49 protein-coding genes and 1 tRNA gene are annotated in these 56,076 nt (G+C 65.7%); 33 read left to right on the forward strand and 17 right to left on the reverse strand.

The window, feature by feature from the left end; all coding sequences use genetic code 11:
- Positions 1 to 989, forward strand: a 989-nt coding sequence (locus tag ACI3K3_RS06805) for a MutS-related protein (RefSeq protein WP_404912855.1), incomplete at its 5' end; no start/stop codon positions are given.
- A gap of 31 nt (positions 990 to 1,020) precedes the next feature.
- Here the strand turns inward: ACI3K3_RS06805 and ACI3K3_RS06810 are convergent.
- The 5 genes from ACI3K3_RS06810 to gluQRS all read right to left on the reverse strand — a co-directional run bounded on the left by ACI3K3_RS06810 (position 1,021) and on the right by gluQRS (position 4,041).
- Positions 1,021 to 1,341 carry a hypothetical protein gene (locus ACI3K3_RS06810; protein WP_404912856.1) on the reverse strand — a complete coding sequence of 107 codons (321 nt, stop codon included), beginning with the start codon at positions 1,339 to 1,341 and terminating at the stop codon, positions 1,021 to 1,023.
- 104 nt (positions 1,342 to 1,445) lie between these two features.
- Positions 1,446 to 2,315, reverse strand: coding sequence for a 3-hydroxyacyl-CoA dehydrogenase family protein (locus ACI3K3_RS06815; RefSeq protein ID WP_404912857.1), 870 nt, complete (start codon positions 2,313 to 2,315; stop codon positions 1,446 to 1,448).
- Between the two features lie 58 nt (positions 2,316 to 2,373).
- On the reverse strand, positions 2,374 to 2,943 hold the full coding sequence (locus ACI3K3_RS06820; protein WP_404912858.1) for a cob(I)yrinic acid a,c-diamide adenosyltransferase: 570 nt from the start codon (positions 2,941 to 2,943) through the stop codon (positions 2,374 to 2,376).
- Positions 2,944 to 2,953: 10 nt separating this feature from the next.
- Complete coding sequence (locus ACI3K3_RS06825; RefSeq protein WP_313436097.1) at positions 2,954 to 3,187, reverse strand: HIG1 domain-containing protein; 234 nt, start codon at positions 3,185 to 3,187, stop codon at positions 2,954 to 2,956.
- Positions 3,184 to 4,041, reverse strand: coding sequence for a tRNA glutamyl-Q(34) synthetase GluQRS (gene gluQRS, locus ACI3K3_RS06830; protein ID WP_404912859.1), 858 nt, complete (start codon positions 4,039 to 4,041; stop codon positions 3,184 to 3,186). Before gluQRS ends, ACI3K3_RS06825 begins: the two co-directional genes overlap by 4 nt.
- A gap of 239 nt (positions 4,042 to 4,280) precedes the next feature.
- Here gluQRS and ACI3K3_RS06835 point away from each other — a divergent pair, with 239 nt between their 5' ends.
- The 4 genes from ACI3K3_RS06835 (at position 4,281) to thiD (ending at position 7,746) form a co-directional block, all read left to right on the forward strand.
- Complete coding sequence (locus tag ACI3K3_RS06835; protein ID WP_404912860.1) at positions 4,281 to 4,889, forward strand: HNH endonuclease; 609 nt, start codon at positions 4,281 to 4,283, stop codon at positions 4,887 to 4,889.
- A 304-nt stretch (positions 4,890 to 5,193) separates the two neighbouring features.
- The gene (gene glmM, locus ACI3K3_RS06840) at positions 5,194 to 6,534 is read left to right on the forward strand and encodes a phosphoglucosamine mutase (protein WP_404912861.1); all 1,341 of its coding nucleotides are present in this window, start codon (positions 5,194 to 5,196) and stop codon (positions 6,532 to 6,534) included.
- The gene (locus ACI3K3_RS06845) at positions 6,534 to 6,761 is read left to right on the forward strand and encodes a DUF1272 domain-containing protein (RefSeq protein WP_404912862.1); all 228 of its coding nucleotides are present in this window, start codon (positions 6,534 to 6,536) and stop codon (positions 6,759 to 6,761) included. The genes glmM and ACI3K3_RS06845 overlap by 1 nt, the downstream gene beginning before the upstream one ends.
- A gap of 235 nt (positions 6,762 to 6,996) precedes the next feature.
- Positions 6,997 to 7,746 carry a bifunctional hydroxymethylpyrimidine kinase/phosphomethylpyrimidine kinase gene (gene thiD / locus ACI3K3_RS06850; RefSeq protein WP_404912863.1) on the forward strand — a complete coding sequence of 250 codons (750 nt, stop codon included), beginning with the start codon at positions 6,997 to 6,999 and terminating at the stop codon, positions 7,744 to 7,746.
- Positions 7,747 to 7,930: 184 nt separating this feature from the next.
- Here thiD and ACI3K3_RS06855 read toward each other — a convergent pair whose 3' ends face one another.
- Entirely contained in the window at positions 7,931 to 8,803 is an 873-nt protein-coding gene (locus ACI3K3_RS06855) for a TIGR00730 family Rossman fold protein (protein ID WP_404912864.1), read from the reverse strand.
- 99 nt (positions 8,804 to 8,902) lie between these two features.
- On the opposite strand from ACI3K3_RS06855, the gene ACI3K3_RS06860 reads away from it, so the two are divergent.
- Together ACI3K3_RS06860 and ACI3K3_RS06865 are read left to right on the forward strand one after the other, a co-directional pair.
- A complete protein-coding gene (locus tag ACI3K3_RS06860; RefSeq protein ID WP_404912865.1) occupies positions 8,903 to 9,970 on the forward strand; it encodes an LD-carboxypeptidase in 1,068 nt (355 codons plus the stop codon).
- A 37-nt stretch (positions 9,971 to 10,007) separates the two neighbouring features.
- Positions 10,008 to 10,709, forward strand: a complete 702-nt coding sequence (locus ACI3K3_RS06865; protein ID WP_404912866.1) for a Crp/Fnr family transcriptional regulator — start codon at positions 10,008 to 10,010, stop codon at positions 10,707 to 10,709.
- 105 nt (positions 10,710 to 10,814) lie between these two features.
- Here the strand turns inward: ACI3K3_RS06865 and ACI3K3_RS06870 are convergent, their stop codons facing one another.
- A complete protein-coding gene (locus tag ACI3K3_RS06870; RefSeq protein ID WP_404912867.1) occupies positions 10,815 to 11,525 on the reverse strand; it encodes an OmpW/AlkL family protein in 711 nt (236 codons plus the stop codon).
- Positions 11,526 to 11,715: 190 nt separating this feature from the next.
- Here ACI3K3_RS06870 and hemN point away from each other — a divergent pair, with 190 nt between their 5' ends.
- Entirely contained in the window at positions 11,716 to 13,029 is a 1,314-nt protein-coding gene (gene hemN / locus ACI3K3_RS06875; RefSeq protein ID WP_404912953.1) for an oxygen-independent coproporphyrinogen III oxidase, read from the forward strand.
- Positions 13,030 to 13,044: 15 nt separating this feature from the next.
- Here the strand turns inward: hemN and ACI3K3_RS06880 are convergent, their stop codons facing one another.
- Together ACI3K3_RS06880 and ACI3K3_RS06885 are read right to left on the reverse strand one after the other, a co-directional pair.
- Entirely contained in the window at positions 13,045 to 13,320 is a 276-nt protein-coding gene (locus ACI3K3_RS06880; RefSeq protein ID WP_404912868.1) for a histidine kinase, read from the reverse strand.
- A 380-nt stretch (positions 13,321 to 13,700) separates the two neighbouring features.
- Positions 13,701 to 13,774 (reverse strand) — tRNA-Gln (locus ACI3K3_RS06885).
- Positions 13,775 to 13,922: 148 nt separating this feature from the next.
- Between ACI3K3_RS06885 and ACI3K3_RS06890 the strand changes: the two genes are divergently transcribed.
- Positions 13,923 to 15,392, forward strand: coding sequence for a Ppx/GppA family phosphatase (locus ACI3K3_RS06890; RefSeq protein ID WP_404912869.1), 1,470 nt, complete (start codon positions 13,923 to 13,925; stop codon positions 15,390 to 15,392).
- A complete protein-coding gene (locus ACI3K3_RS06895) occupies positions 15,389 to 16,063 on the forward strand; it encodes an RlmE family RNA methyltransferase (RefSeq protein ID WP_404912870.1) in 675 nt (224 codons plus the stop codon). The genes ACI3K3_RS06890 and ACI3K3_RS06895 overlap by 4 nt, the downstream gene beginning before the upstream one ends.
- Positions 16,064 to 16,182: 119 nt before the next feature.
- On the opposite strand, the gene ACI3K3_RS06900 is transcribed toward ACI3K3_RS06895, so the two are convergent.
- Positions 16,183 to 16,830 (reverse strand): c-type cytochrome, encoded by a 648-nt coding sequence (locus tag ACI3K3_RS06900; RefSeq protein WP_404912871.1) that lies wholly within the window; start codon positions 16,828 to 16,830, stop codon positions 16,183 to 16,185.
- A gap of 161 nt (positions 16,831 to 16,991) precedes the next feature.
- Between ACI3K3_RS06900 and ACI3K3_RS06905 the strand changes: the two genes are divergently transcribed.
- The 11 genes from ACI3K3_RS06905 (at position 16,992) to ACI3K3_RS06955 (ending at position 27,565) form a co-directional block, all read left to right on the forward strand.
- Positions 16,992 to 17,900 carry a prephenate dehydratase gene (locus tag ACI3K3_RS06905; RefSeq protein ID WP_404912872.1) on the forward strand — a complete coding sequence of 303 codons (909 nt, stop codon included), beginning with the start codon at positions 16,992 to 16,994 and terminating at the stop codon, positions 17,898 to 17,900.
- Between the two features lie 115 nt (positions 17,901 to 18,015).
- On the forward strand, positions 18,016 to 18,663 hold the full coding sequence (locus ACI3K3_RS06910) for a hypothetical protein (protein ID WP_404912873.1): 648 nt from the start codon (positions 18,016 to 18,018) through the stop codon (positions 18,661 to 18,663).
- Complete coding sequence (locus ACI3K3_RS06915; RefSeq protein ID WP_404912874.1) at positions 18,660 to 20,003, forward strand: DUF4350 domain-containing protein; 1,344 nt, start codon at positions 18,660 to 18,662, stop codon at positions 20,001 to 20,003. Before ACI3K3_RS06910 ends, ACI3K3_RS06915 begins: the two co-directional genes overlap by 4 nt.
- On the forward strand, positions 20,000 to 20,986 hold the full coding sequence (locus ACI3K3_RS06920) for an AAA family ATPase (protein WP_404912875.1): 987 nt from the start codon (positions 20,000 to 20,002) through the stop codon (positions 20,984 to 20,986). The genes ACI3K3_RS06915 and ACI3K3_RS06920 overlap by 4 nt, the downstream gene beginning before the upstream one ends.
- A gap of 46 nt (positions 20,987 to 21,032) precedes the next feature.
- A complete protein-coding gene (locus ACI3K3_RS06925; RefSeq protein WP_404912876.1) occupies positions 21,033 to 22,361 on the forward strand; it encodes a DUF58 domain-containing protein in 1,329 nt (442 codons plus the stop codon).
- Positions 22,358 to 23,419: a stage II sporulation protein M gene (locus ACI3K3_RS06930; RefSeq protein ID WP_313436146.1), complete on the forward strand. Its 1,062-nt coding sequence runs from the start codon at positions 22,358 to 22,360 to the stop codon at positions 23,417 to 23,419. Before ACI3K3_RS06925 ends, ACI3K3_RS06930 begins: the two co-directional genes overlap by 4 nt.
- Positions 23,416 to 24,360: an RDD family protein gene (locus tag ACI3K3_RS06935; protein ID WP_404912877.1), complete on the forward strand. Its 945-nt coding sequence runs from the start codon at positions 23,416 to 23,418 to the stop codon at positions 24,358 to 24,360. Before ACI3K3_RS06930 ends, ACI3K3_RS06935 begins: the two co-directional genes overlap by 4 nt.
- Positions 24,357 to 24,854: a GNAT family N-acetyltransferase gene (locus ACI3K3_RS06940; RefSeq protein WP_404912878.1), complete on the forward strand. Its 498-nt coding sequence runs from the start codon at positions 24,357 to 24,359 to the stop codon at positions 24,852 to 24,854. Before ACI3K3_RS06935 ends, ACI3K3_RS06940 begins: the two co-directional genes overlap by 4 nt.
- Positions 24,854 to 25,366 (forward strand): GNAT family N-acetyltransferase, encoded by a 513-nt coding sequence (locus ACI3K3_RS06945; protein ID WP_404912954.1) that lies wholly within the window; start codon positions 24,854 to 24,856, stop codon positions 25,364 to 25,366. Before ACI3K3_RS06940 ends, ACI3K3_RS06945 begins: the two co-directional genes overlap by 1 nt.
- Positions 25,367 to 25,712: 346 nt before the next feature.
- A complete protein-coding gene (gene ispG / locus ACI3K3_RS06950) occupies positions 25,713 to 26,840 on the forward strand; it encodes a flavodoxin-dependent (E)-4-hydroxy-3-methylbut-2-enyl-diphosphate synthase (RefSeq protein ID WP_404912879.1) in 1,128 nt (375 codons plus the stop codon).
- A complete protein-coding gene (locus tag ACI3K3_RS06955; protein ID WP_404912880.1) occupies positions 26,837 to 27,565 on the forward strand; it encodes a hypothetical protein in 729 nt (242 codons plus the stop codon). The genes ispG and ACI3K3_RS06955 overlap by 4 nt, the downstream gene beginning before the upstream one ends.
- Positions 27,566 to 28,040: 475 nt before the next feature.
- On the opposite strand, the gene rpoC is transcribed toward ACI3K3_RS06955, so the two are convergent.
- Both rpoC and rpoB read right to left on the reverse strand, forming a co-directional pair.
- Complete coding sequence (gene rpoC, locus ACI3K3_RS06960) at positions 28,041 to 32,357, reverse strand: DNA-directed RNA polymerase subunit beta' (protein WP_404912881.1); 4,317 nt, start codon at positions 32,355 to 32,357, stop codon at positions 28,041 to 28,043.
- Between the two features lie 77 nt (positions 32,358 to 32,434).
- On the reverse strand, positions 32,435 to 36,589 hold the full coding sequence (gene rpoB / locus ACI3K3_RS06965; RefSeq protein WP_404912882.1) for a DNA-directed RNA polymerase subunit beta: 4,155 nt from the start codon (positions 36,587 to 36,589) through the stop codon (positions 32,435 to 32,437).
- Positions 36,590 to 37,047: 458 nt separating this feature from the next.
- Here rpoB and ACI3K3_RS06970 point away from each other — a divergent pair, with 458 nt between their 5' ends.
- The 6 genes from ACI3K3_RS06970 (at position 37,048) to ACI3K3_RS06995 (ending at position 40,563) form a co-directional block, all read left to right on the forward strand.
- The gene (locus ACI3K3_RS06970; RefSeq protein WP_404912883.1) at positions 37,048 to 37,245 is read left to right on the forward strand and encodes a hypothetical protein; all 198 of its coding nucleotides are present in this window, start codon (positions 37,048 to 37,050) and stop codon (positions 37,243 to 37,245) included.
- 20 nt (positions 37,246 to 37,265) lie between these two features.
- Complete coding sequence (locus ACI3K3_RS06975) at positions 37,266 to 37,814, forward strand: DUF2975 domain-containing protein (protein WP_404912884.1); 549 nt, start codon at positions 37,266 to 37,268, stop codon at positions 37,812 to 37,814.
- Positions 37,814 to 38,065: a helix-turn-helix domain-containing protein gene (locus ACI3K3_RS06980; protein WP_404912885.1), complete on the forward strand. Its 252-nt coding sequence runs from the start codon at positions 37,814 to 37,816 to the stop codon at positions 38,063 to 38,065. Before ACI3K3_RS06975 ends, ACI3K3_RS06980 begins: the two co-directional genes overlap by 1 nt.
- Positions 38,066 to 38,448: 383 nt before the next feature.
- Positions 38,449 to 38,961, forward strand: a complete 513-nt coding sequence (gene rplJ, locus ACI3K3_RS06985; protein WP_313437521.1) for a 50S ribosomal protein L10 — start codon at positions 38,449 to 38,451, stop codon at positions 38,959 to 38,961.
- An 87-nt stretch (positions 38,962 to 39,048) separates the two neighbouring features.
- Positions 39,049 to 39,420, forward strand: coding sequence for a 50S ribosomal protein L7/L12 (gene rplL / locus ACI3K3_RS06990; protein ID WP_404912886.1), 372 nt, complete (start codon positions 39,049 to 39,051; stop codon positions 39,418 to 39,420).
- A 177-nt stretch (positions 39,421 to 39,597) separates the two neighbouring features.
- Positions 39,598 to 40,563, forward strand: coding sequence for a GNAT family N-acetyltransferase (locus ACI3K3_RS06995; protein WP_404912887.1), 966 nt, complete (start codon positions 39,598 to 39,600; stop codon positions 40,561 to 40,563).
- Between the two features lie 22 nt (positions 40,564 to 40,585).
- Here the strand turns inward: ACI3K3_RS06995 and ACI3K3_RS07000 are convergent, their stop codons facing one another.
- A complete protein-coding gene (locus ACI3K3_RS07000) occupies positions 40,586 to 41,026 on the reverse strand; it encodes a c-type cytochrome (protein ID WP_404912888.1) in 441 nt (146 codons plus the stop codon).
- A gap of 135 nt (positions 41,027 to 41,161) precedes the next feature.
- Here ACI3K3_RS07000 and ACI3K3_RS07005 point away from each other — a divergent pair, with 135 nt between their 5' ends.
- From ACI3K3_RS07005 to bla, 4 genes are all read left to right on the forward strand, one after another.
- Entirely contained in the window at positions 41,162 to 42,541 is a 1,380-nt protein-coding gene (locus tag ACI3K3_RS07005) for an MATE family efflux transporter (protein WP_404912889.1), read from the forward strand.
- 164 nt (positions 42,542 to 42,705) lie between these two features.
- Entirely contained in the window at positions 42,706 to 42,993 is a 288-nt protein-coding gene (gene groES, locus ACI3K3_RS07010; RefSeq protein ID WP_086492655.1) for a co-chaperone GroES, read from the forward strand.
- 47 nt (positions 42,994 to 43,040) lie between these two features.
- Entirely contained in the window at positions 43,041 to 44,684 is a 1,644-nt protein-coding gene (gene groL / locus ACI3K3_RS07015; protein WP_404912890.1) for a chaperonin GroEL, read from the forward strand.
- 220 nt (positions 44,685 to 44,904) lie between these two features.
- On the forward strand, positions 44,905 to 45,981 hold the full coding sequence (bla, locus tag ACI3K3_RS07020; protein WP_404912891.1) for a class A beta-lactamase: 1,077 nt from the start codon (positions 44,905 to 44,907) through the stop codon (positions 45,979 to 45,981).
- A 99-nt stretch (positions 45,982 to 46,080) separates the two neighbouring features.
- Here bla and ACI3K3_RS07025 read toward each other — a convergent pair whose 3' ends face one another.
- Positions 46,081 to 46,413 carry a hypothetical protein gene (locus ACI3K3_RS07025; protein WP_404912892.1) on the reverse strand — a complete coding sequence of 111 codons (333 nt, stop codon included), beginning with the start codon at positions 46,411 to 46,413 and terminating at the stop codon, positions 46,081 to 46,083.
- A gap of 275 nt (positions 46,414 to 46,688) precedes the next feature.
- Between ACI3K3_RS07025 and polA the strand changes: the two genes are divergently transcribed.
- Both polA and ACI3K3_RS07035 read left to right on the forward strand, forming a co-directional pair.
- Positions 46,689 to 49,529, forward strand: coding sequence for a DNA polymerase I (polA, locus tag ACI3K3_RS07030; protein ID WP_404912893.1), 2,841 nt, complete (start codon positions 46,689 to 46,691; stop codon positions 49,527 to 49,529).
- A 286-nt stretch (positions 49,530 to 49,815) separates the two neighbouring features.
- Positions 49,816 to 50,976 (forward strand): mechanosensitive ion channel family protein, encoded by a 1,161-nt coding sequence (locus tag ACI3K3_RS07035; protein ID WP_404912894.1) that lies wholly within the window; start codon positions 49,816 to 49,818, stop codon positions 50,974 to 50,976.
- Position 50,977: 1 nt separating this feature from the next.
- Here the strand turns inward: ACI3K3_RS07035 and ACI3K3_RS07040 are convergent, their stop codons facing one another.
- The 3 genes from ACI3K3_RS07040 to ACI3K3_RS07050 form a co-directional block, all read right to left on the reverse strand.
- Complete coding sequence (locus ACI3K3_RS07040) at positions 50,978 to 52,555, reverse strand: ABC-F family ATP-binding cassette domain-containing protein (RefSeq protein ID WP_404912895.1); 1,578 nt, start codon at positions 52,553 to 52,555, stop codon at positions 50,978 to 50,980.
- A 114-nt stretch (positions 52,556 to 52,669) separates the two neighbouring features.
- Positions 52,670 to 53,452, reverse strand: coding sequence for a glutaminyl-peptide cyclotransferase (locus tag ACI3K3_RS07045; RefSeq protein ID WP_404912896.1), 783 nt, complete (start codon positions 53,450 to 53,452; stop codon positions 52,670 to 52,672).
- A 235-nt stretch (positions 53,453 to 53,687) separates the two neighbouring features.
- On the reverse strand, positions 53,688 to 56,003 hold the full coding sequence (locus ACI3K3_RS07050; RefSeq protein ID WP_404912897.1) for a CDC48 family AAA ATPase: 2,316 nt from the start codon (positions 56,001 to 56,003) through the stop codon (positions 53,688 to 53,690).
- Positions 56,004 to 56,076: the final 73 nt, after the last annotated feature.

A 56,076-nucleotide genomic window follows, 5' to 3' on the forward strand; every position in this document is an offset into this window, starting at 1 on the left:
CCCCCCGCCACGCCATTGCCGGCACTGCCGCCGCGCTGGCGCGTCTCGACGTGGCCGCCGGGCAGGCCGAGCGCGCGGCCGAAGGCGGCTGGACGCGGCCCGAAGTGGTGGACGGCCTTTCGCTCGACATCGAGGGCGGCCGTCATCCGGTGGTCGAGGCGGCGCTGAAGGTTCAGGGCAAGCGCTTCGTCGCCAACGATTGCCGTCTGGCGAGCCATGACCGGCTCTGGCTGATCGGCGGCCCGAACATGGGCGGTAAATCGACTTTCCTGCGCCAGAACGCGCTGATCGTGCTGCTGGCGCAGGCGGGCGGTTTCGTACCTGCCCGGTCGGCGCGGATCGGTCTGGTGGACCGGCTGTTCAGCCGCGTCGGCGCGTCCGACAACCTGGCGCGCGGGCGCTCGACCTTCATGGTCGAGATGGTGGAGACTGCCGCGATCCTCTCGCAGGCGACCGAGCGCAGCTTCGTCATCCTCGACGAAGTGGGGCGCGGCACGTCGACTTATGACGGCCTGGCGCTGGCATGGGCGGTGGCCGAGGCGGTCCATGAAACCAACCGCTGCCGCTGCCTCTTCGCGACCCACTATCACGAGATGGCGCGGCTGGGGGAGACCTGCGAGGCGCTGACGCTCCACCATGTCCGCGCGCGGGAGTGGAAGGGCGATCTGGTGCTGCTGCACGAACTGGCCGAGGGGCCTGCGGACCGCAGCTACGGTTTGGCCGTGGCACGGCTGGCCGGGGTGCCGCCCAAGGTCATCAGCCGTGCCAAGTCGGTGCTGGAAAAGCTGGAGAAGGGCCGGGCCGAAACCGGCGGCCTCGCAGCTGGACTTGGCGACCTGCCGCTGTTTGCGGCGGCCCAGGAAGCGCAGGAGGAACAGTGCGACGTCCTGCGGGACAAGCTGCGCGACATGGATATCGACGCCCTGTCACCGCGCGACGCGCTGGAAATCCTCTACGACCTCAAGCGCGAGGCGGGCACGGAGCCCTGACCTCGCGCCGGAGCGCTCTGACAGCCTGACCTCAGCTATCGTCCTCGGCGAAATCCTCGTCGGCGGCGTTCTGCGTGCCGTAGCGATTTTCGAGGTCGTCCATCGTCTCTTCACCGCGATAGGCGGACATGTCGATCACGCCGCTGCTGTCCATCTGGTTCATGTGGTCAACGAGATCCTCGATATCGTCCTCGTCGGCGATGCCGCCCTTCACCTTTTCGCTGTCCTCCAGGCCCAGGCCGCTGGAGGCGCGGCCTTGCGCTTCCTCGGCCAGGGTCTGGGCCTGGGTGTCTTCTTCTTCCTGTTCGGGATTGACCGTTTCCGGTGCGCGGTCGTCGGGGCGTTCGCTCATTGCAGGTCTCCTTTGCCGAACTAACGGCTAGGCGGAGTGCCCGGTTCCGGTCTTGGACGGAATGAACCGAAAGTAGGGGCAGCAGCGCCGCCCCTACATCGTGCCTAACGGCTGGGTACCGGAACCTCGCCCGAGTAGTCGTAGAAGCCGCGACCCGTCTTGCGGCCATACCAGCCCGCCTCGACGTACTTCTGGAGCAGCGGTGCCGGACGGTACTTGGGGTCGCCGGTGGTGGCCTGGAACACCTTCATGATCTCGTAGAGCGTATCGAGGCCTACGAAATCGGCCAGGGTCAGCGGGCCCATCGGATGATTGGCGCCCAGCCGCATGCCCGCGTCGACATCCTCGACCGAGGCCAACCCTTCGCCCAGAACGAAGATCGCTTCGTTGAGCAGCGGGCAGAGGATGCGGTTGACCACGAAGCCCGGCGCATCGCCGGCCAGAACCACGGTCTTGCCCAGCGCCTCGCCGAAGGCCTTCATCCGCGCGGTGGTTTCCGCCGATGTTGCAAGGCCGGGGATCACCTCGACAAGGCCCATCACCGGCACCGGGTTGAAGAAGTGCAACCCGCAGAACCGCGTCGGATCGGGCGAGGCGGCGGCCATGCGGGTGATGGGAATCGAACTGGTGTTGGAGGCGAGGATCGCGTTTGCACCCAGCACTTCGCCCACGGCGGAGAAGATCTTGAGCTTGATGTCCTCACGCTCGGTGGCGGCCTCGATGATCAGGTCGCAGTCGCCCATGCGGGAATAGTCGCCGGCAGTCGTGATGCGCGGCAGCAGCGCGTCCACTTCGGACTGGGCGATCTTCTCCTTGGCGACCAGCCGGGCGAGGCCCTTGGCGATACCGGCCTTGCCCTTTTCGGCGTTCTCGATCGAGATATCGGACAGGATCACGTCCATGCCCTTTCCGGCCACGGTCTGGGCGATGCCCGAACCCATGATGCCCGCGCCGATAATTCCCACTTTCCGCACTGCCGAACTCCTCTGCTGTTGCGCCGCAAGGACTAGCATCGGCGCACGGGGCGGGAACCTAGCGATTCTGGCCGGGCACCCAAAGCACGTCGTCGGCCCCGTTCGCATTCACCGCCCGGGCGAGGACGAAGAGGTAGTCGCTGAGCCGGTTGAGGTAGCCGAGCGCGGCCGGGTTGGCGGGGACTTCGGCCGCCATGGCAACGGCGGCGCGCTCTGCCTTGCGGGCGGAGGCGCGGGCGATATGGACGCGCGCGGCGGCCTCGCTGCCGCCGGGCAGGATGAAGCTGCGCAGCGGCTGGAGATGGGCGTTGATCGCGTCGATCTCGCTTTCCAGCCACGCCACTTGCGAGGGGACGATGCGCAGCGTCATCTCGCCGGGAGTGAAGTCTTCTCCCGGTGTCGCGAGGTCTGCGCCGAGGTCGAACAGGTCGTTCTGGATGCGCGTGAGCACGGCGCCGTGCGGCGTTTCGGCAAGCGCGCAGACGGCAAGGCCGATGGCGCAATTCGTCTCGTCCACCGCGCCGATCGCTTCCATGCGCGGCGCGTATTTCGGCAGGCGGGAGCCGTCGACGAGACCCGTGGTGCCGTCGTCACCCGTCCGGGTGTAGATCTTGTTGAGCTTTACCAAGGTGGAATCCCTAACGCGCCATGGCCAGGAGGATGGCGCAGACGATCACCGCCGCCGCCTGGTACTTGATGCGGTTGAACATCATCTTGTTCTGGAGAAGCTGGTTCGCGGTCGGTTCGGTCGAGCCCGGATCGCGGTTCAGGTCTTCCTTCGTGCCCTGCATGAAGGCCACGATGCCGCGCACGAGGCTGACGACGACCAGGATCATCAGGATAATGATGATCGGGATGAGAATGGTGCTCATGCCCCTTGGTCTACGCCTGCCGAGAGCGAAATGCCAGCCGGGAAGCGGCCCTGGCGGAGCGCCTCCACGATGGCTGGCCCGTCCTCTCCGGCACGCCTGCGATCCCCGAGCGAAGGCGCGCCGCGCCGCTTGGCGAGCTTGCGGCCGTCCGGTTCGATCAGCAGCGCGTGATGGTGCCAGACCGGCACCGGCAGTCCGAGCAGGGCCTGGAGCAGGCGGTGGACATGGCTGGCCGGAAACAGGTCCATGCCGCGCGTGACGAGGGTGATGCCGTCTTCCGCATCGTCGAGCGTGGCGGCGAGGTGATAGCTGGCCGGCAGGTCTTTGCGCAGCAGCACGACATCGCCGAATATCTCCGGTGTCGCCGCCTGCGTGCCTGCCGCCTCGTCGGTCCATTCGAGGGGGCCGGTCAGGTCGAGCGCGCGCGTGACGTCCAGCCGCCAGGCCGCGCCATCAGGATCGACATCGCGGTGGCGGCAGGTGCCGGGATAGACCGGGCCGTCCGGGCCCATCGCGGTCGCGGCGGCGGCGATTTCGGCGCGGGTGCAGCGGCAGGGGTAGAGCAGGCCCATGGCCTTCAGCCGCTCGCCCGCCGCGGCATAGCTCTCCAGTCGGCGCGACTGGAAGCGGACTTCTCCGTCCCAGGTCCCATCCCGGACGAGCCCAAGCCATGCGAGATCGAGGAAGAATTCCTCGACGAACTCGGCGCGGCTGCGCTCACCGTCGATGTCCTCGATCCGCAGCAGGAACTCCCCGCCCCTGTCGCGGGCGAGATCGTGCGCGATCATGGCCGCATAGGCATGGCCCAAGTGCAAGGGGCCGTTGGGGCTGGGGGCGAAGCGCGTGCGGATCATCGCCTCCGCTCCTAGTCGTGCGTGCAGCGGTCGCAAGTGGGTAAGCTTGTGGACAAGGTGCGGGCAATGGCGGGACAGGCTGTTGGCAGCTTGTGGACCGACTGTGGAATCCTTGTGGCGAACCTGTGGATTGTTGTATGGAGCGGCCCCCGTCTCGGCTTGACGCCGACTCGCGTAGATGCTGCAAAGAAACGCATGAGCTGCCATGAAACCGCAATCAGGGCCTGCGACAGGAGGCCATGCTCAAGTCGGAGCTGATAGAGCGCGCGGCCCGGTTCCGCAGCGCGGAGGATGACCCCTCCCGAAGTCTTTCCGACTGTCCTGCTCTAGTGCTCAATGCGGATTACACGCCGCTTTCCTATTACCCTCTCAGCCTCTGGCCCTGGCAGACCGCGATCAAGGCGATCGTCCTCGAAAGAGTGGACATCATTTCCACTTACGACCGGGTGGTCCACAGCCCCAGCTGGTCGATGCAGATCCCCTCGGTGATCGCGCTCAGGCAATATGTCCGGCCTTCCGAATTTCCCGCCTTCACCCGCTTCAACCTGTTCCTGCGCGACCGGTTCAGCTGCCAGTATTGCGGCTCCCCCCAGCAGCTGACCTTCGACCATGTCGTCCCGCGCCGTCTGGGTGGCAGGACAAGCTGGGAAAACATCCTCACCGCCTGCGCGCCCTGCAATCTCAAGAAGGGTGGTCGCACGCCCAAGCAGGCGAACATGCCCCCGCTGGTGGCGCCGATCCGGCCGACGAGCTGGCAATTGCAGGAACGCGGCCGGGCCTTCCCCCCCAACTACCTCCACGAAACGTGGCGCGACTGGCTCTATTGGGACATCGAGCTGGAGGCCTGACGGAGAGGCGGGGCCCTGTCGGCACCCGCTACGTCATCCTGAACTTGGTTCAGGATCCATTCTGCGTTTGGCGCCGAAGCATAGTGCGGCAAACCGCGCTGGCGGTTTATCGATCAGACCTCCGCGAGCGTCGCCCGATGGACCCTGAACCAAGTTCAGGGTGACGAGCAGGCCAGCGGGGCGTTTCATGCCCGAAGGTCGGATCGACTGCGTCCACAATGGCAATTTACAGAATCCGGCGTTAGTGGGAACGAGGAGCCGCGCCGTCATCCGGCATTAACGAGGCAGACTCCAAGGGGAGGTCATGAGCAGACAGTTCTTCGGCACCGACGGCATTCGCGGTCGCACCAACCAGGGCGCGATGACCGCTGCTATCGCCATGAAAGTCGGCCAGGCGGCCGGCACCCGCTTCCTGCGCGGCACCCACCGGCACCGCGTGGTGATCGGCAAGGACACGCGTCTGTCGGGCTACATGCTGGAAAACGCCATGGTGGCCGGGTTCACCAGCGTCGGCATGGACGTGGTCTTGCTCGGCCCGATGCCGACCCCGGCGGTCGCGCTGTTGACCCGCGAGTTGCGCGCCGACGTCGGCGTGATGATCTCGGCCAGCCACAATCCCTACGAGGACAACGGCATCAAGCTGTTCGGCCCGGACGGATTCAAGCTTTCCGACGAGGACGAACTGGCGATCGAGGCCCTGCTCGGGCAGGACATCCCGCTCGCCGCCTCGGAAGACATCGGCCGCGCTCGCCGCATCGATGACGCAGGCGGACGCTACATCCACGCCGTCAAGCGCTCGCTGCCGGAGGCCGTGCGCCTCGATGGCCTGAAGATCGCGCTCGATTGTGCCAATGGGGCTGCCTATCAGGTGGCACCCTCCGCGCTGTGGGAACTCGGCGCCGAGATCGTGGCCGTCGGTGTTACGCCCAATGGCCGCAACATCAACGCCAAATGCGGCTCTACCCATGTCGAGCTGCTTCGGGAAACCGTGGTGTCCTCGGGCGCCGATATCGGCATCGCCCTCGACGGCGACGCCGACCGCCTGATCGTGGTGGACGAGAAGGGCAAGACCGTGGACGGCGACCAGATCATGGCGCTGATCGGTACCCAGCTTGCGGCGCGTGGCGCGCTTCGGGGCGGCGGCGTGGTGGCGACGGTCATGTCGAACCTCGGCCTCGAACGCTATCTGCAAGGGCAGGGGCTTACCCTCGAACGCACCAAGGTGGGCGACCGCCACGTCCTCGAACGCATGCGCTCGGGCGGTTTCAACGTCGGCGGCGAACAGTCCGGGCACATGATCCTGCTGGACCATGCCACGACCGGAGACGGCACCGTGGCCGCGCTCCAGGTGCTGGCCGCGCTGGTCCAGTCGGGCAAGCGAGCGAGCGAACTGCTCCATCTCTTCGATCCGGTGCCGCAGCTTCTGCGCAATGTACGCTTCTCGGGCGGGCAGCCGCTGGAGGCCGCCAGCGTCAAGAACGCCATCGCCGATGCGGAAGCCTCGCTCAACGGCAGCGGACGCCTCGTCATCCGCGCCTCGGGCACCGAGCCGCTGATCCGGGTGATGGCGGAAGGCGACGATGCCGGACAGGTTGAGGCCGCCGTCGCCTCGATCTGCGCCGCCGTGGAAGAGGCTGCCGCCTGATGGCTCTCGAAATGCGCCCCGACTGCGAACGCTGCGGCACCGACCTCCAGGCCGATGCCCCCGGCGCGTTCATCTGCAGCTTCGAATGCACCTACTGCGCGGAATGCGCGGACGACCTCGACGAGCTTTGCCCCAATTGCGGCGGCGAACTGCTCGACCGGCCGACGCGGGCGAAGCGGCATTTCGATTCCGCACCGCCTTCGAAGGAGCGCAGGTTCAAGGGGTAGAAGGGATAAAGCAGGGGAGCATAGCCCCCCTGCACCCCATGACTGTCGAGGTCACGCCCCGCCTATCCGTGGTGCGCCCATGGCGGCGTCGGGAGACGTAATGGCTTCGCCGCAAGGAGCGCGAAACGCATAGCGGCGCGCCATGCCGACATTCCGAGGGTCTGGGGGATCATCCCCCAGGACTTCCTTTTTCTCCTCCCTCGACACCATCGGCCCGAAACGGCAAGGGAGCGCCATGATCACACCGCCCCGCATCCTCTCCATCGCCGGTTCCGACAGCTCAGGCGGCGCCGGTATCCAGGCCGATATCAAGACCATCGTGATGCTGGGCGGCTATGCCATGACCGCAATCACCGCGATCACGGCGCAGAACACTTGCGGTGTTACCGATGTGGTGGCGCTCTCGCCGGAGATGGTGGCGGCGCAGATCGACGCCTGCGTTTCCGACATCGGCGTGGACGCGGTGAAGATCGGCATGCTCGGCAGTCCTCAGATCGCCCATGTCGTGGCAGACCGGCTGGAAGGGCTGGGCGTGCCGGTGGTGTTCGATCCGGTGATGATTTCGACGAGCGGCTCGGTGCTCGCCGATGCGGCGACGATCGAGGCTTTCGAGCGGTTGATGACGGTTGCCACGCTGACCACGCCGAATGTCCCGGAACTGGTAGCCTTGGGCGGGGATGCGGCGATGGCGGCGCGCCGCGTGGCCTATATCGCCAAGGGCGGCGACGCCGAGGGACCGATCGTCGAGGACAGGCTGCTGCGGCCCGGCGAACTGCCGCTGTCGTGGACGGCGCCGCGCATCGAGACGCGGCATACCCATGGCACTGGCTGTACCTTTTCCAGCGCCATTGCGACGTTCATGGGGCAGGGCGCCGGCCTGGAGGCGGCCATCGTCAGCGCGCGAGACTATGTGCGATCAGCCTTGCTCAATGCGCCCGGGTTTGGCGAGGGGCATGGGCCCTTGGGGCACCACGTTCGGGGGTAGGCTTCGCTAAGAACCGTTGGCCTATAGCGCATCGTCATCCTGAACTTGTTTCAGGATCCATCGTGCGACCGAGAGCATCGGCCTGATTGGCGAAATGGATCCTGAAACAAGTTCAGGATGACGATGAGTCAGGGCGATAACGTAGTCTGGGGGAGCAGGCCCAGGCCCACTCCCCAAACCCTGGTCAGCACTCCAGATCGTAGAACTTCTGGATGAACTTCCAGCCTTCCTCGCCGGTTTCGCACCAGTGGAACAGCTTGAGGTCCTGCTTGTTGATCACGCCTTCCTCGGCCAGCGCCTCGAAGTTGACGACGCGTTCCCAGAATTCCTTGCCGTAGAGCAGGATCGGGATCGGCTTCATCTTGCCGGTCTGGATCAGCGTAAGCAGTTCGAAGAACTCGTCGAAGGTGCCGAAGCCGCCGGGGAACACCGCCACCGCGCGGGCGCGCAGCAGGAAGTGCATCTTGCGCAGCGCGAAGTAGTGGAACTGGAACGAGAGGCGCGGCGTGACGTAGGGGTTCGGCGCCTGCTCGTGGGGCAGCACGATGTTGAGCCCCAGCGATTCCGCGCCCACTTCATAAGCGCCGCGATTGGCCGCTTCCATGATCGACGGACCGCCGCCCGAGCAGACCACGAACTGGCGCATCCCGCGCTCGACCACCGAGCACTGGCTGGCGAGCTTGGCCAGCTTCTTGGCTTCCTCGTAATACTTCGACTTGGCGACGAGGCGCTCGGCGACCTTCTTCTCATCGTCGGTCTTGGCCGCTGCCAGCGCGGCCTCGGCGTTTTCGGGCGCGGGGATGCGGGCGGAGCCGTACATCACCATGGTCGAGCCGATATTGGCCTCTTCCAGCAGCATCTCGGTCTTGAGCAGTTCGAGCTGGAAGCGCACCGGGCGAAGTTCGTCGCGCAGCAGGAACTCGGTGTCCTGGAACGCCAGTCGATAGGCCGGGTTCTGGGTCTGGATCGTGCCTTCCTGCGCGTCGGCGAAGTTGGCTTCCTGCTCCGCCTTGTAGAAACGGCGGTTGGTGACTTTCTTGTCTTCTGGTTCGGTCATCTGCATTCCATGGCCGCTGGGAGGCGCGGCGTCGAGAGGGGTAAGGATTTAAGTAGCTTGCGGTTGCGCGCAAGTGCGGCCTTCGCCTAGCCTGTCTTCATGTCGAAACAGAAACAGACGCGGCGTGCCGTTCTTGCGGGATTAGGCAGCCTTGCAGGGGCTGCCGTGCTGCCGACGCTTCCCGCCTTTTCCGCACCGGCCCGAGCATCTGTCCCGCGACTGATCAAGCCGCCGCGCCTCCGGGAAGGCGACGTGCTGGGGCTGGTGGCGCCCGCCGGTTTCGTGGGCGACCGTTTCGGGCTGGAGCAGATCATGGCCACCGTGCGCGCCATGGGGCTGGAGCCCCGTCCCGCGCTGCACATGCTCCAGCGGGAGGGCTATCTGGCCGGTTCGGACCGGACGCGGGCCGACGATCTCATGGCCATGTTCGAGGACGACAAGGTTCGTGCAATCATGGCGGTGCGCGGCGGCTGGGGCTGCGCGCGCATCCTGCCGCTGCTCGATTACAAGCGGATCGCGGCGAACCCCAAACTGTTCGTCGGCTTCAGCGACAACACCGCGCTGCACCTCGCCTTCGCGGCGCGCACCGGCGTTGCCAGCGTGCATGGCCCGAACGCCTCGGCCTCCTGGCCGCCGGCGGCATGGGCCTCGTTCCAGGCACTGGCCTTAGAGGGCGCCACACCGACCTGGCAAGTGCCCGAAGGCGCGGGCGCGAACCTGTCAGGCCGGGGCAAGGACTTGCGCACGTTCCGGGGCGGCAAGGCGCGGGGGCGGCTGCTCGGCGGCAATCTCTCGGTGCTTACGGCGCTGGTCGGCACGCCCTACCTGCCCGACTTCACCGGGGCGGTGCTGTTCATCGAGGACACCAACGAATCCGAGTACCGGATCGACCGCATGCTGACCCAGCTGGCGCTGGCGGGCGTGTTCGACAAAGTGGCGGGCGTGGTCTTCGGCCAATGCACCGGTTGCCGCAATCCAGACGGCGGCTACTCCAACTTCACGATCTACGAAGTGCTGGACCGGCAGTTTTCCGGCCTCCGCGTGCCGGCCTTCCAGGGCTTGCAGATCGGCCATATCGCCGCGCAGCTCAGCGTACCGGTGGGCCTGCCGGTTGAGATCGACGCGGATGCCGGAACCATGCGCCTGCTCGAACCGGCGGTAAGCTGACCTTGAGCCAAGGGGAAGCGGCTGTTATCGGGCGCTTATGGCGAATTGTGACCTGTGTGTCGTTCGGAACCGGGCGATCTGTTCATCCCTCGATGCGAAAGAGCTGGAGGCGCTCAACGCGATCGGGCGCACCCGCACGATCCAGCCCGGCGAATCGCTGATCTGGGAGGGCGAGGATTCGGTCCTCGTCGCCAATGTGATCGACGGCGTACTGAAGCTATCGACCAATACCGAGGACGGGCGCGAGCAGATCGTCGGCGTCGTCTACCCGTCCGACTTCATCGGGCGGCCTTTCGGCGGCACGACCGGCCACGGCGCCACGGCATTGACCGAGGCTACGGTTTGCGTGTTCTCCCGCCGCGATTTCGATGCCTTCGCGCGCGAACATCCGGCGCTGGAGCACAAGCTGCTGGAGCGCACCCTGGCCGAGCTGGATCGCACGCGCCGCTGGATGCTGCTGCTGGGCCGCAAGTCGGCCTCGGAGAAGCTGGCCACTTTCCTGCTGGAAATGGAGGAGCGCTTGCAGCCGCCGGGCTGTGCGTGGAATTTCGGGGACGCCGGCCCGCGCCGCATCACCCTGCCGTTCTCGCGGCAGCAGATCGCCGATGTGCTGGGCCTCACCATCGAGACGGTAAGCCGCCAGTTCACCCGCTTCAAGAACGACCGCGTGATCGACCTGCCCTCGCGGCGCGACGTAACGATCCTCGATCGCCAGGCCCTGGTCGCAGAGGCCGGATAACCCCACTGTCGTCCCGGACTCGATCCGGGACCGCTGGCCGGGAACCGCCCACCTCCCGGCAAGGCAGGAGAAAAAAGGGGAGCCCGAAGCCCCCCTCTTTCCGAATCAGAAGCGATAGGAAACGCCCGCGCTCAGCACCCAGGGGTCAAGGTCGTGGCGCGTCTTCAGCGCCAGGTCGCCGTCCTGGTAGAACGAGGCGGTGGGCTTCACCCAGTACTTCTTGGCATCGAGCGAGAGGCCGAGGCCCTTGTCGTTGATGGCGATGTCCATGCCCGCCTGAAGCGCGAAGCCCAGCTTGTTCGACATCTTCACTTTGTCCACGCCCAGCGCACGGGCGGTGTCGCCCGGCTTTTCGTCGAACACGAAGAACCAGGCCGGACCGGCGCCGACATAGGGCTTGAACGGCGTTCCGGTGTCGAGATGCGCTTTCGCGGTCACCGTGGCGGGCAGGATCAGCACATGATCGACCAGCCCGGCGCCGGCGATGTCTCCGGTGCCGCTGACGTGGTGCTGGGTGAAGCAGCAAATCGTCTCCACCGAGAAGGCCTTGGTGAAGAAGTACTCCACCGCCAGGGTCGGCACGACGTTGTCGTTCGCCCGTGTGCCCACGTCGTTCAGCGTCGCCAGCGTGCTACCCAGCGTCGTATCGGTGTCGATCGATTTGATCTTGTCGATCTTCCCGTCCGGCAGCACCGCCGTGCCGAGCACCTTGACCTGCCACTTGCCATCGGGGCTTCCCGCCAGGGCCGGAGTGGAAATCGCGGCGGCCGCGCCCGCAACGAGCGTGGTGGCCGCGAGCAGGGTGATCTTGCGCATGTTCGGTCTTTCCTGCGCCGCCGGGGCCGCACCATGCGGGTTCCCCCCTCTTGAGCGGCAGCAGCCACGATCTGGCCCCGCATCGCCGGCAAGGAATTGATCGCGCGCAAAAACCGCCGAATTTCCGGGTGTTTTAGCGCATTGATCGAGCGCAATGACGGGGTGAGCCCCAGGCGCGATCCTCGTGCGCATGTGGACCTATCATCCCGATCTCCTCGCGATCCCCGTGCCCCGCTACACGAGTTTTCCCACGGCGGCGGAGTTCGACGATTCGGTGGGCGCTGCGTCTTTCGTGGAGGCGCTGGAACGGACGAATGGCGACGTGTCGCTCTACGTCCACATCCCGTTCTGCGAGAAGATCTGCTGGTACTGCGGTTGCAACACCAGCGTGGCCAACCGCACCGATCGGGTGTCCGGCTATCTCGATGCGCTGCACCGCGAGATCGGCCTCATTGCCGAGCGCCTGCCGCAGGACGCCGGAGTCACGCGGATCGCATTCGGCGGCGGCAGCCCGAACGGGATATCGCCGGTCGATTTCGTGCGACTGGTCGATGCGCTGGCCCTCCAGTTTTCCGCGACGAACCCGGCTCTCTCGATCGAACTGGACCCGCGCACGATGGCGCCCGACTGGGGCGCGGTGATCGGAGCGGTGGGCATCACCCGCGCCAGCCTGGGCGTGCAGACTTTCGCGCCGGAACTCCAGCAAGCGATCGGCCGCGTGCAACCGGCGCGCATGATCGAGGAAACTACCGGCATGCTCCGCCGGGCGGGCGTCGAATCGCTCAATTTCGACCTGATGTACGGACTGCCCGGCCAGACCATGGCGCATCTGGAGGATTCGCTGACGCGCTCCGTCGCGCTGGGCGCGGACCGGATCGCGCTGTTCGGCTATGCGCACGTTCCGCACCTGATCGCGCGCCAGCGCAAGATCGACGCGCAGGCGCTGCCGGATGCCGGAGAGCGCTTCGCCATGGCTGCGCGGGGCCATGCCCTGCTGGTGGACGCGGGGTACGTTCCGGTGGGCTTCGATCACTTCGCCAAGCCCGGCGACGCGCTGGCGCAGGCAACGCTGAGCGGAAAGCTGCGGCGCAATTTCCAGGGCTTCACCGAAGATAGCGCGCCGGTGCTCCTGGGCCTCGGCGCGTCTTCGATCAGCGGCTTTCCCGATCTGCTGGTTCAGAACGAGAAGAACACCGGCCGCTATCGCATGAAGCTGTCGCAGGACCGGCTGACCGCCCATCGCGGTATCCGGCGCACCGTCGAAGATCGACGACGCGCGGCGGTGATAGAGGCGCTGCTGTGCCGGGGCCGGGCGCGGATCGAGGCGGACCTTCAGTGCGAGGCCTGGCCGCTCCTGTCCCCTTATTTCGATGCCGGCCTTTGCGACAGCGACCGGGGCGATCTGGTGATCCTTCCGGAAGGCCTGCCTTACGCCCGCTCGATCGCGGCGCGCTTCGATCCCTATCGCAAGGATTCGTTGCGGCGGTTCAGTTCGGCGGTTTGATTGAGGTGGCCTGATTCAGGTGGCGCGGATATCGAACTCGACGCCGAACAGGTTGCCCTTTACCCAGCGCACCAATCCCCATAGCTCGCGGCCGTCGTCCATGGTCGCGCGGACCACCTCGTTGCACGCGGGCGGAACACCCGCCGCCGCCGCGCTCAGTCCGTGCGAGGAAACGTTGCGGACCATGACTTCGATCGGCGTCCCCTCCCTGTCGGTCAGCGTCACATGCAGGCACCGCTTGCGCCGGCGTTCGCGAGGGATCGGCGTTGGAGTGAAGCGGGGACGGTCCATGTCCGGACAGGACGGCAGCCGCGCGCGATATTTAAGCGGCGCATTTGACCGCGATCAATGCCGGACATCGGGGGCGATGCGATGAAAGGTGTGCCGGTCGTGCACCGCCAGGGCGAACCTTGCGGGCGGTGCCAACCGCTTCTCCCCGACTTCGGGCGGCCTCTCGCAGGCCGCCCATTTTTCGTGACCCCGCGCGCGGAAGGACAGCCGATTCGCACGGTCGGATCGGCAAGGTCATGCAGGCAGGGTCATCGCGAAAGGCGGGAACGGGCGATGCGACGGGTGCGCGATTCGCCGAGCCGGACATCGTCACGGCAAACCTGCCGAGACGCAGGCATACATCAGCCCAAGGCCAACGGTTTCAGCGATTTAGGGAGAATTGGATGCCCCGCGAGGATTCGAACCTCGATAGACGGAATCAGAATCCGTAGTCTTACCATTAGACGACGGGGCATCGGGAGGCGCCCCTCTAGTAGGGCTTCTGATTCGCGTCAAGCACCCTTTTTGCGGTCAGGGTTGCCCCTTTGCCCGGGGGACGTTAGCATCGCGTCAGGTATCCGCCGCGCACGGCGGTAAGATTTATTCGAACGAGATTATTTATCATGGCGGAGCAAGATCCGCCGGCAGCAAGAGCTGATGTGTCGGGCCGCACGGGAAGGCGGCGCAAGGCGAGGAAGGGCAAGTCACGCTCATCCGGACCCGGCACGGCCAAGGCAAAGGCGCGCCCTCCGGGCAGCGCCGCCGAGGCAGGCGGAGCGCCGCGCGAAGAGAAGACATCCGGCTCGCAGGCGTCGCCCCGTCCTTCGGAATCGCGCGCTTCCGAACCGAAGCGGGCCGGCAGCCGAAGGCGCGGCGCCCGCAAGGGTTCGGCACGTTCCGCGAAAAAGCCGCGCGTCCAGCCCGACGGCGGTGAGGGCGGGGTTGCGGAAGGCAGGGTTGCGGATGCCAGGGCTTCGGCGCCATCGCTTCCCCCGTCGTCCTTCGTTCCGCCGTCTTTCGCGCCTCCCGCCTTCGCACCCGCTTCGCAGGGCGGCATCGTCCGGCCCTACCGGCAGTCCTATGCCGCGATCGACCTCGGCACGAACAATTGCCGCCTGCTGATCGCACGTCCCTCGGGCGAGAACTTCACGGTCATCGATGCCTTCAGCCGGGTCGTGCGGCTGGGAGAGGGGCTGGCCCAGTCCGGCCGCCTGTCCGACGCGGCGATGGACCGCACCTTGGCCGCCTTGCGGGTCTGTGCCGACAAGCTGATGCGCCGCAATGTCTACCTCGCCCGCTCCGTGGCTACCGAAGCCTGCCGCCGGGCCGAGAACGGGCCGGAATTCATCGAGCGCGTGCGCGAGGAAACCGGCATCGCGCTCGACATCATCAGCGCGCGCGAGGAAGCGCGGCTGGCGGTGCTGGGCTGCCATGTCCTGCTGGAGGAGGGGTTCGGCCCGGCGATGATCTTCGACATCGGCGGCGGCTCCACCGAGTTGGTCCTGATCGAGAGCACCGGCACGGTGCCGCGCATCCTCGACTGGCAATCCGTGCCCTGGGGCGTGGTTTCGCTCACCGAAAGCTGCGGGCCGGAGGGCGCCACCCTGGAGGAGCGGCTCGCACGCTACCGCCACATGCACGGACTGGTGTCCGAAAGCTTTTCCGCCTTTGCGAAGCGCGTCGGTCCGGCGCGCGAGAGCGCCTCGCAAACGGGGCCGCTGCGCCTGCTGGGCACCAGCGGCACGGTGACGACGCTGGCCAGCCTCCACCTCGAACTGCCGCAATACGACCGCCGCATGGTGGACGGGTTGATCGTGCCCGCCGAATCGATGCGGGCCATCAGCTCGCGGCTTTCGTCGATGTCGATCGAGGACCGCCGCGAAGTGAACTGCATCGGGCGCGAGCGGGCGGATCTGGTCGTCGCCGGTTGCGCGATCCTGGAATCGATCCTGGACCTGTGGCCCGCGGCCCGGCTCGGCGTGGCCGATCGCGGCATTCGCGAAGGCATCCTGCGCAGTCTCATCGCCTCGCATTCAAGCAACAAGAACCTGGCCATGGCCGGGAGCCCCCAACATTTGGAGAACCGGCCATGAGCCGTTCCGGACGCGATCCCCACGAGCGGCTTCGCACCGCCAAGAAGCGCACCGTCAGTTCGGCGCGCTGGCTGACCCGCCAGCTCAACGATCCGTACGTCAAGCTGGCCAAGGCCGACGGCTATCGTAGCCGCGCGGCCTACAAGCTGATCGAGCTGGACGAGAAGTTCGACTTGTTCAAGGGCGTGACCCGCGCGGTCGACCTTGGCATCGCGCCGGGTGGATGGAGCCAGGTGCTGCGGCAGAAATGCCCCAAGGCCAAAGTCGTGGGGATCGATCTCCTGCCGACAGACCCGATCGAGGGCGTGACCATCTTCGAAATGGATTTCATGGCGGACGAGGCTCCGGCCGCGCTGGAAGGCGCGCTGGAGGGTGCCCCGGACCTGGTGCTTTCGGACATGGCGGCCAACACCGTGGGCCACAAGCAGACCGACCACTTGCGCACGATGGGCCTTGTCGAGACGGCGGCGGACTTCGCCATCCAGTATCTCGCGCCGGGCGGCACGTTCGTGGCCAAGGTCTTCGCGGGCGGCACGGACACCGAACTGCTGAACATCCTCAAGCGCCGCTTCACCAGCGTGAAGCACGCCAAGCCGCCAGCCAGCCGCAAGGGCTCTTCGGAGTGGTACGTCATCGCCAAGGGCTTCAAGGGGCCGGAAAACGCTCAGTAAGAATGAAACTAGGGGTCGAATGAAAGAACGGTCCGCGAGGCACTCGGTGAGGCCTGCGGACCGTCTTCAGCCGGCCTGAGCCGGAAACGAGCCCAACAACCAGCTGCGCCGGTTGGCGCTTAGGGGGCGGCGGGGGCGCCCGCTTCGGCGGCAGGCGCTGCCGCCTTGTCAGCTCCATCCGCAGGCGCGGCGGAAGCATCGGCAGCGGGCGCTGCCGCCGGAGCTTCGGCCGCCGCAGGTGCCGCCGGGAGCGGCAGGTTGGATCCCTGGGCGTTGAGGTAGGCGATAATGTTGGCGCGGTCTTCACCCTTGGGCAGGCCGGCAAACGTCATCTTGGTGCCGGGCGCAAAGGCCTTGGGATTCTTCAGCCATTCGTTCAGCTGGTCGAAGTCCCACTTGCCGCCGACCTTCTTGAGCGCATCGGAGAAGGCGAAGCCGCCCACGCCCTGGCCGATGCTTTCACCGACGACGCCGTGAAGGTTCGGACCGATGCCGTTGGCGCCGCCCTGGTTGATCGTGTGGCACGAGGCGCACTTGGCGAAAGTGGCCTGGCCCTTGGCCGGATCGGCGCTGGCGAGAAGCGTGGCGATCGGCGCTTCGGCTCCGCCTTCGCTTTCCTGTTCCACGCCCTCGATGGCGTACCCCATCGTTTCGGGGCGGTGCGGCTTGTCTGCGCGAAAGTAATGGGAGCTGACGGTAGTCAGGCCGAGACCGACGATACCGGCAAGCAGAGCCCAGCCGGCAATGGTGTTGAAACGATCATCCATTTCTTGTTTGCCCTTGCCCCTTAGCCCTAGTGCCCCACAAGTGGAGTGCCCCACGGATGGAGTTTTTATCATCCTCTTTGGCCTCAGGCTCTAGAGTTGCCAGCAGGTTAGCGCAAGAGCCATTGCGGAGATCGCCTTTGCGGCTTAATCGCGCGGGCGCTATGCATTCCTATCCCGAACCCGCTCTCGACCTTGTCGCCCGCATGACCGAAGCCGCTGCGGCCGATCCCGCGCGCGCGGCGGCGTTTCAGGGCGCGCCCGGCTGCAATTCGCATCGCGCGGCGCTCGAATACGATTCGCAGTGCCTGCCGCTGCCGTGCTTTTCGTTCGAGGACGCCTTGGACGCGGTGAAGGAAGGGCGGGCCGACCGGGCGATCATCCCGATCGAGAATTCCCAGCATGGCCGCGTGGCCGACATTCATTTCCTGCTGCCGGAAAGCGGGCTGTCGATCGTCGGCGAGCATTTCATGGGCATCGAGCATGCGCTGATGGCGCTCCCCCGGGAAGATGGGACGACGGGGCCGTTCTCGGGCGCCTACAGCCACCCGCAGGCGCTGGGGCAGTCGCGCCATTACTTGCGCGAACGGGGCATCGTGCCGATGGCCTATGCCGATACCGCCGGCGCTGCCGCCTTCGTGCGCGAGCAGAACGATCCCGAGGCCTGCGCGATCGCGCCGAAGCTTGCCGCCGAGCTTTACGGCCTGAAGATCGTCGAGGAAAACGTCGAGGATGCGGCGGACAACACCACCCGTTTCGTGGTCCTCGCGCGCGAGCCGCTCGATCCTTTCGCGCTGCGGGGCGAAAAGGCGATGACCACCTTCATCTTCGAGGTGAAGAACATCCCGGCCGCGCTCTACAAGGCGCTGGGCGGATTCGCCACCAACGGCGTCAACATGACCAAGCTGGAAAGCTACCAGATCGGCGCCAGCTTCGCCGCGACGACTTTCTATGCCGATATCGAGGGCGCCCCCGGCGAGCCGCGCATCGACCTGGCGCTTCAGGAACTTGCCTTCCATTGCAAGTACGTGCGTCCGCTGGGCACTTACGCCCAGGCGCGCAGCCGAGGCTAAGGGCGGATCGACATTCAGCCCATGCGGGCGGGGGGAAGTCTTCTATTTCCCACAACGGGTTGCGCCGCTGAGGCCCGCATGCCAATCATCGCCCGGTATGGCTGTTGGGGCACAGATGGCGAGTGCGACTGCGTCCCGCGACGCTGCAAGCGATTGGGAAGCCGTGCGGGGCGCGGCCGATATCCAGTACGCGCCGCTGGCGCCCGCCAAGCCTCCGGAACCGGCGCAGGTTCCGGAATGGCTCCAGGCGCTCGGCCGCCTGCTGGAAGCGATCTTCGCACCGATCGGCAGGCTGCTGGGCATGTCTTGGCCACTGTTTTCGAACATATTGATCGCGCTGGCGGTTCTTCTGGCGCTTTTCGTGCTCTGGCGAATTCTCGGGCCGGCAATCGAGGCCTGGCGTCGGCGGAGCGGAGAGGCCGTGCCCGAGGCCTGGGTACCGGCAGCGGAAGAAGCGCTTGCCCTGCTGGAGGATGCGGATCGCCTGGCGGCGGAAGGCCGGTACGCCGAGGCGACGCATCTGCTTTTGCGGCGCAGCGTCAGCCAGATCCGCCAGGCGCGGCCGGACTGGCTCCACCCGGCCAGCACCGCGCGCGAGATTTCCGCGCTCCCGACGCTTCCCGACAGCGGCCGCGAGGCCTTCGCCACGATCGCGACCCGCGTGGAGCGCAGCCGCTTCGCCTTGCGCGATCTGGGCTCGGGCGATTGGGCTGATGCGCGCGAGGCCTATGCCCGCTTCGCCCGGATAGAGCTGCGCGCATGAGCGGTACGGTCAGCCCTTCAGCCGCCTCTTCTACCGTTGACAGCGGAATACCGGTCGGCGCCAATCCTTTCTCGCGCTGGGCGGTGCTGGCGCTGGTCCTGATCGGTTCGGCGCTGTTCCTGGCGCTGCTGTGGATGATCGGGACGGGCACCGGCTTCGGCTCGACCAACGACGGCCAGGCCCATGCCGACGGGCGCGGACTCAACGGCTATGCGGCGATGACGCGCTACCTGGAACGGCGCGGCCATCCGGTGATTCGCGCACGCAACGGCGGGCAACTGGAAAAGGAGGGGCTACTGATACTGACTCCTCCGGCCGGCGCGGACGGGAAGGATATCGAGAAGATCGTTGCCGGGCATCGCTATCTCGGGCCGACGCTGGTGATCCTGCCGAAATGGGCGGCCTTCCCGACCAATCGCCAGCAGAAGGACGCCGAGCCGGGCTGGGTCAATGTGGCAGGGGTGCGTCCGGTCGAATGGCGCGGTTTTCTTGACGACGTCACGGTCGTGCAAGGGCAGGTCGATGCCAACGGACAACCGGCTCGCTGGCTCGGCTTTGGACGGGGCGGCACGCTGCCCAGCCGCAAGCATCTGCAATCCGGTAAGGGCGAAAGGCTGATGCCGCTGGTGTGGGAGCAGGACGGACGCTTGCTCGCGGGCTTCATCGACGATGGCGGCAGCTATGCCCGATTGGGGCAGGAGTCCCCCGGCCGGATGCGCAGCGAGGTGGATGACGAGGATCTCTACCCGCTGGTCGTGATCTTCGAGCCCGACCTGGTAGATAACTGGGGCATGGCCGACCGCCGTACCGCAGCGCTTCTGGATGCCATCGTCGATGCCGCCGAAGTGGAACCCGGCAGCCCGATCACATTCGATCTCACCTTCAACGGCTTCGGTCGCGCGCAGAACCTGCTGACCCTGGCCTTCACGCCGCCATTCCTGGCGGCGACCCTGTGTCTGCTGCTTGCGGGGCTGGTGCTGGGCTGGCGCGCATTCCTGCGCTTCGGGCCGCCGCTCGCAGCCGAGCGGGCCATCGCCTTCGGCAAGCGCGCGCTCGTCGCCAATTCCGCCGGGCTGGTGCGCCGCTCGGGCCGCCTGCACCTGATCGGCGGACCCTATGCCGACCGCACGCGCGACAGGCTGGTCCATGCCCTGGCCCTGCCGCGCAGCCTGCCCCCCGAGCAGGCGGACGCCGCGATCGACCGCGCGCTGGTTTCGCGCAAGGGCGATGTCGAACCATTTTCAGCGATTGCCGCACGCCTCAAACATGCGCGCAAGCCGCACGATCTCGTCAAGGCCGCGCGCGATCTGCACGCGCTCGAAAGGATGCTGACCCGATGACCGATGCCGTATCTCCCGAATTCGCAGTCGATCTCTCCGGGGTCGCCGCGTTGGCGGGGAGCATCCGCGAACAGATCGCCAAGGCCGTGGTAGGCCAGGGCGAGACGGTGGAGCATCTGCTGATCGCGCTGCTGGCGCGCGGGCATGTCCTGCTGGAAGGTCCGCCGGGAACCGCCAAGACGTTCCTGGCGCAGTGCTTCGCGGCCACGCTGGGGCTGGACTTCGGCCGCATCCAGTTCACGCCGGACCTGATGCCGGGCGATATCCTGGGTTCCAACCTGTTCAACTTCCAGACCAGCCAGTTCACGCTGACGCATGGACCGATCTTCTGCGACCTGCTGCTGGCGGACGAGATCAATCGCACCCCGCCCAAGACCCAGGCCGCCCTGCTCGAAGCCATGCAGGAACGCCGCGTCACCCTGGACGGCACCGCCCATGCGCTGCCCGAACAGTTCATGGTGGTGGCCACGCAGAACCCGATCGAGAGCCAGGGGGTCTATCCCTTGCCCGAAGCGCAGCTCGACCGCTTCCTGTTCAAGGTTGGCGTCGATTATCCCAGTTTCGAGGAGGAACTGCGCATCGTCACCCGCTTCGGCGAGAATCGGGGCGCTCCCACCCCTGCCATGTGCGGGGTGGAGACGGTGGCGAACCATGGCGTGATCGAGGCGGCTTCGCGCGCGGTTTCGCAAGTGACCCTGGCCGAGAGCGTGACCGACTATATCGTGCGCCTGGTGCGCGCCACGCGCGAAAGCCCGGACCTTGCCAGCGGCGCCAGCCCGCGCGCGGCAGTGCTGCTGGCGGGTGCCGCCCGTGCCCGCGCCGCTCTGGACGGCCGCGACTATGTGGTGCCGGACGACGTGAAGGCGCTGGCCGGTTCGGTCCTGCGCCATCGCCTGCTGCTCAGCCCTGCTGCCGAGATCGAGGGGAAGCAGGTGGAGGCCCTGGTCGCCCAGCTTGTCGAGCAGACCGAGGCGCCGCGTTGATCGGACGGGCCTGATCCGTTGAGAATGATTCGATGAGAATGACCCGATGAGCCTGCGTTCCGCTCCCATCGTGCCCACCGCGCGCGCGGCCGGGGTGCTGGCCGTCGCGGCCCCGGTGGCGCTGGTGATCGGCGCGACCCGGCCCGAAGCCTGGGTGGTGGCTCCGATCCTGGGGCTGATCGTGCTGGGGCTCATCGTCGTCGATGCCTTGCTGGCCGGGCGCCTGGGCGATCTGCGTGTGGCGGTGCCTGCCGACGTGGAGGTAGGGGCGCCGTTCGAGGCCGTGGCCACGATCGATTTGTCCGGCACGCGCGCCTCCCATGTGGAACTCGTGCTGGAATGCGATCCGCGCCTCGCGCCGGGCGGGCAGGCCGGTCTGCCGCTGACGCGCGGGGAGCAGGGGTGGCGCGGCGTCCTGTCGCTACAGGCCTCCCGGCGCGGCACTGCGCGGATTTCCGGGACGTGGTTGCGCTGGACCGGGCCTCTCGGCCTCGGCGCGCGACAGTTTCGCGGCGATCTCGGCAGGGAGGTGCGAATCTGGCCGAACATCGCCGCCGTGCGCTCGCCCGCCTTGCAGACCTTCCTGAAGGACGCCCAGTACGGCCTGATCGCGCGGCGCATCCGGGGGGAGGGCACCCAGTTCGAATCGCTGGCCGAGTACGAGCCCGGCATGGACCGCCGCCGGATCGACTGGAAAAGCTCGGCGCGCCACGTCCACCTCTATGCCAAGGAATACGAGACGGAGCGCAACAACCAGATCGTCTTCGCCTTCGATTGCGGGCAGACGATGTGCGAACCGATCCAGGGGGTGCCCCGGCTGGACCGCGCGGTTTCGGCGGCATTGGCGACGGGCTATGTTGCGCTCAAGGGGGGCGACCGGGTGTCGCTGTTCGGCTTTGCCGCGCGGCCCGAAGTGGCGACGCCCTTTGTTACCGCCTCCCGCGATTTCTTCCGACTGCAACGCGCCGCGGCAGGCCTGGAATATCGCTCTGAGGAACCCAACTTCACGCTGGCGCTGGCAACCCTGGCGGCGCGGCTCCAGCGCCGCTCGCTGATCGTTGTCTTTTCAGACTTTACCGATCCCACCAGCGCCCAGCTCATGATCGAATCGATCGGCCGCCTCGTCTCGCGTCATGTCGTCCTGTTCGTGACCATGGCCGACGACGAGCTTGAGGCGATTTCCGGTGCCGCGCCGGAAGACCTGGAGACGTTGTCCATGGCGGTTTCGGCCGATACGCTCCTGCGCCAGCGGGCACTGGTGACGCGGAAACTGCAACAGCTTGGCGTCGATGTGGTGGAGGCGCCTTATCAGACGATCGGCACCCGCCTGATCGACGCCTATCTTGCCATCAAGCGATCGGGAGCGATCGGATGAACGTCTCCAGGCTATTCTCCAGATCCGGGCTTCCCGAATCGGTCGCCGCAATCGAAAGCGCCGCCTTGCGCTCCGATCGCTTCCGCCTGGAGCGCCAGGCCGATTGGCAGCGGCTGGAGGCGATCGTCACGCGCATGGAAAAAGGCCGCCTGCGCCGCCTTTCCGACGAAGACCTGCTGGCCCTGCCGGGGCTATACCGTACCGTGGCCTCCAGCCTCTCCATCGCGCGCGAAACCTCGCTCGACGCGGCGACGCTGGCCTATCTGGAAGCGCTGGTCCAACGGGCCTGGTTCGTGGTCTACGGGCCGCGCAGTTCGCTCTGGGACTGGCTGCGGGGCTTCCTGGGCGGCGGCTGGAGCGCGGCGGTTCGCACGATCTGGCTGGACATCCTGGTGGCGCTGGCGGTCATGGTGGCGGGCACTGCCGTCGGCTGGCTTCTCGTGGCGCACGACGTGAACTGGTATCAGGTGCTCGTGGGCGGCGACATGGCGGGCGGGCGCGTTCCGGGCGCCACGCCGGAAGCCTTGCGGCGGACGCTGTTCGGGGCGAGCGGAGAGAACGGCATGAGCCTGTTCGCCACCCAGCTCTTCAGCAACAATTCGCAGGTTTCCATCCTTGCCTTCGCGCTGGGCTTCGCATTCGGCATCCCTTCGCTGCTGCTGCTGGTCCACAACATGGCGATGCTGGGCGCGATGCTCTGGCTCTACCATGGCGCCGGGCTGCTGGTGGATTTCGCGGGCTGGCTGGCGGTCCATGGCACGACCGAGCTGTTCGCCATCCTGCTGGCAGGCGCAGCGGGGCTGCACATCGGCCGCTCGCTGGCCTTTCCCGGTAACCGGCCGGTGCTTCAGGCCACGGCCGAGGCGGGGCGGCGGGCGGCGCTGGTCATGACCGGGGTCGTGTTGATGCTGATCATCGCCGCGCTGCTGGAAGGCTTCGCCCGGCAGCTGGTGGACCAGACCTTCGGCCGCTTCGCCATCGGCGGGTTCATGCTGGCGTTGTGGTGCGCTTATTTCTTCGCCTTCAAGGGCAATCGCGGGAAAGTGCGCGCGGCATGAGCGTGGTGCCCACCCGCTATCGCCGGACCGCGCGCGATCGTGTGCTGGTGACGCCGGAGGGGATTTCTGTGCCCGTCACCGTCGCCAGCCGGGGATCGCGGCTTGGGGCGCTGCTGCTCGATTTCGTGGTGATCCTCACGCTGATGGGGCTGACCACCTGGGGCCTCATCGAAATCGCGGGTGGGGTGACCGGGATCGACCGCAATCTCGAACAGAAGAACGCGCTCGGCCATGCCTTGCAGTTCCTGGTGATCGTCTGGGTCATCGCGATGTTCCTGTTCCGCAATGCCTATTTCCTGTTCTTCGAGCTGGGCCCGAGGGGGGCGACGCCGGGCAAGCGGGTTGCCGGCATTCGCATCGCCGCGCGCGATGGCGGGCGGCTGACGGCGGAAATGGTCATCGCCCGCAACCTGCTGCGCGATATCGAGCTGTTCCTGCCGGTCGTCTTCATCCTCCAGGCTGGCGCGGAAAGCGGAATGGGCTGGCTGGCCGCCAGCGGATGGCTGGCGATCTTCCTGCTGATGCCGCTGTTCAATCGCGATGCCTTGCGTGCCGGGGACATGATCGCCGGAACCTGGGTGCTGGAGCGGCCTCGGCAGAAGCTGGAGGCGGCGATGTCGGTGGAGCGGCAGGCCCCGGTAGAGGTCGATGCAGCGCGGCCCGCGCCCGCTGGTCGCCAGGGCTACCGCTTCGAGGAGGCAGAGCTGGCGGTCTACGGCGAATACGAATTGCAGGCGCTGGAACGCGTGCTGCGTGACGATCGCTCGGAATCGCTGGAGAGCGTCTACCAGACCATCGCGCATAAGATCGGCCGCAGCGACGGCTGGAACGATGAGCGGGCTTTCCTGGAGGCCTACTACACGCAGTTGCGCGCCCGTCTGGAAGCGGGCATGCGCATGGGCCGCCGCAAGGCCGACAAGTTTTCGGGAACGCCTGAATGACTCTCCAGCTTGCCATTGTCGCGGATGACCTGACCGACCGGCGGGTGCTCGACCTGCTTCAGTTCCATCTCGACGAGATGCACCGCTGGTCTCCGCCCGAAAGCGTCCACGCCATGCCGGCCGAGCGCCTGCGCCAGCCGGACGTGACCTTTTTTTCGGCCTGGGATTTGTCTGGCGCGGCCTTGTCTGGCTCGAAGGGCGGGCGGCTGGCCGGTTGCGGCGCCATCAAGCACCTCGACGACGGGCACGGCGAACTCAAGTCCATGCGCGCGGCGAACGACTATCGGAGAAAGGGCGTGGGCAAGGCGATCCTGTTGCGCCTGATGGAGGAGGCGCGGGTGCGCGGCTATCTGCGCGTAAGCCTGGAAACCGGCCGACCCGAACCGTTCCACGCCGCCCATGGCCTCTACCGCGCCCATGGCTTCGAGGAATGTCCGCCTTTCGGCAGCTATGAGCCCGATCCCTTTTCCCTGTGCATGACGAGGGCGCTATGATGGAACTGCGGATGGCCGTCCCTGCCGATGCGGCCGCCCTGGCCGATCTCGGTGCGCGCAGCTTCGTCGCGAAGTTCGGGGACATGTATACGCCCGAGGATCTCGACAACTTCCTGAACGAATCGCACAGCGCGGCAAAGACGGCCAAGGAAATTGCCGATCCCGCCATGCGCGTGGTGGTGGCGGAAGCGGAGGGCAGGCTGCTCGGCTTCTGCAAGCTCGTGATGGCCTGCGGCTGGCCGGAACATGCGCAGGGACGGCGCGTGATAGAACTCAAGCAACTCTATACCGATCCGGATACGACGGGACGCGGGATCGGCTCGGCACTGATGGACCGGGCACTGGAGATCGCGCGCGATCACGGCGCCGACGAAGTGCAGCTTTCGGTCTGGAGCGGCAACGATGGCGCGCAGAATTTCTACGCCCGCTACGGCTTCGGCAAGATCGCGGACATCCACTTCATGGTCGGCGAGCAGCGCGACGACGAGTTCCTCTACGCACGGATGTTGTGAAGGGAAACCGACGCCTTCTGGAACAACCGGCCTCACTTGGAGCAACCAACGCTAGCCCGAACAAACCCACGTCATCCTGAACTCGTTTCAGGATCCATTCCTGACCATCAACGGCGGCCTGTTCGGCAAGATGGATCCTGAAACGAGTTCAGGATGACGAGTCTGGGGTGATGGACCGCGGGCCAGGGCCGGGTAAGTACGCCGTGCCCCACGGACATCCGCACAGTGCGTCGCTCGGCAATACCGGCCCGATCGCTCCTGTACTTTCGTCGAAAGCCGAAAGGCTGATGCCGCCCCTGCGCAATCGTGCTTCAAACCGTCACCGCAAGGGCCTATAGGGGGCGCCATGTCTTCCATACGTCCCTGGCGCGACATCGAGCGCCGCAAGAGCCGCCAGATCATGGTCGGCAATGTTCCCGTCGGCGGCGATGCCCCGATCACGGTGCAGACCATGACCAATACCCTGACCTCCGATGCCGGGGCGACGATCGACCAGATCCGCCGCTGCGAGGATGCCGGGGCGGACCTTATCCGCGTGTCCTGCCCGGATGTGGAGAGCACGGCGGCGATGAAGGAGATCGTGCGCGCCGCCCGCGTGCCGCTGATCGCCGACATCCATTTCCACTACAAGCGCGCGCTCGAAGCTGCCGATGCCGGCGCCGCCTGCCTGCGCATCAATCCGGGCAACATCGGATCCCACGACCGCGTGGCCGAAGTCGTGCGCGCCGCCAAGGCCAATGGCTGCGCGATCCGCATCGGCGTCAATGCCGGCAGCCTCGAAAAGGACCTGCTGGAAAAGTACGGCGAGCCCTGCCCCGAAGCGCTGGTCGAATCGGCGCTGGATCACATCAAGCTGCTTCAGGACCATGACTTCCACGAATACAAGGTGGCCGTGAAGGCCAGCGACGTGTTCCTGGCCGTCGCAGCCTACCAGGGCCTGGCGGATGCGGTGGACTGCCCGCTGCACCTCGGCATCACTGAGGCTGGCGGACTGATCGGGGGCACCGTGAAGTCCTCGATCGGCATGGGCATGCTGCTCTGGTCCGGCATCGGCGACACCCTGCGCGTCTCCCTCTCGGCCGAGCCGGAAGAGGAAGTGCGCGTCGGCTTCGAGATGCTGAAGGCGCTGGGTCTGCGCACGCGCGGCGTGCGCGTCGTTTCCTGCCCGTCCTGCGCCCGCCAGGGCTTCGACGTGATCCGCACGGTAGAGGCGCTGGAAGACCGCCTCCAGCACATCAAGACCCCGCTTTCGCTCTCCGTGCTCGGCTGCGTCGTGAACGGCCCCGGCGAGGCGCGCGAGACCGATATCGGCCTGACCGGTGGCGGCAATGGCAAGCACATGGTCTACCTGTCAGGCGTGACCGACCATGTCGTCCAGTCCGAAGACATGCTGGACCACATCGTCAAGCTGGTAGAGGCCAAGGCCGCCGAGATCGAAGCCGCGAACGAGGCGCAGGCCCAAGCGGCCGAATGAGCCGAGGCAGGCGACTGACGCAGCGGCTGGGGGAAGAGGCGAGGGGGTTCCTCGCCTCGCTGCGCGACGGCGCATTGCTGTGGAAGCTGGCGCCGATCATTCCCGCGATCGCGGTGCTGCCGGAGTTCGCGCAGCACGTCGTCGAGATACGGCTGGGTATGTTCGCAAGCCACGATGCCTTCACGGCGCTCGCTTCCGATGCGGCGCGCCAGTCGGCGGGATCGATCAAGATGGCGGGCTTCGTGCTCTCGATCCTGATGGCGGCCCGATTCTGGGCCAATCGCTCGGACGACGCCCGGTTCTGGAGCCTCGCCGGAATTGGCCGGAAACAGGTGTTGCTGGGGCTCCTCGTTCAGGTCCTGTGCTCGATTCCCGGTCTTTTCGACCTTCGCCTGCCGCCGGCAGGGCAGTTCGCGCTTTCGGCGGTGCTCTTCCTGGTGAGCTTGCCGGGCATGGTGCTGATGATCGGCGGGTTGCTGGGCGACCGCACCAGCGACCTGAAGGATGCCTACCGCAACGGCTGGGGGCAGGCTCTGCGAATGGCGCTCTTTACCGGACCGGTCTTCGCCTTGTTGCAGCCGCTTCATCACGGGAACCATGTCGTCGCCCTGGGGAAGCCTGCGACGGTGGTATGGGGGTTGATGACCTGGGACGCTCTGCTGGTCGGCCTGATCGCGACGCTGGTGGGTACCGGATTTCATCACGGTTATCGGGGTGGAAGATAAAGGGATGATCCTGGGGCCATCGCCCCAGACCCCGGAATGTCGACGTAGCGCGCTGCTATTCGTCCCGCGCCCCTTGCGGCGCAGCCAATAAGTCTCCCGACGCAGCCATGGGCGAACGAGGCTGTTGGTCCGCGTTAACTCGACAGTATTGGGGTGCAGGGGGGGCTATGCTCCCCTGCTTTCCACTTCAACCTTCAGGCGACCCCGCCGAGCCCCGCAAGGCTGGACCAGACTGCGAACACGGCCATGGCGATGACGGAAGCCATCGCGGCCGGGACGAACTTGGACTCGGGGTTGCCCATCTAAATCAGCCTTGCGGGAGAACGGAAGGTGGCGCTTCTATGCCCGCAGCAAGCGCGGCAGGCCATGTCGCCGGTCGAGCATCGTAAGCCGCCGATCGAAGCGCAAAGCAAAAGGCCCCGCCGGATCGCTCCGGCGGGGCCTTTCGTGTGCCTGTCAGGCGGGAGGGAGAGGCTTACGCCTCGTCGCCGTCCTCGGGCTGGCCTTCGGCCTGCTCGTCGCCCTTGATCAGGTAATCGCCGGCATCGGCGTCCAGACCATGGGTTTCACCCTCGACCGAAGCGAGCGGATCGTTGCCGATCGCGGCTTCCGGGCCCTGGGCCAGTTCGGCTGCATGCTCTTCTTCCGCCGTGTTGGCGGCGATCAGAGATTCCTGCAGGCGGCGGTAGGATGCGCGCAGGGCAGCGTCGCGGCTGGTGGCCGCCACGCGGACGCGGTTCATGCCGGCGCCGGTACCCGCCGGGATGAGGCGGCCGACGATGACGTTTTCCTTGAGGCCGATGAGCGAGTCCTTCTTGCCCTCGACAGCCGCCTGCGTGAGCACGCGGGTGGTCTCCTGGAACGACGCCGCCGAGATGAACGAGCGGGTCTGGAGCGACGCCTTGGTGATGCCGAGAAGCACCGGCTTGCCTTCCGCGGGCTGCTTGCCCTCGGGAAGCTTGCTGTTGATCTCGAACATTTCCTCGTAGTCGACCTGTTCGCCCGGCAGCAGGGTGGTGTCGCCACCGGCCGTGATCTCGACCTTCTGCAGCATCTGACGAACGATCGTCTCGATGTGCTTGTCGTTGATCTTCACGCCCTGCAAGCGGTAGACTTCCTGGATTTCCGCGACGAGGTATTCCGCAAGAGCCTCGACGCCGAGGACTTCCAGAATGTCGTGCGGATCGGGCGAGCCCGAGATCAGGTTGTCGCCCTTCTTGACGAAGTCGCCTTCCTGCACGTCGATCACGCGGCTCTTCGGGATCAGGTACTCAACCGGATCACCCTCTTCCGGGATGATCGCGATCTTGCGCTTGGCCTTGTAGTCGCGAACGAACTCGATGCGGCCGGAGACCTTGGCGATGATCGAGTTGTCCTTCGGCTTGCGGGCCTCGAACAGCTCGGCAACGCGCGGCAGACCGCCGGTGATGTCGCGGGTCTTGGCGGCTTCGCGCGAGGCACGGGCGATGATGTCGCCGGCCTCGACGGTCTGGCCGTCTTCCACCGAGAGGGTCGTGCCCGGCGCCATCATGTAGCGCGCGGCCTCGCCCGAAGCGTCGTCGAGAAGGGTGATGCGCGGACGCAGGTCTTCCTTCTTCTTGGCGCTGCGCGAGGAACGATCCTCGGTGACGACGCGGCTGGTCATGCCGGTGGCATCGTCGACCTGCTCGGTCAGCGTGCGGGTGTCGATCAGGTCCTGATACTTCACCGTACCCGAGGTTTCGGTGATGATCGGGAGCGAGAACGGATCCCACTCGGCCAGGCGTTCGCCTTCCTTGATGGTGGCGCCGCTGGTGTGCAGCAGCACGGTACCATAAGGAACGCGGTGCATGGCGCGCTCGCGGCCTTCGGTATCGAGCACCACGATCTCGCCATTGCGAGCCAGCGACAGACGACGGCCGCGCTTGTCGACGATCGTCGGGATGTCGCGATATTCCACGGTACCGTCGCTGATCGCTTCCAGGTGGCTGGTTTCGTTCAGCTGGGCGGCGCCGCCGATGTGGAAGGTACGCATGGTAAGCTGCGTACCCGGTTCACCGATCGACTGTGCGGCGATGACGCCGACCGCTTCACCGATGTTGACCGGCGTACCGCGTGCGAGGTCACGACCGTAGCATTTGCCGCAAACGCCCGACTGGGCTTCGCAGACCAGCGGCGAACGGATGCGGGCAGCCTGCAGGCCGGTCGCCTCGATCGCAGCCACGGCGGCTTCGTCGAGGAGCTGGCCCTTGGCGGCAATGACGGTGCCTTCCTTGTCGACGATGTCCTCGGCCAGGGTACGGCCCAGGATACGTTCGGCAAGCGAGGCGATGGTGGAACCGCCCTGAATGATCGAACGCATTTCCAGCGCGCGCTCGGTACCGCAATCCTCGATCACGACGACGCAGTCCTGCGACACGTCGACCAGACGGCGGGTCAGGTAACCCGAGTTCGCCGTCTTGAGCGCCGTATCCGCCAGGCCCTTACGGGCGCCGTGGGTCGAGTTGAAGTATTCAAGAACGGTCAGACCTTCCTTGAAGTTCGAGATGATCGGCGTTTCGATGATCTCGCCCGACGGCTTGGCCATGAGGCCGCGCATACCGCCGAGCTGCTTCATCTGCGCCGGGCTACCACGCGCACCGGAGTGGCTCATCATGTAGATCGAGTTGATCTGGGCCATGCGGCCCGTCTCGGGATCGACCGGCTGCGCCTTCAGGTCTTCCATCATGGCGTTCGCCACCTGGTCGCCGCAACGGCTCCAGGCGTCGATCACCTTGTTGTACTTTTCCTGCTGGGTGATGAGGCCGTCCTGGTACTGCTGCTCGTAGTCGGCAACCAGTTCCTTGGTCTCGTTCACCAGGGCTTCCTTCGATTCCGGGATGATCATGTCATCCTTGCCGAAGGAGATGCCGGCCTTGAACGCGTTGCGGAAGCCGAGCGACATGATCGCGTCGGCGAACAGCACCGTGTCCTTCTGGCCGGTGTGACGGTAGACCTGATCGATGACGTCACCGATTTCCTTCTTGGTGAGAAGGCGGTTGACGACGTCGAAGGGCACGGTGTGCGACTTCGGCAGGCATTCGCCCAGCAGCATGCGGCCCGGAGTGGTCTCGAAGCGCTTCATGTACTGCTCGCCGTTCTCGTCGGTCTGCGGCACGCGGGCCTCGATCTTCGAGTGCAGCGTCACGGCACCGACGTGAAGCGCCTGGTGCACTTCGGCCATGTCCGCGAACTTCATGCCTTCGCCCGGCTCGCCGGTACGGTCCATCGACAGGTAGTACAGGCCGAGTACCATGTCCTGCGAAGGAACGATGATCGGCTTGCCGTTCGCCGGCGACAGGATGTTGTTGGTGGACATCATCAGCACGCGCGCTTCCAGCTGGGCTTCCAGCGAAAGCGGCACGTGGACGGCCATCTGGTCACCGTCGAAGTCGGCGTTGAAGGCCGAGCAGACGAGCGGGTGCAGCTGGATCGCCTTGCCTTCGATCAGCACCGGCTCGAACGCCTGGATGCCCAGACGGTGGAGCGTCGGCGCGCGGTTCAGCATGACCGGGTGCTCGCGAATCACTTCGTCGAGGATGTCCCAGACTTCCTTGCGCTCCTTCTCGACCCACTTCTTGGCCTGCTTCAGGGTCATGGAAAGACCCTTGGCGTCAAGACGGGCGTAGATGAACGGCTTGAACAGCTCGAGCGCCATCTTCTTCGGCAGGCCGCACTGGTGCAGCTTCAGCTCCGGACCGGTCACGATGACCGAACGGCCCGAATAGTCGACGCGCTTACCGAGAAGGTTCTGACGGAAGCGGCCCTGCTTGCCCTTGAGCATGTCGGACAGCGACTTCAGCGGACGCTTGTTGGCGCCGGTGATGACGCGGCCGCGGCGGCCGTTGTCGAACAGGGCGTCCACGGCTTCCTGGAGCATGCGCTTTTCGTTGCGGACGATAATGTCCGGCGCGCGCAGCTCGATCAGGCGCTTCAGGCGGTTGTTGCGGTTGATGACGCGGCGATAGAGGTCGTTGAGGTCCGACGTCGCGAAGCGGCCGCCGTCCAGCGGCACCAGCGGACGCAGTTCCGGCGGAATGACCGGCACGACTTCAAGGATCATCCACTCGGGACGGTTGCCCGAATCGATGAACGATTCCACGACCTTCAGGCGCTTGATGATCTTCTTGGGCTTGAGTTCCGACTTGGTCGTCTCAAGTTCCTGGAGAAGGTCCGCACGCTCCTGCTCGAGGTCGAGGTTGATGAGCATGTGCTTCACCGCCTCGGCGCCGATGCCGGCCGAGAAGGCGTCTTCGCCATACTCGTCCTGGGCGTCGAGCATCTCGTCTTCGGTGAGGAGCTGGTACTTCTCGAGCGGGGTCAGGCCCGGCTCGATCACGATGTAGCTCTCGAAGTAGAGGACGCGTTCAAGCTGCTTGAGCTGCATATCGAGCAGCAGGCCGATGCGCGAAGGCAGCGACTTCAGGAACCAGATGTGCGCGACCGGGGCGGCCAGCTCGATGTGGCCCATGCGCTCGCGGCGCACCTTGGTCACGGTGACTTCGACGCCGCACTTTTCGCAGACGACGCCCTTGTACTTCATGCGCTTGTACTTGCCGCAAAGGCATTCGTAGTCCTTCACGGGACCGAAGATGCGGGCGCAGAAGAGGCCGTCACGCTCTGGCTTGAACGTACGGTAGTTGATGGTTTCCGGCTTCTTGATCTCGCCGAAGGACCAGGAGCGGATGCGCTCGGGCGAGGCCAGACCGATCTGGATCTGATCGAAGGTCTCGGGCTTCGCCATCTGGTTGGTGAACTTGGTCAGGTCGTTCATGTTTCAGTCCCTCTGGGGGTGAATTCTCAAGGCGGGCGGAAGGGAAGGCGGGGCCGCGCGGGCCCCGCCCGATCCCGTTATTCCGCCGCCAGGGCCACGCCGTCGTCGTCCTCGTTGTCGTCGTGGCTTGTCAGCTCGACGTTGAGGCCCAGCGAGCGCATTTCCTTGACGAGCACGTTGAAGCTCTCGGGGATGCCGGCCTCGAAGGTGTCGTCGCCCTTGACGATCGCTTCGTAGACCTTGGTGCGGCCGACAACGTCGTCCGATTTCACCGTCAGCATTTCCTGGAGCGTGTAGGCCGCGCCGTAGGCCTGGAGAGCCCAGACCTCCATTTCACCGAAGCGCTGGCCGCCGAACTGCGCCTTACCGCCCAGCGGCTGCTGGGTGACGAGCGAGTAGGGGCCGATCGAACGCGCGTGGATCTTGTCGTCGACAAGGTGGTGCAGCTTGAGCACGTACTTCATGCCCACCGTAACCTTGCGGTCGAAGCGATCGCCGGTGCGGCCATCGTACAGGTCCACCTGGCCCGACTCGTCGAGACCGGCGAGGCGGAGCATGTCGGTGACGTCCTTTTCGATCGCGCCGTCGAACACCGGCGAGCCCATCGGCACGCCCTTGCGGACGGACTGGGCGAACTCGACGATCTGTTCGTTGCTGCGCGCCTCGATCTCGGCGGTGTAGTTGTCGCCGTAGACTTCCTTGAGCAGTTCGCGAACGGCTTCCGGCGGCTGGCCGGCTTCCGGGTTCGGGTTGGCTGCGCGCCAGTCGTCCAGAGCCGCGCCGATACGCGCGCCCAGGCCGCGGGCGGCCCAGCCGAGGTGCGTTTCGAAGATCTGGCCGACGTTCATGCGCGAAGGCACGCCCAGCGGGTTCAGCACGAAGTCGACCGGGGTGCCGTCTTCGAGGAAGGGCATGTCTTCCAGCGGCAGGATGCGGCTGATGATACCCTTGTTGCCGTGACGGCCGGCCATCTTGTCGCCCGGCTGAAGCTTGCGCTTCACGGCCACGAAGACCTTGACCATCTTCAGGACGCCCGGAGCCAGCTCGTCGCCGCGCTCCAGCTTTTCCTTGCGGTCCTCGAACTTCTCCTGGATCGCCTTGACGGTGAGGTCGTACTGGGTCTTCACCGCTTCGAGCTGCGACTGCATGTGGTCGTCCGCAACCGCGAACTTCCACCATTCGTGACGCTCGACTTCGTCCAGCAGTTCCTCGGTGATGTCCACGCCCTTCTTGAGGCCCTTGGGCGCCGAAGCGGCGACCTGGCCGAGGAGCATGTCCTTCAGACGGTTGTAGGTGGCGCGGTTGAGGATGGCGCGTTCGTCCTCGCGGTCCTTGGCGAGGCGTTCGATTTCCTCGTTCTGGATCGCGCGGGTACGGTCGTCGACCTCGATACCGTGGCGGTTGAAGACGCGCACGTCCACGATCGTGCCTGAAACGCCCGGCGGCAGACGCAGCGAGGTGTCGCGGACGTCCGAAGCCTTTTCACCGAAGATGGCGCGCAGAAGCTTTTCTTCCGGCGTCATCGGGCTTTCGCCCTTCGGCGTGATCTTGCCGACCAGGATGTCGCCCGGGTGCACTTCGGCGCCGATGTAGACGATGCCCGCTTCGTCGAGGTTGCGCAGGGCTTCCTCGCCGACGTTCGGGATGTCGCGGGTGATGTCTTCCGGACCCAGCTTGGTGTCGCGGGCCATCACTTCGAACTCGTCGATGTGGATCGAGGTGAAGACGTCTTCCTTCACGATCCGCTCGGAGATCAGGATGGAGTCTTCGTAGTTGTAGCCGTTCCAGGGCATGAACGCGACGAGCACGTTGCGGCCCAGGGCCAGTTCGCCCAGCTCGGTGGACGGGCCGTCGGCGATGGTGTCGCCGGCCTGGACCACTTCGCCCACCTTCACCAGCGGACGCTGGTTGATGCAGGTCGACTGGTTGGAACGCTCGAACTTCTGGAGGCGGTAGATGTCGACGCCGGACTTGCCGGGTTCGATATCGCCCGAGGCGCGGATGACGATACGCGTGGCGTCGACCTGGTCGACGATGCCGGCGCGCAGCGCCGAGATCGCGGCGCCCGAGTCACGCGCAACCGTCTCTTCCATGCCGGTGCCGACGAACGGAGCGTCCGCCTTCACGAGCGGCACGGCCTGACGCTGCATGTTCGATCCCATGAGCGCGCGGTTGGCGTCGTCGTTTTCCAGGAACGGAATGAGCGAGGCGGCCACCGAGACGAGCTGCTTGGGCGAAACGTCCATCAGCGTGATCTGGTCGCGCGGGCTCATCACGAATTCGCCGTTCTGGCGAGCCGAGACGAGTTCCTCGACGAACGAGCCGTCGGTGTTCAGCCCGGCCGACGCCTGCGCGACGGTGTGCTTCTGCTCTTCCATGGCGGAGAGATAGACCACGTCCTTCGACACGTGACCGTCCACGACGCGGCGGTACGGGGTTTCGATGAAGCCGTACTTGTTGACGCGGGCGAAGGTCGACAGCGAGTTGATCAGACCGATGTTCGGGCCTTCCGGCGTTTCAATCGGGCAGATGCGGCCATAGTGGGTCGGGTGAACGTCGCGGACTTCGAAGCCGGCGCGCTCACGGGTGAGACCGCCCGGCCCGAGCGCCGAGACGCGGCGCTTGTGGGTGACTTCCGAGAGCGGGTTGGTCTGGTCCATGAACTGCGAGAGCTGCGAGGAACCGAAGAACTCGCGCACGGCGGCCACGGCGGGCTTGGCGTTGATTAGGTCGTTCGGCATGACCGTCGACACGTCCACCGACGACATGCGCTCCTTCACGGCGCGCTCCATGCGGAGCAGGCCGACGCGGTACTGGTTTTCCAGAAGCTCGCCCACCGAACGCACGCGGCGGTTGCCGAGGTTGTCGATGTCGTCGATTTCGCCCTTGCCGTCCTTGAGGCCGACCAGTTCCTTCACGACCGCGAGAATGTCGTCGGTGCGCAGGGTGGTGACGGTATCCTCGACGTCGAGGCCGAGACGCATGTTCAGCTTGACGCGGCCCACGGCCGAGAGGTCGTAGCGGTCGGCGTCGAAGAACAGGCCGGCGAAGAGGGCTTCGGCGGTTTCCTTCGTCGGCGGTTCGCCCGGACGCATGACCTTGTAGATCGCTTCCAGACCCATGTCGCGATTGTCGGCCTTGTCGGCCTTCATCGTGTTGCGGATCCAGGGACCGGTGTTGATGTCGTCGATGTCGAGCAGGTCGATCTGGTCGATGCCCGCGCGGTCGAGCGCTTCGAGGTTCTCAGGGCTGACTTCGTCGCCGGCCTCGATGTAGATGCGGCCGGTCGACTCGTCGATCAGGTCCTTGGCCGAATAGCGGCCGAAGATTTCCTCGGTCGGGATCAGCAGCTCTTCAAGACCGTCCTTCTGCGCCTTGTTGGCGGCGCGGGGGCTGATCTTGGTGCCGGCCGGGAACACGACTTCGCCCGACTTGGCGTCGACGATGTCGAACGCCGGCTTGGCGCCGCGCCATGCTTCGGCCTGGTAAGGCAGCTGCCATCCGCCCGAACCACGCTTCCAGGTCACGGTCTGGTAGAAGTAGTCGAGGATCTGCTCGCTATCGAGGCCGAGGCTGTAAAGCAGCGCGGTGACCGGCAGCTTGCGCTTGCGGTCGATACGCACGTTCACGATGTCCTTGGCGTCGAACTCGAAGTCGAGCCAGGAACCGCGATACGGAATCACGCGGGCGGCGAAGAGGAACTTGCCCGACGAGTGCGTCTTGCCGCGGTCATGGTCGAACAGGACGCCCGGCGAACGGTGCATCTGCGACACGATTACGCGCTCGGTGCCGTTGATGAAGAAGGTGCCGTTCTCGGTCATGAGCGGCATGTCGCCCATGTAGACGTCCTGCTCCTTGATATCGAGGACCGAGCGGGTCTCGGTCTCGGCGTCCACTTCGAACACGATCAGGCGCAGCGTGACCTTCATCGGCGCCGCATAAGTGATGCCGCGCTGGCGGCATTCGGTCACGTCGTACTTCGGCTCTTCCAGCTCGTAGTGGACGAAGTCCAGCTCGCTGGTGCCGGCGAAGTCGCGGATCGGGAAGACCGAGCGCAGGGTCTTTTCCAGGCCCGAGACATAGCCCGTGGCCGGGTTCGAGCGCAGGAACTGTTCGTAGCTCTCGCGCTGGACCTCGATCAGGTTGGGCATCTGGACGACTTCGTGGATGTCGCCGAAGATCTTGCGGATCCGCTTCTTGGCGGATCGGACGCTTGCGGGCTTGGTGGCCATGAGCTGGTCTTTGCCTCTTCGCTTCTGATGACCGATTCGCGTGAACCGGCCCATAAAAATTCGTCGTCGCGAGTGACGTCTATCCTGTCTTGCAACAGGCATCCGGAACGCGAAAAGGCCGCCCGGCGCGCGCGGAAACCCTGGGGTTCTACCGTTGCGGCCAGCAGCCTTTCGCGTCAGATGAAACCCGTATCGCTTCCTTCCCGAGCCAGTCCCCGCGCATGGACCAGCCTTGCTCGAAGCGATCGAGCGAGCCGCCCATATAGGAGCCGCCTCCCGCGCTGTCAAACGACCTCGCCGCCTTCCCGGCCAGCACGGAGGCAAGTGCCGGATGCCTGCCGACCGGGGCCCAATCTCGTTAAGCGATGTGCGATATATCGTTTTTCAATATTATCGATTGACGATAAGCGAATCTGAGTTTATTGCTTTTCGATATCAAGCTTATCGGAGAACGGACAATGGTCTTCTCGCATAACCCGGCGGCTTCCCGCCCATTCGCGATCCTTCTTTCGGCGGTGTTCGTAGCCGCCTGCTGGCTGCCGACGATTTCGGCGCCGGCGCAGGCGGCCGATCGTGCCGCGTCGTCGTCTTACGGGCTCTCCGATCACGGCGCCCGGATCGTCATCGCGGCACCCGCCGCGCCGGCACTGATGTAAGTACGGGAAGGGGCTGCATCATGACTTCCACCATGCAATCGATCACCCGCGACCCGCTGCTCGCCGTGGCGAGGGGGCTGCTCTGGTTCCTGATGGCCAGCATGGTCATCGCCATCGCCGCCTGCATCGTCGCGGTTCCGCTGCTGCTCGTGTTCCGAAACGACATATCGGTGGAGATGGCCCGCGACATGCCGCTGGTGCTGCCGCAGTTCTTCTGGGTGGTCAGCGCGATCCTGGCGGTGGCCGCGATCCTCTGTGGTGTCCTGTTCCGCATCTTCCAGCTCCTCAAGCATATCGTCGGGACCGTGGGCGACGGCGATCCCTTCGTGCCGGACAATGCCGTGCGGCTGACGCAGATGGCCTGGCTGACCCTGGTCGTGCAGCTTCTGGGCCTGCCGCTCTCGGGGCTCGGCGCGTGGATCAACCGGATCGGCGAAGGTCACACCAAGCTGGAGACGATGGGCGGCGTTTCCGGCAACGGGCTTCTGCTGATGCTGATCCTCTTCATCCTTGCCCGGGTGTTCCGCAAGGGCGCCGAGATGCGCGCCGAACTGGAAGGAACCGTGTGATGGCGGACGAGGGAACGGAAGGATCGGGCATCGAAGGATCGGGCATCGTGGTCAAGCTGGACGATCTGCTTTACGCCCGCCGCATGACGCTGACCGAACTGGCGGAGCGCATCGGCATTACCCTCGCGAATCTGTCGATCCTCAAGACTGGCAAGGCCAAGGCGATTCGCTTTTCCACGCTGGAGGCGATCTGTCGGGAGCTGGACTGTCAGCCGGGCGACCTGCTTGGCTATGAAGCCCTAAAGCCCTAAAGCCTGATTTTCCGCGAGCCGGGCCCAAGAGCCTGAACCCGGGGGCCACATTCCAGCCAGATACAGCCGACAGTGATCCTTGACTCCGGCCGCGCATTCCTTCAAAGGCGCGGCCGAACCACATGGGTTTCGGCCCATGGTTCATCCGTCCGAGACAGTTGGTGCTTCCGATTTAGGGGGCTTAATTTCCAGCCTAGACGGGGAACAGGAAATTTTCCGGTCCTTCGCTCCTTTTCGAAGCGTGGTGCCAGGTTCGTGTTTCGACACGAAAAACTCCTTCCCCTTCGCCAACGGACTCGCCCGAAGCGCATCAGCGCTTCGGACAAACGTAGCCGGCCGTGCGGGGCGCAAGTCCCAAGCGGTCACATGTGAAGGAGTAAGGCATGGATCGTTCGCAGAAAGCCGATTCGGTCGCCCAGCTCAACGCGGTCTTCAACGAGGTCGGCGTGGTGGTCATCACCCGCAACCTCGGCATGTCGGTGGCTCAGTCCACCGCCCTGCGCGGCAAGATTCGCGATGCGGGCGCGACCTACAAGGTTGCGAAGAACAGTCTTGCCAAGCTTGCCATCGTGGATACCGACTATGCCGGTATCGACGACTTCCTGACCGGCCCGACGGCCATCGCCACTTCGGTGGACCCCGTCGCTGCTGCAAAGGCTGTCGTAGACTTCGCCAAGACGACCGACAAGATCGAGATCGTCGGCGGCGCGATGGGTTCGCAGGTTCTGGACGCAACGGGTGTCAAGGCTCTCGCCTCGATGCCCTCGCTCGACGAACTGCGCGCCAAGCTCATCGGCCTCGTTCAGGCTCCGGCGACCAAGATCGCCCAGCTTCAGACCGCTCCGGCGGCCAAGCTGGCGCGCGTCTTCGCTGCCTACGCCGACAAGGCTGCTTGAGTTCAAGCTTAAGCAACGCTTTTCTAACGATTTATTCCGCCGTTGGGCATGAGGCCCGCGGTGGACCACAGATCAGGAGTTATTATCATGGCCGATATCGCCAAGCTTGTTGAAGAACTGTCGCAGCTGACCGTCCTCGAGGCCGCTGACCTCGCCAAGGCTCTCGAAGAAGCATGGGGCGTTTCCGCCGCTGCTGCCGTTGCCGTGGCTGCTGCCCCGGCCGGTGAAGCCGCCGCCGTCGAAGAAAAGACCGAATTTGACGTGATCCTCACCGGCGACGGTGGCAAGAAGATCAACGTCATCAAGGAAGTCCGCGCCATCACCGGTCTGGGCCTGGCTGAAGCCAAGGCTCTCGTCGAAGGCGCTCCGAAGGCCGTCAAGGAAGGCATCAACAAGGCTGAAGCCGAAGAAATCAAGAAGAAGATCGAAGAAGCCGGCGGCACCGTCGAGCTCAAGTAATCTTCTGCGGGTTTCGGCCCGCAAGGATTCCCCTGGCTTAGGCCAGGGTCGATCTCTCGGTTCTTCCGAGCAGACAAAGGGAAGGGCGGCTCCTCGGGGCCGCCCTTTCTTTTTGCCCGGTTGACGCGCCGGACGAATATCCATAACGCGATATATAACGTGATATGGAGTTGATAAATGACCGATGTGATCGCGGGCCTTGGCGGTGTCTATCTCGGCAGCCGGCTCAAGCGACTGGCCGAACGTCTGCAAGGCGATGCCGCGCAGATCATTCAGGCATCGGGTATCTCCGCGCAGCCGAGCCATATGCCGCTGCTGACCGCGCTGGAAGCGGGCGCAATGACGATCGGCCAGTTGGCCGAGGCCGTCGGGTCCAGCCAGCCGGGGGTGACGCGCGCGATCGGTCAGCTGGCCGCGCTCGAACTGGTGAAGACGGAACAGGGCAGCGACCTTCGTCAACGCCTCGTCTCGCTGACTCCCGCCGGGCAGGCGGCTATGAACAGGGCGAGAATGCAGGTCTGGCCCGGTGTCGGCCTTGCCGTGGACGAAATGTGTGGCGGCGAGACTGCGGCGCTGCTGGCGCTTCTGGAGCGCATCGAATCCGCGCTGGACGAATCGTCGATGGTGGCGCGCTACGAAAGGCTTCAGCCCCCGATCCTGACCATCCGCGAATTCACGGACGACCTTGCGCGGGACTTCCATGACATCAATGCCGAATGGATCGAGGCGATGTTCCGCCTGGAACCCACCGATCGCGACGTTCTCGAAAATCCGCGCCGCTGCATCGTCGACCCGGGCGGCACGATCCTTTTCGTGGAAGCGCAGGGGCTTGGCGTGGTCGGCGCCTGCGCCTTGCAGAAGACGGGCGAGCGCTCTTTCGAACTGACGAAGATGGGGGTGCGGCAATCGGCGCGCGGGCTCAAGGCGGGGGAATTCCTGCTCGCCGCGATGATCGGGCGGGCACGGGAAATGGGCGCCGATCCGCTCTACCTGCTGACCAACAGGCACTGCGAGGCGGCGATCCATCTCTATGAGAAGCTGGGCTTCCGCCACGATGCCGAAATCATGGCCCAATACGGCGCCCGCTATGAGCGATGCGACGTGGCGATGCGCTACGCCGGTTCGGACGAGCCCTCTCTGTAGAGCGTAAGCACTGGACCGGCCGTCACTTCAGGGTTTCGAGGTAGTCGATCACGTCCTTGCGCCGCTGCGGGTTGGGTACGCCGATCACCATCTTGGTGCCGGGAACCATCTTCATCGGCCCTTGCAGCCAGGTGTCGAGCGACTGGCGGTCCCAGGTCACGCCGGAGGCCTTGAGGGCGGGGCTGAAATTGAAGCCCGGCACGTCCCCGGCGCGGGTGCCGACGATCCCGAACAGCGATGGGCCGATGCCGTTTTTTCCGGGCTCCACCGAATGGCAGGACCGGCAGGTCGCGAAGCCGGGCGGGGCCTTCGCAAGGCGGGCGGCTTCCGTTGACGAGTCCGGCGATGCCGCCGGAGTGGTCTTGCCGGCATCGGCAGGCGTTTCGGAATTGTCCTGCCCGGACCCGCCGCAGGCGGCAAGGAGGAGCAGGGGAGGCGCGATAATCAGGCGTGCAGTCGTCATGGTTTCTCCGGCGCTGGCGGTGCCCTATTCCACCGCCCATCCGATGGGAAGACCATGACATCGCGCAAATCCCGCGAAATGGGCCCCTGAATTTCCTTTCGCTTGCCGGTCCCGTCCCCTATCGCCCCTGCCGAAATGGCGACACAGCACCTTCCTTCGACTTTCCGTGCCGAACTCGGCGCTACCTTGCGCCTTGCCGGGCCGCTTGCGCTCGCCAATCTCCTGCAGATGGCGGTCTTCGCCACCGACGTGATCTTCGTGGCGCGTCTCGGCCAGCAGGCCCTGGCGGCATCGAGCCTGGCCATTGCCATCGTCGCCCTGATGATGATGGGCATCAACGGCGTCACCGGTGCGGTCGCGCCGTTGATCGCAGCGGAGATCGGGCGTCGCTCCACTTCGGTGCGCGAAGTGCGCCGTTCCGCGCGCATGGCGCTCTGGGTCGCGGTGATGTTCAGCCTGGGCGCCATCGCGATCTCGCAGTTCGGCGAATGGCTGATGGACGTGACCGGGCAGGAGCCCGAAGTCGCGGGCCTGGCGGCGCATTTCCTCAAGATCGTATCGATCGCCGTGCTGCCGATGACGATCGCCAACGTGCTGCGCACTTTCGTTTCCGCGCTGGGAAGGCCGTTCTTCGCAACGCTCATCACCGCGCTGGCGATCGGCGTGAATGCCTTGGGTAACTACGTGCTGGTGTTCGGGCACTTCGGTTTTCCCGAACTGGGCCTGATGGGCTCCGCGATAGCCAGCATCACGACGGCCTGCGTGATGGTTCTGGCGTATGTCATCGCCATCGGCAGCGATCGCAGACTGCGGCGCTACCATGTGCTCGGGCGCTTCTGGCGGCCCGAATGGCAGCGCCTGCGCCAGATCCTTGCGCTTGGCCTGCCGATCGCCGCGACGTTGATCGCGGAAGGCGGCCTGTTCAGCGGCGCCGCCTTCCTCATGGGGCGGATCGGCGAGGCGCAGCTTGCCGCTCATACCGTGGCCCTTCAGATCGCGGCGTTCGCGTTCCAGGTGCCGTTCGGCGTGGGGCAGGCGGCGACCATTCGCGTCGGCTACCATTACGGCGCGGGCAACCGCGTGGGCGTCGGCCAGGCGGGCTGGGCGGCGATCACCGTGGCGATGATCTTCATGGTCCTCTCCGCCTCGACGATGCTCCTGGCCCCGCGCCTGATCCTCTCGGCCTATGTCGACGTCGATGCGCCGCAGAATGCGGTGCTGGTCGGCTTTGCGCTCCACTTCCTGTTCGTGGCGGCGATATTCCAGCTGACCGACGGGCTCCAGGCCGTGGCCGCAGGCGCGCTGCGCGGCATACAGGATACGCGCGTGCCGATGGCGATCGCGCTGTTCGGATACTGGGCTGCAGGCTTTGCGACGTCGGCGGTGCTGGGCCTGTTCACGCCGCTGGAAGGCGTGGGCGTATGGATCGGCCTTGCCGTGGGGTTGACGGTGGCGGCATTCATGCTGATCGCTCGCTGGCACTGGCGCGAAGAGTTCCATCTCGACCGGGTGTAATGCGCTCGTCTCATCTGCCGTACATACCGGATGAGAATTTTTTGGGGCGTCCCTGCTTGACGACGCCTTAGGCTCCAACCATATCCACGGCCGTTGGCACTCTATCAGTGTGAGTGCCAATTCCAGTTTTTGCCCTTTTAGTTCGTTGGATAAGGGAGAATCCCATGACTTTCCGCCCGCTGCACGACCGTGTTCTCGTGCGCCGCGTCGAGGCCGAAGAAAAGACGGCCGGTGGCATCATCATCCCCGACAGCGCCAAGGAAAAGCCCGCTGAAGGCGAAATCGTCGCCGTCGGCACCGGCGCCCGCGCTGAAAACGGCACCATCACCCCCCTCGACGTCAAGGTCGGCGATCGCGTGCTGTTCGGCAAGTGGTCCGGCACCGAAGTCAAGGTCGGTGGTGAAGACCTGCTGATCATGAAGGAATCGGATATTCTCGGCGTTATCGGCTGAGCATTCTGACTTTCTGCATTTTCCAGATATTCTAGAAGGAATTCCAAATGGCAGCCAAGGACGTAAAGTTCGGCCGCGACGCGCGTGAACGCATTCTCGCCGGCGTCGACACCCTCGCCAATGCCGTCAAGGTGACCCTGGGCCCCAAGGGCCGCAACGTCGTGATCGAGAAGAGCTTCGGCGCTCCCCGCATCACCAAGGACGGTGTCTCGGTCGCCAAGGAAATCGAACTCAAGGACAAGTTCGAGAACATGGGCGCGCAGATGCTGCGCGAAGTGGCCTCGAAGGCCAACGACAAGGCCGGTGACGGCACCACCACCGCGACCGTCCTCGCCCAGGCGATCGTGCGCGAAGGCATGAAGTCGGTTGCTGCCGGCATCAACCCGATGGACCTCAAGCGCGGCATCGATCTCGCCGTCGCCAAGGTCGTCGAGAACCTCAAGACCCGTTCGACCCCGGTCGCCGGCTCGTCGGAAATCGCCCAGGTCGGCATCATCTCGGCCAACGGTGACACCGAAGTCGGCGAGAAGATCGCCGAAGCCATGGAAAAGGTCGGCAAGGAAGGCGTCATCACCGTCGAAGAGGCCAAGGGTCTCGAATTCGAACTCGATGTCGTCGAAGGCATGCAGTTCGACCGCGGCTACCTGTCGCCCTACTTCGTCACCAACCCCGAGAAGATGACGGTCGAACTCGAAAACCCGTACATCCTCATCCACGAGAAGAAGCTCTCGTCGCTCCAGGCGCTGCTTCCGATCCTGGAAGCCGTGGTGCAGTCGGGCCGTCCGCTCCTCATCATCGCCGAAGACATCGAGGGTGAGGCTCTGGCCACGCTCGTCGTCAACAAGCTGCGTGGCGGCCTGAAGATCGCTGCCGTCAAGGCTCCGGGCTTCGGCGATCGTCGCAAGGCCATGCTGGGCGACATCGCCACGCTGACCGCTGGCGAGATGATCTCGGAAGACCTCGGCATCAAGCTTGAGAGCGTCACGCTCGGCATGCTTGGCGAAGCCAAGAAGGTCACCATCGACAAGGACAACACCGTCATCGTCGACGGTGCCGGTTCGCACGACGACATCAAGGGCCGCGTCGACCAGATCCGTTCGCAGATCGAAGTCACCACTTCGGACTACGACCGCGAAAAGCTCCAGGAGCGTCTGGCCAAGCTTGCTGGCGGCGTTGCCGTCATCAAGGTCGGCGGTGCGACCGAAGTCGAAGTGAAGGAGCGCAAGGACCGCGTCGACGACGCTCTCCACGCGACCCGCGCTGCGGTTGAAGAAGGCATCGTCCCCGGCGGCGGCACCGCGCTGCTCTACGCAACGCGCGCCCTCGAAGGCCTGACCGGTGCCAACGAAGACCAGACCCGCGGCGTCGACATCATCCGCAAGGCAATCACTGCCCCGGTGAAGCAGATCGCCGAGAACGCCGGTAGCGACGGCGCCGTCATCGCCGGCAAGCTGCTCGACCAGTCGGACGAAGGCATCGGGTTCAACGCCGCCACCGACGTCTACGAGAACCTGAAGGCCGCCGGCGTCATCGACCCGACCAAGGTCGTGCGCACCGCGCTTCAGGATGCGGCTTCGGTCGCCGGCCTGCTGATCACCACCGAAGCGGCGATCAGCGACAAGCCGGAAGACAAGGCTGCCATGCCGGCAATGCCCGACATGGGCGGCATGGGCGGAATGGGCGGCTTCTAAGCCACTCACGTCTTACCAACGCGAATTGGGGCCGGAAGGAGCGATCCTTCCGGCCCTTTTCGTTTTCTTTCCGCAGACGGATTCGTTCATCTGGGCGAAAGGATTGTTCGATTCCAAGCAATTGCCCGCATGGAACCTGCAGTTCATCGCGCAAGGCTGGCGCTTTGCCTCGTTCTCGTTAACTCTACGGGAACATGTACAAGCACAGGGTGGGATCTGCATGATCGGGGCAGACAAACTCGTCGCGCGGTGCCGTAAAGGCACGGGGCGCTTCTTCAAGGTTGCGACTTTGGCCGCCGGGACGCTGTCTCTCGGCCTGCTGGCGTCCGTGCCGGTTCAGGCGCAAGGGCAGGCCCAGAGGCAAGTCCGTCCGCAAGCCGCCGCCATCGGCGACGTGCAGGATTCGTTCGACTCCGTATTCGGAACGGAGCAGCGCGGCCCGCGTACCTATTCCAGCGATTTCGGCAAGCAGCTCGCCTCGGTGGCGGAAGCTTCGCGGGGGCGCATCGGCGTGGCGGCCATGGACCTTTCCACCGGGCGCATGGTCGATGTTTTGGGAACCCAGCGCTTCCCGATGGCCAGCACCAGCAAGATCGCCATTGCCGCGACCTTCCTGGAAGGCGTGGACAAGGGCAAGTGGAGCCTTTCCAGCGAGTTCCCGCTGATGGTGCCGGTGCCCTCGGCGCCGTTCTCCAGCTCGATCGCACCGGTCCGCGCGGGCACTTACATGACCGCGCGCCAGCTGATCGAGATCATGATCACCCGCTCCAACAACTACGCCACCGATGCCTTGCTCAAGGTGGTGGGCGGGCCTTCGGCGGTGAACGCCTGGGTGCGCCGGACCGGCATCGAGGACTGGCACATCGATCGCGACATCGCCACCCTGGTGCGGGATGACGGCGCCATCGATCCGGCCAAGGTCGTCGACAAGCGGGACAGCGCCACGCCGATCGCAGTGGTGGAACTGCTGGCCGGGATCTACCAGGGCAAGTGGATGAGCAAGCAGGGTCGCGACGTGCTGCTGGGCGCCATGAGCCGCACCGTCACCGGCAAGCGTCGCATCCGGGCCGGGCTCCCCGCCGAAGTCACGGTTTCCCACAAGACCGGATCGCTCAACAATACCTCCAGCGACATCGGCATCATCGAGACGCCTGACGGCCGCGCCTATGCGGTGGCGATCTACGTTACCGGGCAGGGCACCCGTCCGAACCGGGAGGCGCGGATCGCCAGCATCGCCCGCGCGATCTACGACGGCTATCTGGCCGAGGGATCGTCCTACCGCACCGCTGCGCGCTGAGGCACATCGCCGCGCGTCGAAACTGCCTCATAGCCATAGAAAAAAGGCGCTCCGGACTGCTCCGGAGCGCCTTTTTTGTTAATCTGGCTTCGCAGCCGATCAGTGCTGATCGTTGGTGTGCGGGGTGCTCTCGGCATCGGTGACGTCGGCGGCGGCCTTCTCGGCATCGGCGGCGATGTCGTCGGTGGTCTTCTCGGCCTTCTTGGCGGCGTCGGCGGCAGCGTCCTTGACGCCATCGGCGGCGTCGTTGGCGACGTTCGAGGCCTTGTCGCCGAGATCGCTGACGGCATCGCCCACGTCTTCAGCGGCTTCCGACATGTCGCCGGCGGCCGAGGTGGCGGTGTCCGAAGCGGCGTCCTGCGTCTTTTCCGAGCAGGCGGCGAGCGACAGGGCCGCGACGGCGGCAGTGGCGGCGATAACGATCTTGCGCATGTTCTCGGTATTCCCTCGTTTTGCTAAAAAGCGTTTGCTGAAAAGCGCTTGCTGAAAAGACAAACCCCCGTAAGCCCATCCGCAGATACGAGCGGCTTCGCCCCTTGAGCGGGAAACTAGGCCGGTCGCGAATGCGTTTCAAGCAGTCGCGGGCAAACGACGGTGGAGCGAATTGGTTCCCGTCCCGTCGCACCGGCTTGCCGATCGGCCAATTTCACCGGCTGCGTGTCACTGCCCTGCTGACGACCGGGGCCCGCGCTGCTAGGGATCAGGCCATGGATTCCAAGCAGCATCTCTATCTCGTCGATGGCTCGGCCTATATCTTCCGCGCCTATCACCGCCTGCCGCCCCTGACGAACCCGGAAGGGACGCCCGTCGGCGCGGTCTACGGCTATACGACGATGCTGTGGAAGCTGGCGGATGACCTCAACAAGGCCGATGGCCCCACCCACCTCGCGGTCATCCTCGATGCGGGCAGCCACTCGTTCCGCAACGACATCTATGACGACTACAAGGCCAACCGTCCGCCCCCGCCCGAGGATCTGGTCCCGCAGTTCCCGCTGATTCGCGATGCCACCCGCGCCTTCTCGCTGCCCTGCATCGAGGAAGTGGGCTTCGAGGCGGACGACCTCATTGCCTCTTACGCCCGCGAGGCGACGCGCCAGGGCTGGGACGTGACGATCGTCTCCTCGGACAAGGACCTGATGCAGCTCGTGGGCAAGTGTGCGGTCGGTGGCGGCTGCATCGACATGCTGGACACGATGAAGAACCAGCGGATCGACATCCCGGAAGTGGTCGAGAAGTTCGGCGTCCCGCCCGAGAAGGTGGGCGACGTGCTGGCGCTGATGGGCGACTCGGTGGACAACGTGCCGGGCGTCTTCGGCGTCGGCCCCAAGACGGCGACCAAGCTGATCCAGGACTACGGCGACCTCGAATCCGCTTTGGCGGCGGCGCCGTCGATGAAGAAGTCCAAGCTTCAGGAGCGGTTGATCGAGCAGGCCGAACAGGCGCGCCTTTCCAAGGTGCTGGTCACGCTCAAGGAAGACTGCACGCTGCCGATGGCGCTGGACGACTTCAAGCTGGACGCGATCCCCCCGGCGCCGCTGGCCGAATTCCTTGGCAAGCATGGCTTCACCAGTCTGCTCAAGCGGCTCGACGGCGGTCGCGGCAGCCCCGATCGGCCGACCCAGCTCAATCCGGCCAAGCCGGTCACCGCCGCCAGTGGTGCGGCCGAGGGAGCGGCGCGACAGCCGCTGCCGGAATGGCCGGCGGTGGACTATGCCGCCTACGAATGCGTGCAGACCGTCGAGGCGCTGGAGCGCTGGGTGGCGCGCGGGCTGGCGGCGCATGTGGTGGCGCTCGACACCGAGACCTCGGCGCTCGATGCGATGAAGGCGGACCTCGCCGGGATCAGTCTGGCCCTGGGGCCGAACGATGCCTGCTACATCCCGCTCGGCCACGGCGGCAGCGACATGTTCGCGGAGAAGCCGCAGCAGGTGCCGTTGCAGACGGCGCTGGCGCTGCTCAAGCCGCTGTTGGAAAGCGATGCGGTGCTCAAGGTCGGCCAGAACATCAAGTACGACCTCAACGTTCTGGCCCGGCATGACATTCTGGTGGCGCCGGTGGACGATACGATGATCGTCAGCTTCTGCCTCGACGCGGGCCGCCAGATCGAGGGCATCGGCGGCGGGCATGGCATGGACGAACTGTCCGAACGCCATCTCGCCCACAAGACCATGGCCTTCAAGGACGTCTGCGGCACCGGCAAGAAGGCGATTCCCTTCGGCGAAGTACCGCTCGACCGCGCCACGCCTTACGCGGCCGAGGACGCGGATGTGACCTGGCGCCTGCATAATCTCCTCAAGCCGCGCCTCTCCGACGAGGGCGGCACGCGGATCTACGAGCGTGTCGACCGGCCGCTGATCCCCGTCGTCGCCCAGATGGAGCGCCACGGCATCAAGGTGGACCGCGAGAAGCTGGCAGGCCTCTCGAGCCAGTTCGCAGAGGCGATCGGCGCGCTGGAAGGCGAGATCCATGGCAAGGTCGGCCAGGAATTCACCATCGGCAGCCCCAAGCAGCTTGGCGATATCCTGTTCGAGAAGCTCGGCTACAAGGGCGGCAAGAAGGGCAAGAGCGGCCAGTATTCCACCGACCAGTCGGTGCTGGAAAAGCTGGCGGGCGAGGGTGCCGAAGTCGCGACCAAGGTGCTGGAATGGCGCCAGCTTTCCAAGCTTCGCTCAACCTATACCGAGGCTTTGCAGGCGGCGATCAATCCGCAAACCGGGCGCGTCCACACCAGCTACAGCCTGGTCGGCGCGCAGACCGGGCGTCTTTCCTCGACCGACCCGAACCTGCAGAACATCCCGATCCGCACCGAGATCGGCCGCCAGATCCGCGACTGCTTCGTGGCCGAGCCGGGCAACGTCCTGCTCGCCGCTGACTATTCGCAGATCGAACTGCGCCTTGCCGCGCACATGGCCGACGTGCCGAGCCTGAAGGAAGCCTTCGCCCAGGGCGAGGACATCCACTCGCGCACGGCGATGGAGATGTTCGGCACGGTGGACCGCGACACGCGCGGACGGGCCAAGACCATCAACTTCGCGATCCTCTACGGCATTTCGCGCTGGGGCCTCGCAGGCCGTCTCGGCACCGAGGCGGACGAGGCGCAGGCCATGATCGACCGCTATTTCGAGCGCTTCCCCGGCATCCAGCGCTATATCGTCCACACGCTGGAGCAGGTGCGCGAGCGGGGCTATTCGGAAACGCTGTTCGGCCGCAAGACCTGGTTCCCGCGCATCACCTCGAAGAACGGCGCCGAGCGCCAGGGCAGCGAGCGCGCCGCCATCAACGCCCCGATCCAGGGCACCAGCGCCGACATCATCAAGCGCGCCATGGTGCGCATGATGCCGGCTCTGGAAGCGGCGGGCCTGGGGCATGTACGCATGCTGCTTCAGGTGCACGACGAACTCGTGTTCGAATTGCCCGAGGGCGACGTCGCTGCGGCCTCGGACGTGATCCGCAGCGTCATGGCGGGCGCGGCCGAGCCTTCGGTGAAACTGGACGTTCCGCTGGGCGTGGAGATCGGTTCCGGTCTCAGCTGGGGCGCGGCACATTGAGGCAAATGGCGAAGGTTTGAACGGCGTTGGGAAGGCTTGAACGACAGTGAAGGCTTGAACAACGTCGTCCCGGACTTGATCCGGGACCGCTGGCCTCGCATCACCCAACTCGCGGCGAGGCGCTTTCCTGCAAGATTGCGCCTAAAGAATTGCCAGCGGTCCCGGATCAAGTCCGGGACGACAGGAGCATTCCAAAACGGAGCAATCTCTCCCCCGACCTGCCCCGAAAGCCCGATGAAGCGAGCCGGTCGCTGAAACTGCTGCGATGCAGCATAGTTTCAGCCCCATGATCGATTTCATCGAAAGCCTCCTCGGCGGCCTGCCGGATTGGGCGGAACGCCCGTTGATGGCGCTGATCGCCGCGTTGATCGGCCTGACGCTGGCGTTCGTCGTCCACGCCCTGTTGTTCCGCATTCTCCACCGGATCGCCCATCGCAGCGCGAGCGAAGCGGACGACATCGTCGTCAATCGTCTCAATCGCCCGACGCGCTGGGCCTTCATGGCCATGGGCGTGGTTCTGGCAGCGCGCGAGACCCCGGCACTGGAGACCGTGTGGGAGCGCTTCGCACCTTTCGTGATGCCGCTGCTGACGGGCTGGGTAGCCGTGGCGGTGCTGCGCGCTTTCGTGGAAGCGATGATCATGCGCGCCGACATCTCGGTGGAGAACAATCGCAACGCGCGCCGTCGCCGCACCCGGCTTTCGATCTTCAGCCGCATCGGCACGTTCCTGATCGTGTTCCTCACCGTTTCCGGCATGCTGGCCTCGATACCCGGCGTGCGCGAGATCGGCGTTACCCTGATGGCTTCGGCCGGGCTCGCCGCGCTGGCGGTGGGCGCGGCGGCGCAGCCCGCGCTCAAGGCGCTGATCGCGGGTTTCCAGATGGCGATGACCGAGCCGATCTCGATCGACGATGTCATCATCCTCGACGGCGAATGGGGCCGTATCGAGGACATCCGCACCACTTACGTCGTCGTGCGGCTGTGGGACGAGCGCCGCCTCGTCGTGCCGTCCAACCGCTTTCTGGAGGACACTTTCCAGAACTGGACCAAGACCACCTCGCAGCTGCTCGGCACCGTGTTCCTCTATCTCGACCAGGGCACCGACATCGGCCCGATCCGCGAGGAATATACGCGCCAGATCACCGCCCACCGCCTCTGGGACAAGCGGGCGCAAGTGCTTCAGGTGACCGATTGCAAGGACGAGGCCATCGAGGTCCGCCTGCTGATGAGCGCACGCGACGGCCCGACGCTGTTCGACCTGCGCTGCGAACTGCGCGAGAGCATGATGGACTGGATCCGAAGCAACCAGCCGGAAGCCCTCGTCAGGCGGCGGACCCTGCCGGTGGCGCCGGTCGAACTGGGCGCGAGCGCGGGGCTGGCGGAACTGGTCGCCGGGTCGGTCAACGGGGAAGCCCGTGGTGGCGGGGAAGCGCGTAGGGCCAATTGACCTACCCCAGCGCGATCGCCTTCTCCAGGCCCAGCGCCTCGCGAAAGGCCGCGTCGTGGCTGACGCAGACCACGGCGCCGTCATAGCCGCGCAGAGCCTCCTCCAGCATCTCGACCGAAGCGAGGTCGAGGTGGTTGGTCGGCTCATCGAGGATCAGCAGCCAAGGCACCTTGCGCCGCGTGAAAAGGCAGGCCAGCGCCAGCCGCATCCGCTCGCCGCCGGAAAGACCGCCGATTTCGCGCTCCGCCCAGGTGTTGCGGAAGCCGAAGCGGGCCAGCGCGGCATGAGCGCCGTGGCGGTCGGCCTCGGAGTTGAGGCGCAAATAGGCGTCCAGCACGGTGCCGCCGTCGCCCAGCAGCGAGACGTGCTGGTCCAACAGCGCGCTGCGCGATCCGTCGGCGCGAATCTCGCCTTCGTCCGGCTGGTCCAGCCCGGCGAGAATACGGATCAGGCTGGTCTTGCCCGAACCGTTGGCGCCGGTGACGGCGATTCTGCGGGGACCGCGGATCACGAGGTCCAGCGGACCGAACAGGCGCCTTCCGCCGCGCGTGCAGGTGATGCCGCGAGCCTCGATCAGGACATGGCCGGAAGGCAGGCCGCCGGGCGGCAGTTCGATGTGGATCGGGGCCAGCACTTCCACGTCGCGGCGCGCCGTTTCGAGATCCTGTTGCGCACGTCCCACGCGCTCGTCGCCCAGCTTGCCCTGGCGTCCGCCGGTTTCCTCGGCGCGCTGCCTGCGGGCGCCGAGCAGGATCTTCGGCGCGCCACCCCTGGCGGCATCCTGACGGCCCCTGCTGTCGCGCCGGGCCTGCTTTTCGGTTTCTTCCTGACGTTCGCGGCGTGAACGGCGCAGCGCGTCCTCGCTTCGTTCCAGCACTTCGGCGGCGCGGGCGCGCTCCCGACTGCGCTGCTCGTCGAAGGCGTCCCAGCCGCCGCCGACCATGTGGACGCCCGTGCCGGTCAGTTCGACGATGCGATTCGCGCGGCGCAGCAGTTCGCGGTCGTGGCTGGCGACAAGGGCGCCTCCGTTCCAGCCCTCAAGCAGGTCCGCAACCACCTTGCGGCCCGCCTCATCGAGATTGTTGGTGGGCTCGTCCAGCAGGAGCACGTCCGGCCCGTCCATGAGAAGGCCGGTCAGCATCAGTCGGGTGCGCTGCCCGCCGCTGAAGGTGGAGAGCGGCCGCTGGGGATCGAGATCGCCGAAACCGGCCAGCGCGGCGGCCTTTTCGAGGCGTTCGGGCAGGGTCCAGTCGGCCAGCTCGAAATCGTCGTCCTCGAAGCGGCCCTGGGTGATGCGATCGAGCCGGGCGAACTGCGCGGCGAGGCCCAGGGCTTCGGCCACGCTGGCGTTGTCGTCGGGGGGAAGCTGATGCAGCAGGCCGACCCGGCCCTGCCGCGTGATCGTGCCTTCCAGAATTGGCGCTTCCCCGGCGATCGCGCGCAGCAGGGTGCTCTTGCCTGCACCATTGCGACCGACAAGGCCGAGCGTCTCGCGGCCGAGCGAGAACGTGAGGTCACGGAAGAGCGGGGAACCATCGGGGGCCGAGCAGGCCACGCGGTCGAGAGTCAGGAATGTCATGAGAACACCGGCAGATAGCGTTTGGGAAAAAAACGGGCTATGTGCTCAGTCGTTCATCGATCCATCCCTTGGCTTGTGAGCCGCTTTCTATCGCAAGCGGCCCGATCGGGCAAGTCAGGTGCCCTTCGGGCAGTCCGGGGCGATCTGGAAGATCTGGTTCCAGTTCTTGCCGGTCACGAAAATGCGGTTCGTCGGAGCATCCCAGGCGATGCCGTTCAGCACGGCGTCGACGCCGCGCCCACCCGCCTGTTCGCGCAGGCCGGTAAGGTCCAGCCAGGACGTGACCTTGCCGGTCTTCGGGTCGATCCGGGCGATGCGGTCGGTCATCCAGACATTGGCCCAGATCTCGCCGCCGATCCATTCCAGCTCGTTGAGGTTCGCCACCGGCTTGCCGTCGGCGGTGACGGCAAGGCTGCCGGTCTGCCGCATCGTCGCCGGATCGCGCAGGCGCAGCGTGGCGGAGCCGTCGCTCTGGTAGATCGTCTCGCCGTGGCGGGTCATGGCCCAGCCTTCACCCTCGTAACGGAAGGTGCCCAGTGGCTTCAGTGTCGCACGGTCCCAGCGATAGCCGATCCCGTCGCGCCAGGTGAGGCTGATCAACTGGTCCTTCCAGTCGACAAGGCCCTCTCCGAAGACGGAGGGATCGACCTGCGCCTCGCGTATCGGCTCCAGCGTTTCCAGCTTGCGCACGACGATGCGGGAATCGCCTTCGCGGCCGGTGCTTTCGTAGAGCAGGCCCCGGTCGAACAGCAGGCCTTCGGTGAAGGCGCCGGTATCGTGGGGGTAGGCGTTGTCGATGCGGTAGGAGCAGACTGGGACTGCCTTCGCCTGTGCGGCGGGAACGGCCGCGATGAGGCTGAGAATGGCGGCCAGCACGGTACGGAAGGGAGAATTCATGCGCGGGAGGTGCCGCAAGGCAGGACGGTTCGCAAGGATTACTGTGCCGTGCAGATTGTCGTCGATCAGTGTGCCTGACAGATTATCGTCGTCCCGGACTTGATCCGGGACCGCTGGCAAATCTTGAGGCGCTACCTCGCGAGCAAGGCGCGACGCGGCCAGCGGTCCCGGGTCAAGCCCGGGACGACGTATCATTCAACCCTATCATTCTGGCCTCTTATTCAGGCCGCATCATTCAATCGCCGTGCTTCTTCTCGCGGGTGGATTCCACCATGCCGGGGGCGATGAAGCCGATGGGCGTCAGTTCCATCGCCCGCTTCTTGAGTTCGCCCTTCATGCGCTCATACTCCGCTTCCATCTCCTCGGTCACGGTGGCGCGGCTGTCTTCGAGAGCATCCTCGAAGTCCTCGCGGCGGACCTGCTCCACTTCCGCTCCGCGCTTGCGGATGGCGATGAGGCCGGCGCGGCGGACCACGTCTTCCAGGTCGGCGCCGGTGAAACGCTCGGTCCTTGCGGCGACGTCGCGCAGGGAGACGTCGTCGGCCAGCGGCATCTTGCTGGTATGGATGCCGAGGATGTGCTCACGCCCGGCCTCGTCAGGCGTGCCGACATAGACCAGCTCGTCGAAGCGGCCCGGACGCAGCAGCGCCGGATCGACCAGGGCAGGGCGGTTGGTGGCGCCGATCAGCACGACCGACTGCAATTCCTCCATCCCGTCCATTTCGGCGAGGATCGTGTTGACCACGCGGCCCGTCACTTGCGGTTCGCCCCCGCCGCCGCCCATGCCGCGAGCGGGCACGAGGCTGTCGATCTCGTCGATGAAGATCACGCAGGGCGCAACCTGACGGGCGCGGGCGAAGAGGCGGGCGATCTGCTGTTCGCTTTCGCCATACCACTTGGACAGGAGATCGGACGACTTGATCGAGATGAAGTTCGCCTCGGCCTCCTTGGCGACGGCCTTGGCCAGCAGGGTCTTGCCGGTGCCCGGCGGGCCGTAGAGCAGGAAGCCCTTCGCGGGGCGGATGCCCAGCTTGTGGAAGGCTTCCGGGTTTTTCAGCGGCAGTTCCACGCCTTCCTTCAGCTTGAGCTGCGCATTGTCGAGGCCGCCGATGTCGGCCCAGCCGATGTTCGGCACCTGCACCATGACCTCGCGCATGGCCGAAGGCTGGACGCGCTTCAGGGCGGCCACGAAGTCCTCGCGAAGAACCTGCAATTCCTCCAGCACTTCGGGCGGGATCGTGCGGGCTTCGAGGTCCAGCCGGGGCATGATCCGGCGCACGGCCTCGATCGCGGCCTCGCGGGTGAGGGCGGCCAGGTCGGCGCCGACGAAGCCGTGGGTGGTGCGCGCGAGTTCGTTCAGATCGACCTTGCTGCCCAGCGGCATGCCGCGGGTGTGGATGCCGATGATCTCGCGGCGTCCGGCTTCGTCGGGCACGCCGATCACGATCTCGCGGTCGAAGCGGCCGGGACGGCGCAGGGCCTCGTCGATGGCATCGGGCCGGTTGGTGGCGGCGATGACGACGACGTGGGCGCGGCTGTCGATGCCGTCCATCAGCGTGAGAAGCTGGGCGACGAGGCGCTTTTCCGCCTCGCCGTGGACTTGGCTGCGCTTCGGTGCGATCGAATCGATCTCGTCGATGAAGATGATCGCGGGGGCCGCCTTGGTGGCTTCCTCGAAGACCTCGCGCAGGGCCTTTTCGCTCTCGCCATAGCCGGATCCCATGATCTCGGGACCGTTGATGGTGAAGAAGTTCGCTTCGCTCTCGTTCGCCACCGCCTGGGCCAGGCGGGTCTTGCCGGTGCCCGGCGGGCCGTGCAGCAGGACGCCTTTCGGCGGCGCGACGCCGAGGCGTGTGAAGAGTTCGGGATAGCGCAGCGGCAGTTCCACCATCTCGCGAAGCTGGCGGATGGTGTCGCTCATGCCGCCGACGTCGTCGTAGTTGACGTCGCCGCGGGCGTCGTGCGCTTCCTCGAAGACCTCGCGCAGTTCCACTTCGGTGTTCTCGTCGATGTGGACGATGCCGCGCGGGGTGGTGGAGACGACGTTGAGGCGGATCTGCGTCAGCGCGTAGGCCGGCGCGTTGAACATGCGGCGAAGCTGCGGCGGAATGTCCGCGACCTGCTGCTGGCCGGTGGTGGCGACGAGATCGCCCTGCACCATCGGGCGCTGGAAGAAGTTGCGCTTGAGCGCGGCGGAGGGGCCTTGCAGGCGCATGTCCTTCTGCGCCGGCGCGAACACCACGCGCTGCGCGGGACGCGATTCGGCCTTGCGGACCACGACGTGATCGCCGGAGCCGACTTCGGCATTGCCGCGCTGAAGCCCGTCGAGCCGGATGACCTGAAGGCCTTCGTCCTCGTCATAGGCGAGTACGGCGCGGGCGACGGTGGCGGTCTTGCCGGTTATTTCCAGCACATCGCCTTCCATCGCGCCGATCTCGGATAGGGAGGCGCGCGAAAGGCGGGCGATGCCCTGCCCGCTTTCTTCCTGACGGGCTGCCGCGACCTGCAGCTTTACCGTGCGTTCGTCGACATGGGTTGTGGCGTCCGCCATGAGGGTCCTTTCCATCCTCCCGATTCCGGCCAGGCGCCAGTTTGCGCGGGCCGTCCGGGACGTGAATTGGAAC

It is taken from the genome of Novosphingobium sp. ZW T3_23 (assembly GCF_044987305.1).
In the GTDB taxonomy this organism is placed as follows: domain Bacteria; phylum Pseudomonadota; class Alphaproteobacteria; order Sphingomonadales; family Sphingomonadaceae; genus Novosphingobium.

Bases quoted from the DNA above. Each gene is read 5' to 3' on its own strand.
- ACI3K3_RS06810 (WP_404912856.1), bottom strand. From the start codon at position 1,341: ATGAGCGAACGCCCCGACGACCGCGCACCGGAAACGGTCAATCCCGAA.
- ACI3K3_RS06825 (WP_313436097.1), bottom strand. From the start codon at position 3,187: ATGAGCACCATTCTCATCCCGATCATCATTATCCTGATGATCCTGGTC.
- gluQRS (WP_404912859.1), bottom strand. From the start codon at position 4,041: ATGATCCGCACGCGCTTCGCCCCCAGCCCCAACGGCCCCTTGCACTTG.
- ACI3K3_RS06835 (WP_404912860.1), top strand. From the start codon at position 4,281: ATGCTCAAGTCGGAGCTGATAGAGCGCGCGGCCCGGTTCCGCAGCGCG.
- glmM (WP_404912861.1), top strand. From the start codon at position 5,194: ATGAGCAGACAGTTCTTCGGCACCGACGGCATTCGCGGTCGCACCAAC.
- ACI3K3_RS06845 (WP_404912862.1), top strand. From the start codon at position 6,534: ATGGCTCTCGAAATGCGCCCCGACTGCGAACGCTGCGGCACCGACCTC.
- thiD (WP_404912863.1), top strand. From the start codon at position 6,997: ATGATCACACCGCCCCGCATCCTCTCCATCGCCGGTTCCGACAGCTCA.
- ACI3K3_RS06855 (WP_404912864.1), bottom strand. From the start codon at position 8,803: ATGACCGAACCAGAAGACAAGAAAGTCACCAACCGCCGTTTCTACAAG.
- ACI3K3_RS06860 (WP_404912865.1), top strand. From the start codon at position 8,903: ATGTCGAAACAGAAACAGACGCGGCGTGCCGTTCTTGCGGGATTAGGC.
- ACI3K3_RS06865 (WP_404912866.1), top strand. From the start codon at position 10,008: ATGGCGAATTGTGACCTGTGTGTCGTTCGGAACCGGGCGATCTGTTCA.
- ACI3K3_RS06870 (WP_404912867.1), bottom strand. From the start codon at position 11,525: ATGCGCAAGATCACCCTGCTCGCGGCCACCACGCTCGTTGCGGGCGCG.
- hemN (WP_404912953.1), top strand. From the start codon at position 11,716: ATGTGGACCTATCATCCCGATCTCCTCGCGATCCCCGTGCCCCGCTAC.
- ACI3K3_RS06880 (WP_404912868.1), bottom strand. From the start codon at position 13,320: ATGGACCGTCCCCGCTTCACTCCAACGCCGATCCCTCGCGAACGCCGG.
- ACI3K3_RS06890 (WP_404912869.1), top strand. From the start codon at position 13,923: ATGGCGGAGCAAGATCCGCCGGCAGCAAGAGCTGATGTGTCGGGCCGC.
- ACI3K3_RS06895 (WP_404912870.1), top strand. From the start codon at position 15,389: ATGAGCCGTTCCGGACGCGATCCCCACGAGCGGCTTCGCACCGCCAAG.
- ACI3K3_RS06900 (WP_404912871.1), bottom strand. From the start codon at position 16,830: ATGGATGATCGTTTCAACACCATTGCCGGCTGGGCTCTGCTTGCCGGT.
- ACI3K3_RS06905 (WP_404912872.1), top strand. From the start codon at position 16,992: ATGCATTCCTATCCCGAACCCGCTCTCGACCTTGTCGCCCGCATGACC.
- ACI3K3_RS06910 (WP_404912873.1), top strand. From the start codon at position 18,016: ATGGCGAGTGCGACTGCGTCCCGCGACGCTGCAAGCGATTGGGAAGCC.
- ACI3K3_RS06915 (WP_404912874.1), top strand. From the start codon at position 18,660: ATGAGCGGTACGGTCAGCCCTTCAGCCGCCTCTTCTACCGTTGACAGC.
- ACI3K3_RS06920 (WP_404912875.1), top strand. From the start codon at position 20,000: ATGACCGATGCCGTATCTCCCGAATTCGCAGTCGATCTCTCCGGGGTC.
- ACI3K3_RS06925 (WP_404912876.1), top strand. From the start codon at position 21,033: ATGAGCCTGCGTTCCGCTCCCATCGTGCCCACCGCGCGCGCGGCCGGG.
- ACI3K3_RS06930 (WP_313436146.1), top strand. From the start codon at position 22,358: ATGAACGTCTCCAGGCTATTCTCCAGATCCGGGCTTCCCGAATCGGTC.
- ACI3K3_RS06935 (WP_404912877.1), top strand. From the start codon at position 23,416: ATGAGCGTGGTGCCCACCCGCTATCGCCGGACCGCGCGCGATCGTGTG.
- ACI3K3_RS06940 (WP_404912878.1), top strand. From the start codon at position 24,357: ATGACTCTCCAGCTTGCCATTGTCGCGGATGACCTGACCGACCGGCGG.
- ACI3K3_RS06945 (WP_404912954.1), top strand. From the start codon at position 24,854: ATGGAACTGCGGATGGCCGTCCCTGCCGATGCGGCCGCCCTGGCCGAT.
- ispG (WP_404912879.1), top strand. From the start codon at position 25,713: ATGTCTTCCATACGTCCCTGGCGCGACATCGAGCGCCGCAAGAGCCGC.
- ACI3K3_RS06955 (WP_404912880.1), top strand. From the start codon at position 26,837: ATGAGCCGAGGCAGGCGACTGACGCAGCGGCTGGGGGAAGAGGCGAGG.
- rpoC (WP_404912881.1), bottom strand. From the start codon at position 32,357: ATGAACGACCTGACCAAGTTCACCAACCAGATGGCGAAGCCCGAGACC.
- rpoB (WP_404912882.1), bottom strand. From the start codon at position 36,589: ATGGCCACCAAGCCCGCAAGCGTCCGATCCGCCAAGAAGCGGATCCGC.
- ACI3K3_RS06970 (WP_404912883.1), top strand. From the start codon at position 37,048: ATGGTCTTCTCGCATAACCCGGCGGCTTCCCGCCCATTCGCGATCCTT.
- ACI3K3_RS06975 (WP_404912884.1), top strand. From the start codon at position 37,266: ATGACTTCCACCATGCAATCGATCACCCGCGACCCGCTGCTCGCCGTG.
- ACI3K3_RS06980 (WP_404912885.1), top strand. From the start codon at position 37,814: ATGGCGGACGAGGGAACGGAAGGATCGGGCATCGAAGGATCGGGCATC.
- rplJ (WP_313437521.1), top strand. From the start codon at position 38,449: ATGGATCGTTCGCAGAAAGCCGATTCGGTCGCCCAGCTCAACGCGGTC.
- rplL (WP_404912886.1), top strand. From the start codon at position 39,049: ATGGCCGATATCGCCAAGCTTGTTGAAGAACTGTCGCAGCTGACCGTC.
- ACI3K3_RS06995 (WP_404912887.1), top strand. From the start codon at position 39,598: ATGACCGATGTGATCGCGGGCCTTGGCGGTGTCTATCTCGGCAGCCGG.
- ACI3K3_RS07000 (WP_404912888.1), bottom strand. From the start codon at position 41,026: ATGACGACTGCACGCCTGATTATCGCGCCTCCCCTGCTCCTCCTTGCC.
- ACI3K3_RS07005 (WP_404912889.1), top strand. From the start codon at position 41,162: ATGGCGACACAGCACCTTCCTTCGACTTTCCGTGCCGAACTCGGCGCT.
- groES (WP_086492655.1), top strand. From the start codon at position 42,706: ATGACTTTCCGCCCGCTGCACGACCGTGTTCTCGTGCGCCGCGTCGAG.
- groL (WP_404912890.1), top strand. From the start codon at position 43,041: ATGGCAGCCAAGGACGTAAAGTTCGGCCGCGACGCGCGTGAACGCATT.
- bla (WP_404912891.1), top strand. From the start codon at position 44,905: ATGATCGGGGCAGACAAACTCGTCGCGCGGTGCCGTAAAGGCACGGGG.
- ACI3K3_RS07025 (WP_404912892.1), bottom strand. From the start codon at position 46,413: ATGCGCAAGATCGTTATCGCCGCCACTGCCGCCGTCGCGGCCCTGTCG.
- polA (WP_404912893.1), top strand. From the start codon at position 46,689: ATGGATTCCAAGCAGCATCTCTATCTCGTCGATGGCTCGGCCTATATC.
- ACI3K3_RS07035 (WP_404912894.1), top strand. From the start codon at position 49,816: ATGATCGATTTCATCGAAAGCCTCCTCGGCGGCCTGCCGGATTGGGCG.
- ACI3K3_RS07040 (WP_404912895.1), bottom strand. From the start codon at position 52,555: ATGACATTCCTGACTCTCGACCGCGTGGCCTGCTCGGCCCCCGATGGT.
- ACI3K3_RS07045 (WP_404912896.1), bottom strand. From the start codon at position 53,452: ATGAATTCTCCCTTCCGTACCGTGCTGGCCGCCATTCTCAGCCTCATC.
- ACI3K3_RS07050 (WP_404912897.1), bottom strand. From the start codon at position 56,003: ATGGCGGACGCCACAACCCATGTCGACGAACGCACGGTAAAGCTGCAG.